52 protein-coding genes, 1 tRNA gene and 1 pseudogene (2 of these 54 cut by a window edge) are annotated in these 57,284 nt (G+C 59.3%); 24 read left to right on the forward strand and 30 right to left on the reverse strand.

What is annotated here, in order from left to right; genetic code table 11:
* The 3 genes from metG to HBH25_RS04585 form a co-directional block, all read left to right on the forward strand.
* A protein-coding gene (gene metG, locus HBH25_RS04575; protein WP_168081985.1) for a methionine--tRNA ligase crosses the window boundary here: on the forward strand, window positions 1-1,705 show its 3' portion. The gene continues 335 nt to the left of window position 1, outside the view; 1,705 of the gene's 2,040 nt are visible here — the last part of the coding sequence; its start codon lies beyond the left edge, outside the window; it ends in the stop codon at window positions 1,703-1,705.
* A 61-nt stretch (window positions 1,706-1,766) separates the two neighbouring features.
* On the forward strand, window positions 1,767-2,405 hold the full coding sequence (gene nth, locus HBH25_RS04580) for an endonuclease III (RefSeq protein WP_168081987.1): 639 nt from the start codon (window positions 1,767-1,769) through the stop codon (window positions 2,403-2,405).
* A gap of 117 nt (window positions 2,406-2,522) precedes the next feature.
* Window positions 2,523-2,702 carry a PA3496 family putative envelope integrity protein gene (locus HBH25_RS04585; protein ID WP_168081989.1) on the forward strand — a complete coding sequence of 60 codons (180 nt, stop codon included), beginning with the start codon at window positions 2,523-2,525 and terminating at the stop codon, window positions 2,700-2,702.
* Between the two features lie 41 nt (window positions 2,703-2,743).
* On the opposite strand, the gene HBH25_RS04590 is transcribed toward HBH25_RS04585, so the two are convergent.
* Window positions 2,744-3,376, reverse strand: coding sequence for a response regulator transcription factor (locus tag HBH25_RS04590; protein ID WP_168081991.1), 633 nt, complete (start codon window positions 3,374-3,376; stop codon window positions 2,744-2,746).
* Window positions 3,377-3,758: 382 nt separating this feature from the next.
* On the opposite strand from HBH25_RS04590, the gene HBH25_RS04595 reads away from it, so the two are divergent.
* Entirely contained in the window at window positions 3,759-4,040 is a 282-nt protein-coding gene (locus tag HBH25_RS04595) for a hypothetical protein (protein ID WP_168081993.1), read from the forward strand.
* Window positions 4,041-4,122: 82 nt separating this feature from the next.
* Here HBH25_RS04595 and HBH25_RS04600 read toward each other — a convergent pair whose 3' ends face one another.
* Together HBH25_RS04600 and HBH25_RS04605 are read right to left on the reverse strand one after the other, a co-directional pair.
* Window positions 4,123-5,340, reverse strand: coding sequence for an argininosuccinate synthase (locus HBH25_RS04600; RefSeq protein ID WP_168081995.1), 1,218 nt, complete (start codon window positions 5,338-5,340; stop codon window positions 4,123-4,125).
* 122 nt (window positions 5,341-5,462) lie between these two features.
* Window positions 5,463-6,467 (reverse strand): flagellar protein MotY, encoded by a 1,005-nt coding sequence (locus tag HBH25_RS04605; RefSeq protein WP_168081997.1) that lies wholly within the window; start codon window positions 6,465-6,467, stop codon window positions 5,463-5,465.
* Between the two features lie 208 nt (window positions 6,468-6,675).
* Here HBH25_RS04605 and pyrC point away from each other — a divergent pair, with 208 nt between their 5' ends.
* From pyrC to bfr, 4 genes are all read left to right on the forward strand, one after another.
* Complete coding sequence (gene pyrC / locus HBH25_RS04610) at window positions 6,676-7,722, forward strand: dihydroorotase (protein ID WP_168082666.1); 1,047 nt, start codon at window positions 6,676-6,678, stop codon at window positions 7,720-7,722.
* The gene (rnt, locus tag HBH25_RS04615; RefSeq protein ID WP_168081999.1) at window positions 7,719-8,393 is read left to right on the forward strand and encodes a ribonuclease T; all 675 of its coding nucleotides are present in this window, start codon (window positions 7,719-7,721) and stop codon (window positions 8,391-8,393) included. The genes pyrC and rnt overlap by 4 nt, the downstream gene beginning before the upstream one ends.
* 121 nt (window positions 8,394-8,514) lie before the next feature.
* Entirely contained in the window at window positions 8,515-8,733 is a 219-nt protein-coding gene (locus HBH25_RS04620; RefSeq protein WP_168082001.1) for a bacterioferritin-associated ferredoxin, read from the forward strand.
* Between the two features lie 170 nt (window positions 8,734-8,903).
* Window positions 8,904-9,383, forward strand: a complete 480-nt coding sequence (bfr, locus tag HBH25_RS04625) for a bacterioferritin (protein WP_168082003.1) — start codon at window positions 8,904-8,906, stop codon at window positions 9,381-9,383.
* A gap of 54 nt (window positions 9,384-9,437) precedes the next feature.
* On the opposite strand, the gene grxD is transcribed toward bfr, so the two are convergent.
* Window positions 9,438-9,779, reverse strand: coding sequence for a Grx4 family monothiol glutaredoxin (gene grxD / locus HBH25_RS04630; RefSeq protein ID WP_168082005.1), 342 nt, complete (start codon window positions 9,777-9,779; stop codon window positions 9,438-9,440).
* A 105-nt stretch (window positions 9,780-9,884) separates the two neighbouring features.
* Window positions 9,885-10,178 (reverse strand): hypothetical protein, encoded by a 294-nt coding sequence (locus HBH25_RS04635; RefSeq protein WP_040261033.1) that lies wholly within the window; start codon window positions 10,176-10,178, stop codon window positions 9,885-9,887.
* Window positions 10,179-10,509: 331 nt separating this feature from the next.
* On the opposite strand from HBH25_RS04635, the gene argF reads away from it, so the two are divergent.
* Window positions 10,510-11,430: an ornithine carbamoyltransferase gene (gene argF / locus HBH25_RS04640; protein ID WP_168082007.1), complete on the forward strand. Its 921-nt coding sequence runs from the start codon at window positions 10,510-10,512 to the stop codon at window positions 11,428-11,430.
* Entirely contained in the window at window positions 11,427-12,494 is a 1,068-nt protein-coding gene (locus HBH25_RS04645; RefSeq protein WP_168082009.1) for an ABC transporter ATP-binding protein, read from the forward strand. Before argF ends, HBH25_RS04645 begins: the two co-directional genes overlap by 4 nt.
* Before the next feature lie 12 nt (window positions 12,495-12,506).
* Here HBH25_RS04645 and HBH25_RS04650 read toward each other — a convergent pair whose 3' ends face one another.
* Together HBH25_RS04650 and ybaK are read right to left on the reverse strand one after the other, a co-directional pair.
* Window positions 12,507-13,304, reverse strand: coding sequence for a PhzF family phenazine biosynthesis protein (locus HBH25_RS04650; protein ID WP_168082011.1), 798 nt, complete (start codon window positions 13,302-13,304; stop codon window positions 12,507-12,509).
* 38 nt (window positions 13,305-13,342) lie between these two features.
* Window positions 13,343-13,813, reverse strand: a complete 471-nt coding sequence (gene ybaK, locus HBH25_RS04655; protein ID WP_168082013.1) for a Cys-tRNA(Pro) deacylase — start codon at window positions 13,811-13,813, stop codon at window positions 13,343-13,345.
* Between the two features lie 298 nt (window positions 13,814-14,111).
* On the opposite strand from ybaK, the gene HBH25_RS04660 reads away from it, so the two are divergent.
* The 10 genes from HBH25_RS04660 to HBH25_RS04705 all read left to right on the forward strand — a co-directional run bounded on the left by HBH25_RS04660 (window position 14,112) and on the right by HBH25_RS04705 (window position 32,163).
* Complete coding sequence (locus HBH25_RS04660) at window positions 14,112-14,975, forward strand: MIP/aquaporin family protein (RefSeq protein ID WP_168082015.1); 864 nt, start codon at window positions 14,112-14,114, stop codon at window positions 14,973-14,975.
* 46 nt (window positions 14,976-15,021) lie between these two features.
* Complete coding sequence (glpK, locus tag HBH25_RS04665; protein WP_168082017.1) at window positions 15,022-16,503, forward strand: glycerol kinase GlpK; 1,482 nt, start codon at window positions 15,022-15,024, stop codon at window positions 16,501-16,503.
* An 80-nt stretch (window positions 16,504-16,583) separates the two neighbouring features.
* Window positions 16,584-17,342, forward strand: coding sequence for a DeoR/GlpR family DNA-binding transcription regulator (locus HBH25_RS04670; protein ID WP_168082019.1), 759 nt, complete (start codon window positions 16,584-16,586; stop codon window positions 17,340-17,342).
* Window positions 17,343-17,509: 167 nt separating this feature from the next.
* The gene (gene glpD / locus HBH25_RS04675) at window positions 17,510-19,039 is read left to right on the forward strand and encodes a glycerol-3-phosphate dehydrogenase (protein ID WP_168082021.1); all 1,530 of its coding nucleotides are present in this window, start codon (window positions 17,510-17,512) and stop codon (window positions 19,037-19,039) included.
* A 97-nt stretch (window positions 19,040-19,136) separates the two neighbouring features.
* The gene (locus tag HBH25_RS04680; RefSeq protein ID WP_168082023.1) at window positions 19,137-20,990 is read left to right on the forward strand and encodes a sensor histidine kinase; all 1,854 of its coding nucleotides are present in this window, start codon (window positions 19,137-19,139) and stop codon (window positions 20,988-20,990) included.
* Window positions 20,987-22,309, forward strand: a complete 1,323-nt coding sequence (gene aauR, locus HBH25_RS04685; protein ID WP_168082025.1) for a two-component response regulator AauR — start codon at window positions 20,987-20,989, stop codon at window positions 22,307-22,309. Before HBH25_RS04680 ends, aauR begins: the two co-directional genes overlap by 4 nt.
* A gap of 60 nt (window positions 22,310-22,369) precedes the next feature.
* Window positions 22,370-26,389, forward strand: a complete 4,020-nt coding sequence (locus HBH25_RS04690) for a hypothetical protein (protein WP_168082027.1) — start codon at window positions 22,370-22,372, stop codon at window positions 26,387-26,389.
* A 203-nt stretch (window positions 26,390-26,592) separates the two neighbouring features.
* Complete coding sequence (locus HBH25_RS04695; RefSeq protein ID WP_168082029.1) at window positions 26,593-26,802, forward strand: hypothetical protein; 210 nt, start codon at window positions 26,593-26,595, stop codon at window positions 26,800-26,802.
* 118 nt (window positions 26,803-26,920) lie between these two features.
* Entirely contained in the window at window positions 26,921-27,838 is a 918-nt protein-coding gene (metR, locus tag HBH25_RS04700; RefSeq protein WP_168082031.1) for a transcriptional regulator MetR, read from the forward strand.
* Window positions 27,839-27,888: 50 nt separating this feature from the next.
* Complete coding sequence (locus HBH25_RS04705) at window positions 27,889-32,163, forward strand: DEAD/DEAH box helicase (RefSeq protein WP_168082033.1); 4,275 nt, start codon at window positions 27,889-27,891, stop codon at window positions 32,161-32,163.
* 127 nt (window positions 32,164-32,290) lie between these two features.
* On the opposite strand, the gene nadA is transcribed toward HBH25_RS04705, so the two are convergent.
* From nadA to HBH25_RS04720, 3 genes and pseudogenes are all read right to left on the reverse strand, one after another.
* Window positions 32,291-33,349, reverse strand: coding sequence for a quinolinate synthase NadA (nadA, locus tag HBH25_RS04710; RefSeq protein ID WP_168082035.1), 1,059 nt, complete (start codon window positions 33,347-33,349; stop codon window positions 32,291-32,293).
* Between the two features lie 68 nt (window positions 33,350-33,417).
* Complete coding sequence (locus tag HBH25_RS04715) at window positions 33,418-34,659, reverse strand: sensor domain-containing phosphodiesterase (RefSeq protein ID WP_168082037.1); 1,242 nt, start codon at window positions 34,657-34,659, stop codon at window positions 33,418-33,420.
* Between the two features lie 357 nt (window positions 34,660-35,016).
* Window positions 35,017-35,151: pseudogene (locus tag HBH25_RS04720) on the reverse strand (con-10 family general stress protein); the annotation flags it as partial.
* A gap of 366 nt (window positions 35,152-35,517) precedes the next feature.
* Here HBH25_RS04720 and HBH25_RS04725 point away from each other — a divergent pair.
* A complete protein-coding gene (locus HBH25_RS04725) occupies window positions 35,518-36,840 on the forward strand; it encodes an Nramp family divalent metal transporter (protein ID WP_168082668.1) in 1,323 nt (440 codons plus the stop codon).
* Window positions 36,841-36,943: 103 nt separating this feature from the next.
* On the opposite strand, the gene HBH25_RS04730 is transcribed toward HBH25_RS04725, so the two are convergent.
* Both HBH25_RS04730 and copC read right to left on the reverse strand, forming a co-directional pair.
* Window positions 36,944-37,450 carry a DUF4142 domain-containing protein gene (locus HBH25_RS04730; protein WP_168082041.1) on the reverse strand — a complete coding sequence of 169 codons (507 nt, stop codon included), beginning with the start codon at window positions 37,448-37,450 and terminating at the stop codon, window positions 36,944-36,946.
* Between the two features lie 113 nt (window positions 37,451-37,563).
* On the reverse strand, window positions 37,564-37,956 hold the full coding sequence (gene copC, locus HBH25_RS04735) for a copper homeostasis periplasmic binding protein CopC (RefSeq protein WP_229631818.1): 393 nt from the start codon (window positions 37,954-37,956) through the stop codon (window positions 37,564-37,566).
* A 98-nt stretch (window positions 37,957-38,054) separates the two neighbouring features.
* On the opposite strand from copC, the gene HBH25_RS04740 reads away from it, so the two are divergent.
* On the forward strand, window positions 38,055-39,062 hold the full coding sequence (locus HBH25_RS04740; RefSeq protein ID WP_168082043.1) for a LacI family DNA-binding transcriptional regulator: 1,008 nt from the start codon (window positions 38,055-38,057) through the stop codon (window positions 39,060-39,062).
* A 6-nt stretch (window positions 39,063-39,068) separates the two neighbouring features.
* Here HBH25_RS04740 and HBH25_RS04745 read toward each other — a convergent pair whose 3' ends face one another.
* The 6 genes from HBH25_RS04745 to HBH25_RS04770 all read right to left on the reverse strand — a co-directional run bounded on the left by HBH25_RS04745 (window position 39,069) and on the right by HBH25_RS04770 (window position 45,966).
* Complete coding sequence (locus HBH25_RS04745) at window positions 39,069-39,806, reverse strand: SDR family oxidoreductase (RefSeq protein WP_168082045.1); 738 nt, start codon at window positions 39,804-39,806, stop codon at window positions 39,069-39,071.
* On the reverse strand, window positions 39,799-41,328 hold the full coding sequence (locus HBH25_RS04750) for an FGGY-family carbohydrate kinase (RefSeq protein ID WP_168082046.1): 1,530 nt from the start codon (window positions 41,326-41,328) through the stop codon (window positions 39,799-39,801). The genes HBH25_RS04745 and HBH25_RS04750 overlap by 8 nt, the downstream gene beginning before the upstream one ends.
* 10 nt (window positions 41,329-41,338) lie before the next feature.
* Window positions 41,339-42,430: an alcohol dehydrogenase catalytic domain-containing protein gene (locus tag HBH25_RS04755; protein WP_168082048.1), complete on the reverse strand. Its 1,092-nt coding sequence runs from the start codon at window positions 42,428-42,430 to the stop codon at window positions 41,339-41,341.
* 79 nt (window positions 42,431-42,509) lie between these two features.
* Window positions 42,510-43,514, reverse strand: a complete 1,005-nt coding sequence (locus HBH25_RS04760) for an ABC transporter permease (RefSeq protein WP_168082050.1) — start codon at window positions 43,512-43,514, stop codon at window positions 42,510-42,512.
* Window positions 43,477-44,994: a sugar ABC transporter ATP-binding protein gene (locus HBH25_RS04765; RefSeq protein WP_168082052.1), complete on the reverse strand. Its 1,518-nt coding sequence runs from the start codon at window positions 44,992-44,994 to the stop codon at window positions 43,477-43,479. Before HBH25_RS04765 ends, HBH25_RS04760 begins: the two co-directional genes overlap by 38 nt.
* A 42-nt stretch (window positions 44,995-45,036) precedes the next feature.
* Window positions 45,037-45,966 (reverse strand): substrate-binding domain-containing protein, encoded by a 930-nt coding sequence (locus HBH25_RS04770; RefSeq protein WP_168082054.1) that lies wholly within the window; start codon window positions 45,964-45,966, stop codon window positions 45,037-45,039.
* Window positions 45,967-46,147: 181 nt separating this feature from the next.
* Here HBH25_RS04770 and HBH25_RS04775 point away from each other — a divergent pair, with 181 nt between their 5' ends.
* Both HBH25_RS04775 and HBH25_RS23910 read left to right on the forward strand, forming a co-directional pair.
* Window positions 46,148-46,876, forward strand: a complete 729-nt coding sequence (locus HBH25_RS04775) for a DUF4198 domain-containing protein (protein WP_168082056.1) — start codon at window positions 46,148-46,150, stop codon at window positions 46,874-46,876.
* Window positions 46,877-46,967: 91 nt separating this feature from the next.
* Window positions 46,968-47,054, forward strand: coding sequence for a small membrane protein YohP (locus tag HBH25_RS23910; RefSeq protein WP_442963079.1), 87 nt, complete (start codon window positions 46,968-46,970; stop codon window positions 47,052-47,054).
* Between the two features lie 16 nt (window positions 47,055-47,070).
* Here the strand turns inward: HBH25_RS23910 and HBH25_RS04780 are convergent, their stop codons facing one another.
* The 12 genes from HBH25_RS04780 to tolQ all read right to left on the reverse strand — a co-directional run.
* Window positions 47,071-48,924, reverse strand: a complete 1,854-nt coding sequence (locus HBH25_RS04780) for a diguanylate cyclase domain-containing protein (protein ID WP_168082058.1) — start codon at window positions 48,922-48,924, stop codon at window positions 47,071-47,073.
* A gap of 151 nt (window positions 48,925-49,075) precedes the next feature.
* Window positions 49,076-49,612, reverse strand: a complete 537-nt coding sequence (locus tag HBH25_RS04785) for a cytochrome b (RefSeq protein WP_168082060.1) — start codon at window positions 49,610-49,612, stop codon at window positions 49,076-49,078.
* The gene (locus tag HBH25_RS04790) at window positions 49,609-50,670 is read right to left on the reverse strand and encodes a catalase family peroxidase (protein ID WP_168082062.1); all 1,062 of its coding nucleotides are present in this window, start codon (window positions 50,668-50,670) and stop codon (window positions 49,609-49,611) included. The genes HBH25_RS04785 and HBH25_RS04790 overlap by 4 nt, the downstream gene beginning before the upstream one ends.
* Window positions 50,671-50,798: 128 nt before the next feature.
* A tRNA-Lys gene (locus HBH25_RS04795) sits at window positions 50,799-50,874 on the reverse strand.
* Between the two features lie 60 nt (window positions 50,875-50,934).
* A complete protein-coding gene (gene queC / locus HBH25_RS04800; RefSeq protein ID WP_168082064.1) occupies window positions 50,935-51,609 on the reverse strand; it encodes a 7-cyano-7-deazaguanine synthase QueC in 675 nt (224 codons plus the stop codon).
* A gap of 22 nt (window positions 51,610-51,631) precedes the next feature.
* Complete coding sequence (queE, locus tag HBH25_RS04805; protein ID WP_168082066.1) at window positions 51,632-52,279, reverse strand: 7-carboxy-7-deazaguanine synthase QueE; 648 nt, start codon at window positions 52,277-52,279, stop codon at window positions 51,632-51,634.
* Window positions 52,280-52,442: 163 nt separating this feature from the next.
* Complete coding sequence (gene ybgF / locus HBH25_RS04810; protein WP_168082068.1) at window positions 52,443-53,276, reverse strand: tol-pal system protein YbgF; 834 nt, start codon at window positions 53,274-53,276, stop codon at window positions 52,443-52,445.
* Between the two features lie 6 nt (window positions 53,277-53,282).
* Window positions 53,283-53,795 (reverse strand): peptidoglycan-associated lipoprotein Pal, encoded by a 513-nt coding sequence (gene pal, locus HBH25_RS04815; RefSeq protein ID WP_168082070.1) that lies wholly within the window; start codon window positions 53,793-53,795, stop codon window positions 53,283-53,285.
* A 52-nt stretch (window positions 53,796-53,847) separates the two neighbouring features.
* Window positions 53,848-55,146 carry a Tol-Pal system beta propeller repeat protein TolB gene (gene tolB / locus HBH25_RS04820; protein ID WP_168082072.1) on the reverse strand — a complete coding sequence of 433 codons (1,299 nt, stop codon included), beginning with the start codon at window positions 55,144-55,146 and terminating at the stop codon, window positions 53,848-53,850.
* Window positions 55,143-56,246 carry a cell envelope integrity protein TolA gene (gene tolA / locus HBH25_RS04825; protein WP_178088838.1) on the reverse strand — a complete coding sequence of 368 codons (1,104 nt, stop codon included), beginning with the start codon at window positions 56,244-56,246 and terminating at the stop codon, window positions 55,143-55,145. Before tolA ends, tolB begins: the two co-directional genes overlap by 4 nt.
* The gene (gene tolR, locus HBH25_RS04830; protein WP_168082074.1) at window positions 56,246-56,698 is read right to left on the reverse strand and encodes a protein TolR; all 453 of its coding nucleotides are present in this window, start codon (window positions 56,696-56,698) and stop codon (window positions 56,246-56,248) included. The genes tolA and tolR overlap by 1 nt, the downstream gene beginning before the upstream one ends.
* A gap of 13 nt (window positions 56,699-56,711) precedes the next feature.
* On the reverse strand, window positions 56,712-57,284 hold the 3' portion of the coding sequence (gene tolQ / locus HBH25_RS04835; RefSeq protein WP_168082076.1) for a protein TolQ. It continues 123 nt past the right edge of the window; only the last 573 of its 696 coding nucleotides appear in the window; its start codon lies off the right edge, out of view; the stop codon is at window positions 56,712-56,714.

Below are 57,284 nucleotides of genomic sequence, written 5' to 3' on the forward strand. Positions count from 1 at the left end.
CCTGCGCGACGCCGGTCACATTGCCACACGTTCCGTGACTCAGTATTTCGATCCTGAAAAGCAAATGTTTCTGGCCGACCGCTTCATCAAGGGCACCTGCCCCAAATGCGGTACAGCCGATCAGTACGGGGACAACTGTGAAAAATGTGGGGCCACTTATGAGCCCACAGACCTCAAAGACCCGAAGTCGGCTATCTCCGGGGCCACCCCCGTTTTGCGTGACTCCAAGCACTTTTTCTTCAAGCTGCCGGATTTCCAGGCCATGCTGCAAGGCTGGACCCGCAGCGGCACCCTGCAAGAGCCAGTAGCCAACAAACTGGCCGAGTGGCTGGATTCAGGGCTGCAGGAGTGGGACATCTCACGCGACGCCCCCTATTTCGGCTTTGAGATTCCCGACGCACCGGGCAAGTACTTCTACGTGTGGCTGGATGCCCCGATCGGCTACATGGCGAGCTTCCAGAACCTGTGTGCGCGGCGGCCAGAGCTGGACTTCGACGCCTTCTGGGGCAAAGACTCCACCGCAGAGCTCTACCATTTCATTGGCAAAGACATCGTCAATTTTCATGCGCTGTTCTGGCCAGCCATGCTCGAAGGCGCCGGCTACCGCAAGCCCACTGCACTTAATGTCCATGGTTATCTTACGGTCAATGGCCAGAAAATGTCCAAGTCCCGGGGCACGTTCATCAAGGCCCGAACGTACCTGGAACACCTTGCGCCGGAATACCTGCGCTACTACTACGCCTCCAAGCTGGGCCGGGGTGTGGACGACCTGGACATGAACCTTGAAGACTTCGTGCAGAAGGTCAACTCGGACCTCATTGGCAAGGTAGTGAACATTGCCAGCCGTTGTGCCGGCTTTATCCACAAAGGCAATGGTGGCCGCTTGGTGGCTGGCAATGCAGCACCTGAGCTGACGGCAGCCTTTGTCGCCGCAGCGCCTGTTATTGCAGACGCCTACGAGCAGCGAGACTTTGCACGGGCCATGCGTGAAACCATGGCCCTGGCCGACCGCGCCAATGCATGGATCGCCGATAAGGCCCCTTGGGCTTTGGCCAAGCAGGAAGGCAAGCAGGATGAAGTGCAGGCCATCTGTGCGGCAGGTATCAACCTCTTCCGCCTGCTGATGATTTACCTCAAGCCAGTGCTGCCAGCTCTGGCAGCCGAGGCAGAAGCCTTCCTCAACGTCGCCCCGCTGCACTGGGACGACCACCAGACACTGCTGGCCGATCATGCCCTGAATGCCTTCAAGCCCCTGATGACGCGTATAGAGCCGGCCCGGGTCGAGGCGATGGTAGCGGCGTCCCAGGAAAGCCTGGCCGCTACGGCTGATCCCGTATCGTCTGGCAATGGCGAGCTGGTAGCAGACCCCTTGGCAGACGAGATCGACTTTGACGCTTTCGCTGCCGTTGACTTGCGTGTAGCACGCATCCTCAAGGCAGAAGCGGTTGAGGGCGCAGACAAGCTCCTGCGCTTGACGCTGGACATCGGCGATGCCCAACGCACGGTGTTCTCTGGCATCAAGAGTGCGTACCCCGACCCAACCGCGCTTGAAGGGCGGCTTACGATGATGATCGCCAACCTCAAGCCGCGCAAAATGCGCTTTGGCCTTTCCGAAGGTATGGTGTTGGCCGCGGGGCCGGGTGGCTCGGAGATCTACCTGCTGTCACCCGACACAGGTGCCAAGCCTGGTCAGCGGATCAAATAAGCGCAACACCTTGTTCGTGCCCAGCCTTGAGCTGGGCAGCGAGCAGCCAGAGGACCTTTCAATGAACGCTGCCAAGCGACTGGAAATCTTCCGCCGCTTCCATGAAGACAATCCCGAACCCCGCACCGAGCTGGCCTACACCACACCCTTCGAACTATTGATCGCGGTTATTCTGTCTGCGCAATCTACGGATGTGGGTGTGAACAAGGCTACGGCTCGGTTATACCCCATTGCCAATACGCCCCAGGCCATTTTGGACCTGGGCGTGGAAGGCTTGAGCCACTACATCAAGACCATCGGGCTGTATAACAGCAAAGCCAAAAATGTGATTGAAACCTGTCGGCGCCTGGTCGAGCTGCATGGCGGCCAGGTCCCAGAAAGCCGAGAAGCGTTGGAAGCACTGCCGGGTGTGGGTCGTAAAACCGCCAATGTGGTGCTGAACACGGCCTTTCGACAGCTCACCATGGCAGTGGACACCCATATCTTCAGGGTAAGCAACCGCACTCGCATTGCACCTGGGAAAAATGTCGTGGAGGTAGAACGAGGCCTGCTCAAGCACGTTCCCAAGGCCTACCTGCTTGACGCTCACCACTGGCTGATCCTCCATGGGCGCTACGTTTGCCAAGCACGCAAACCCCGCTGTGGCAGCTGCCGTATCGAAGACCTGTGCGAATACACGGCCAAGACTTCGGACGATTGATAAAGCGTAATGCCTCTATCCTGGTGATTGAAAAAATCTCTTTTACCCACTTCGGAATTGCCGATATAAGGTGCGCCAAGAGCACCCCGTAGAGGCCCACCGGGCCGGAGTGGATGAATGACAACCGAGCAAGCAGCACTGGAAGTGGATGAGGATTTCGTACTGGCCGATGCAGACGAAGCCGAGCCTGTTGCAGAGGTTAGCAAAAGCAACCTGAGCAAGCGCCGAACCATCGACAACCTTCTGGAGGAGCGTCGGCTGAAAAAGCAGTTGGATGACTACAACTTCGACTTCTGACGTAGAAAGCGCCTTGCCCCCGCGAAAGCGGGGGCGCGAAACTAACCCACAATTCCGTTGCGCTGAGCGACTTCCACCAGGTCCACCAATGACCTGGCATTAAGTTTCATCAGCAACCGGGTCTTATAGGTGCTGACCGTTTTGTTGCTAAGCAACATGGCTTCCGCTATTTCCTTGTTTGTTCGGCCTGAAGCTAGTTGTTGCAAAACCATCATTTCTCGGCTCGACAGGCGCTGTACCAGCTCCTTTTCACTAACATTCCCCATTTGAGACCGCACTGGGTGCAGTGCCTGGTTCGGGAAATAGCTGTAACCGGATAACACCGCCTTGATTGCACTAAGCAATTCAGTAAGGTCCTGTTGCTTGCACACATAGCCCGCTGCACCAGCCTGCATGCAGCGCATGGAGAAATGGCCAGGGGCCTGTGAGGTCAGCACCAGCACACGCATGTGAGCAATAGACCCTGCCGTCAGGCGAGCAATAACCTCCAGGCCATCCAGTTTAGGAATACCGATATCAAGAATGACGATATCCGGCTGCGATTCACGGGCCAGCTGAAGCGCATCGGCCCCGTTGTCGGTTTCGCCAACGACATCGTAGCCATGGCGTTCCATTAGCATCCTTACTGCCAGACGTATCACGGGATGGTCATCCACGATGAGCACTTTGTTCATGAGCTAATCCGATTGCTACAGTTTGTTGTCGAACGGGAACATAGCCCAGTTTCCGGCCGCAGGTGTTACCGAAATGCCAGGGAGGGTAGAGTCTGAGAATCCCCTTACATGTGTGATTGAAATATCCTACAAGTCCGTTTGAAAGCTTGCTTTTGAACCCGTAAATGCTAGCGACGAACGGGAACGTTACACGCCCCTTCCCTAGACATCAATTGCGAGCTGTACATTTAAGCTATCAACCTGTTACAGAGCACGTACCAGGCGGTTAATACCGTTTAATCCGGTTTAACCACGTCTAGCTTTATCTAGTGTTTTATACCGCTCAAGGCCCCTATCCTGAAGCCGAAACACTAACCGTCGTGCACTGCGACAAGGACTGAGCATGCGCATTTCAGCCTCTATCAATAACCCATTGGCCTTGATTGCCGTTCTGGCCGCAACAACGGAAGCCTCGGCACTGGTCAGCCTTCCCTTGCTTGACCACCAAAATCAGACTGTATTTGTGTGGTTTCTGGTCCTTTTTCCACCCTTCCTGACTGCGTTGTTTTTTATCACCCTGAATTTCAACAGGCAGGCGCTCACAGGAAACTCAGTGGCGGATACCAGCCCTCAGGCCTCACCCGCTTCCCCTGCCCAGGAGCAGCCACCAACAAATCAGGTTTAGCCCTGAGGACCACTACGCACACCAAGGCATACTTCCAAAAAAAAGCCGCAGCACAGGCCGCGGCTTTTTTCATGCTACTGACTCAAGCCAGGCTACGGCCCTTGTTGGCGGCGATTCGCATGCGCAATGCATTGAGCTTGATAAAGCCAGCTGCATCGGCCTGGTTGTAGGCGCCTCCGTCTTCCTCAAAGGTAGCGATGGTGGCATCGAACAGCGAATCATCAGATTTGCGGCCTACCACCGTAACGTTGCCTTTGTACAGTTTCAGACGCACCACACCGTTCACATGAGCCTGGGACGCGTCGATCATCTGTTGCAGCAACAGGCGCTCAGGGCTCCACCAATAGCCGGTGTAGATCAGGCTTGCGTAGCGCGGCATCAGCTCATCTTTGAGGTGCGCTACTTCGCGATCCAGGGTAATGGACTCAATGGCACGGTGTGCACGCAACATGATCGTGCCGCCGGGCGTTTCGTAACAGCCCCGGGATTTCATGCCTACGTAGCGGTTCTCAACGATGTCCAAACGACCAATGCCGTTTTCCCCACCAATGCGGTTGAGGTCGGCCAGTACGGTGGCAGGCGATTTTTCCACACCGTCCAGCGCAATGATATCGCCGTGGCGGTAGGTCAGTTCCAGGTACGTTGGGGTGTCTGGCGCATTTTCCGGCGAGACAGTCCACCGCCACATGTCTTCTTCGTGCTCGGTCCAGGTGTCTTCCAGCACTCCCCCTTCATAGGAGATGTGCAGCAGGTTGGCGTCCATGGAATAAGGCGACTTCTTTTTGCCATGGCGCTCAATGGGAATGCTGTGCTTTTCGGCATAGTCCATCAGCTTCTCGCGGGACAGCAGGTCCCACTCGCGCCAGGGTGCAATCACTTTCACGCCAGGCTTGAGCGCATAGGCACCCAACTCGAAACGAACCTGATCGTTGCCTTTGCCGGTAGCACCATGGCTGATAGCGTCGGCACCGGTTTCGTTAGCGATCTCGATCAGCCGCTTGGCGATCAAGGGGCGGGCAATAGAAGTGCCCAACAGGTATTCGCCCTCGTACACCGTATTGGCACGGAACATTGGAAACACGAAGTCGCGTACGAACTCTTCCCGCAGGTCGTCGATGTACACTTCTTTCACGCCCATGGCCTGAGCCTTGGCGCGTGCGGGCTCCACTTCCTCGCCCTGGCCCAGGTCAGCGGTGAAGGTCACCACTTCACAGCCATAGGTATCCTGCAGCCACTTGAGGATCACCGAAGTGTCCAGGCCACCGGAATACGCCAGAACGACCTTTTTTACGTCCGCCATGCCATCACTCCACGGGGTTTTGCTGAAAGCCGACGATTCTACCGCCGACTGCCGTGGATTTACAGTAGCGCGACAACCACTGTTAGGGAAGCGACAGCCATTCCAGGCTTAAGCCGTTGATATCAGTGTTTGACAGCCCCTTGTGGCGGGGCTGCAGGTACGCTCGGTGCGCTGGCGGGAGCCGCAGGTGGAGCAGCCCCAATGGCCGTTGACGGCGCAGTGAGTGGGGCCTCTGCTGGCGTGACAGGGGCGACGGCTGTGGTTGTACGCCTGTCGAGCTGGATGTTCACCCGGCGGTTGCGAGCCCTGTTGGCAGCGGAGGTGTTAGGCACCAAGGGGTATTGCTCACCATGGAAACGTACATCGATCGCGCTTTCCGGTACGCCATGAGCCTTAAGGTAGTCCGCTACGGACAATGCCCGCCGACGTGAAAGGTCGCGGTTGGCCAGGCGGTTGCCACTGTTGTCGGAATGGCCATCCAACTCCACATGATTGACCGATGGATCGGCTTTCATGAAGGCCAGTATCGTGTCCAGCCGTGCCTTGGCAGCGTTATCCAGCTCTGTTCCGGTACCGGGGAAAGGCACTTGGCTCAAACGCACCTGCTCAAAATTCATCGGCAGCAGCTTTGCCGTACAGGCCTGGTAATCGTTCCACGCCTTGTTGAATTTCACGGGTAGCAAACGCACTTCCATGGCTTGACCTGTGTCGGTGGAAACGGTTCGCACGACGCTGCTGCGCCCTTCCAGCAAGCCACTGACCAATGCGGCCGCTTGGCCCTGGCTGGAGGTCAACAACACCGGCCCTGCGCCAAGCCGCGCACTACCCAGGCTGACATCGGAACGGCCAGGCTGCCAAGGCGCCGCCGCAGCCAACAGAGAGGCTGTCCCGTTACCCAGCGCCCCTGTGCTGGAATTGAGCCTAAAAACAACTTTCTCACCGGCGCGGCGCACGAATTGACCGTCGCCGAAATCGGCGACCGGCTGCGTAAGGCGACATTCGAAAGGGTCACCCTCCACTTTCCATTCCACGTTCTCCAGGCGAGTCTGGAAGGTAAAGGCCATCGCTGGCGCAGTGGCAAGGCCACAGGCGATCAGGGACAGACAGGCAAGGTAGCGATGGCCCACGGCAAGCTCCGGAGTAGAAGTCTACGTACTCCCTGCATATCGGTCAGGGCACGGCAAACTTGATAGCGGATGCCCCCACCGGGCTTTTCCGGTAGGATTCGCCCACCTGTTATACCGGTAGCTCGCAGCTGCACACGTACCGGCCCTTGTGTGCCGTTCCTCCCACGTTGCCTGCGCCTTCATGAGTTCGACCCGCCTGGTACCCTTCATGACCGACCGCCTTACCCTGCTACGTCCTGACGACTGGCACATTCACCTGCGTGACGGCGCGGCCTTGGCCCAGACCGTCGCTGACGCCGCACGTACGTTCGGCCGCGCGATCATCATGCCCAACCTGGTGCCCCCTGTACGCAATGCCGAACAGGCCGGGGCCTACCGGCAGCGCATTCTGGCGGCCCGCCCTGCTGACAGCACGTTCGAGCCACTGATGGTGCTCTACCTCACCGACCGCACCTTGCCCGAGGACATCCGCGCTGCGCAGGCCACAGGTTATGTGCAGGCCGCCAAGCTCTACCCGGCCGGTGCCACGACCAACTCCGACTCCGGTGTGACCTCCATCGAAAGGTTGTTCCCGGTACTGGAGGTCATGGCGGATGTCGGGATGCCCCTGCTGGTGCATGGCGAGGTGACCCATGCGGACATCGATGTGTTCGACCGGGAGAAGGCCTTTATCGACGAGCACATGGTGAGAATCGTTGACCGTTTCCCGAACCTGAAGGTGGTGTTCGAACACATCACTACGGCCGACGCGGTGGCCTTCGTGACGTCAGCAGGCGCTAATGTTGGCGCAACCATTACGGCGCATCACTTGTTGTACAACCGAAACCACATGCTGGTAGGCGGTATACGGCCACACTTTTACTGCCTGCCTATCCTGAAGCGAAATACGCACCAGCACGCCTTGATCGAGGCCGCTACCAGTGGCAGCCCCAAGTTCTTTCTGGGTACCGACTCGGCACCCCATGCCCGGCACGCCAAAGAAGCGGCCTGCGGGTGTGCAGGCTGTTACACCGCCTACGCCGCTATCGAACTGTACGCCGAAGCCTTCGACCAGGCTGGCGCCCTGCACCAGCTCGAAGGCTTTGCTAGCCTGCATGGCCCAGCGTTCTACGGGCTGCCCGCTAACACCTCGCGGATCACCTTGGTCCGTCAGCCTTGGGCAGCACCTTCAGTGCTCGCCTTTGGGGAACATGAAGTTGTGCCACTACGCGCAGGCGAAACCCTGCAGTGGCGAGTATTGGAGACACACGCGTGAGCGAAGAGCATTTCGACGACGACCTTGACGGCCCCGCTTCATCAGCCAGCCGCCATCCCATGGCAGCGCGTTTCAGAGGCTACCTGCCGGTTGTGATCGATGTGGAAACCGGTGGTTTCAACAGTGCGACCGATGCATTGCTGGAAATTGCCGCTACCACTATTGCCATGGATGAAAAGGGGTTTGTCTTCCCCGACCATACGCTGTTCTTCCGCGTAGAGCCTTTTGCGGGCGCCAACATCGAAGCCGCAGCGTTGGAGTTCACCGGTATCAAGCTCGACCATCCCCTGCGCATGGCTGTCAGCGAAGAGGTGGCACTGGCTGACATTTTCCGCAGCGTTCGCAAGGCGGTCAAAGCCAATGGCTGCAAGCGCGCCATTCTGGTAGGCCACAACAGCAGTTTCGACCTTGGGTTCCTGAACGCTGCCATTGCCCGCCACGACCTGAAACGTAACCCCTTCCACCCCTTCTCCAGCTTCGACACCGCTACGCTGGCCGGCCTGGCGTATGGGCAAACCGTGCTGGCCAAGGCTTGCCAGAGTGCCAACATCGACTTTGATGGCCGCGAGGCGCACTCTGCCCGGTACGACACCGAGAAAACCGCTGAGCTGTTCTGTGGCATCGTGAACCGCTGGAAAGACCTGGGCGGCTGGCGCGACTTCGATGCCTGAAAGCAGCGCTGAACGACCTTTCATCGGGGGAAGCTCATCCACCGCCAAGGCGTTTTGACAAGCATTCTCATTAACATTAAGATCCTGGCACTCCCAGCCTTACAGCGATGGTGCCAGCGATATGTATGTTTGCCTCTGCACGGGTGTTACCGATGGTCAAATCCGTGACGCTATCAACGAAGGTTGCTGCAGCTATCGAGAAGTACGCCTAGCCACAGGCGTAGCCAGCCAATGCGGAAAATGCGCTTGCCTGGCCAAGGAAGTAGTACGTGACACGCTAGCCGACATTCGCGCAGCCCAGGCTGTATCGGTCTTTCCGGTAGAGTTTACGGTGGCGTAACACCCATCCGCGTAGCCATTGCGTTTCATTCGTGTTGCTATTCGGCGTTGAACGCAAACATTAGCCATTCCCGTTCACACCTGCGAATATTTGTGCTGCAAATGCCTGTTTGACAGCGCCTTTTATGGCGCGCAAACTTTCAGGCATCTGCAAAAGCACAGGCTAAAACCATGAAAGGTGACGTTAGCGTCATACAGCATCTCAACCGTGTTCTTGGCAACGAGCTGATTGCCATTAACCAGTACTTCCTTCATGCGCGCATGTATGAAGACTGGGGCCTGAACAAGCTAGGCAAGCACGAGTACGATGAATCCATCGATGAGATGAAGCACGCTGACAAACTGATCAAGCGTATTCTTTTTCTTGAAGGCATTCCCAATGTTCAAGAGCTGGGCAAGCTGCTGATCGGGGAGCACACCCGCGAAATGCTTGAGTGCGATCTCAAGCTTGAGCAGAAAGGCATCATGGATTTGCGTGCTGCCATTGCCCATTGTGAAACCGTAGGCGACTACGGCAGCCGTGACATGCTTGAGGATATTCTGGAATCTGAAGAAGAACACATCGATTGGCTGGAAACCCAGCTTGGCCTGATCGACAAGATCGGCATCGAGAACTATCTTCAGTCCGGCATGGGTGAAGAAGACGCCTGAGCCTTGGCTATAAAAAAACCCCGCCTTGGCGGGGTTTTTTTATAGGTTACCGTATTACGCGCCAGCCTGGGGCTCTGCGGTCTTGGCGGTCGCACCCTTGATCAGGGCCTGCAGCTCGCCATTGGCCGCCATTTCGGCCACGATGTCACTGCCGCCGACCAGCTCGCCCGCCACCCACAATTGCGGGAAAGTTGGCCAATTGGCGTACTTGGGAAGGTTGGCACGGATTTCCGGGTTCTGCAGAATGTCGACATAGGCGAATTTCTCACCGCAACCCATCACGGCCTGAACGGCCTTGGCAGAGAAACCGCATTGTGGGGCGTTTGGCGAACCTTTCATGTACAGCAAAATGGTGTTGTTAGCGATCTGGTCTTTGATGGTTTCAATGATATCCATGGGCACCTCAGGCTTGGCTACTCGACACTTGCGCGCCGATACGTAGGGCAATTGTAAAGGAAAGCCGAGTGTGGTGCTCGGTCTTCGCCCTGCCCCAACCTGGCCTTACTGCATGGCATTGCCAGAGGGAGGGCTTAGCATTTCGATTTCGGTGATGGTTTCGACTTCATCCTGCGGCACATGCACACCGGTCATTTCGCCGATGATTTGCCAATGAGCATCCAGCTCCGAACTGATAGTCGCCATACGGTCGATCATGTGGCGGCCCGCCTCGCGGGCGACCTTGTCTTCGCTACGCAGCAACTCGAAGGACATGGTGGTGATCGATGCCGTCAGATGGGTAAGCGTACGGGCCGTCAACCCAAGCAGCTCCATCAGTTGTTTTTCCTTCGCTTCCATTCGGGACTCCCTGTGTCGCGTGGGACACATTATCACCCACGGCAGAGCGTTGTGGAATGCTGTCACGTCAATGCAGGCCATTGGTGTGACACCCTTCAAGAAACGGACTGCGCTTGGCCCCTACGGTTCACCTGGCTGGCGACAAATGGCGAGCAGACACATCATGAGGCGATTGGCCGTTCAAAATCTGTGACACCCATTGGTAATACGCGACATTTTTTTATACCATCGCGTCCTCTTGAACGATTTGTCGCGCTGTGCGCGGCTTTCGCCCCCTGGGCCCGCCCCTTTCAGCGGGCCCCTTTCGGCATGATGCAAAAGGTAGTCATACATGAGCGCCAGGCACTTTCTCTCCTTCATGGACTTCACGCCCGATGAGCTTGTGGCGGTGATTCGCCGAGGGATCGAGCTCAAAGGCCTGCGCAATCGCGCCGTTTTGCACGAACCCCTGAAAAATCGCGTGCTGGGGATGATTTTTGAAAAATCCTCGACCCGTACACGGCTTTCGTTCGAGGCCGGGATGATACAACTGGGCGGCCAAGCCATTTTCCTTTCTACACGGGATACCCAGCTGGGGCGCGGTGAACCGATCGAGGATGCCGCTATCGTGATGTCCAGCATGCTCGACGCAGTCATGATTCGGACCTTTGCCCATTCCACGCTCACCCGCTTTGCAGCCCATTCCAATGTGCCCGTGATCAATGGCCTGTCTGACGACCTGCACCCTTGCCAGTTACTGGCCGACATGCAGACGTTTCTTGAGTTGCGCGGCGCGATCCAAGGCAAAACGGTGGCGTGGGTGGGAGATGGCAACAACATGTGCAACAGCTACGTGGAAGCGGCTATCCAGTTTGGCTTCCAGTTGCGCGTAGCGTGCCCTGAAGGCTACGAACCCGACCCCCGCTTCCTGGCCAAAGCCGGCGACCGTGTAACGCTCACGCGCGACCCACGCGAGGCCGTTCGTGGTGCGCACCTGGTCAGTACGGACGTATGGACATCCATGGGCCAGGAAGAAGAAGCGGAACAGCGCCTGGCCCGGTTCGCACCCTTCCAGGTCACACGAGAATTACTCGATCTGGCAGCACCGGACGTGGTATTCATGCATTGCCTGCCTGCCCACCGCGGCGAGGAAATCAGCCACGACCTGCTCGAAGACCCTCGCTCGGCCGCCTGGCAGCAGGCTGAAAACCGCTTGCACGCGCAAAAGGCGCTGCTTGAGTTCCTCGTCACACCTGCCTATCGAGCCGAATGACTTCCTCTGCCCTCTTGAGCTTGAACGCGCTGGCCTGCGGTTATGCCACCCAGCGCGTCGTCCATAACCTTGACCTGCACCTGGCCCCCGGCGAAATCGGTTGCCTGCTGGGTGCTTCCGGATGCGGTAAAACCACCACACTTCGCGCGATCGCAGGGTTTGAACCCGTGCATGAAGGCCAGATCCAGCTGGGCGACGAGGTGATTTCCCGCCCAGGCCACACCCTGGCCCCGGAAAAACGCCGCATTGGCATGGTGTTCCAGGACTACGCCCTGTTCCCGCACCTTACCGTGGCGCGCAACGTGGCCTTTGGGCTGGGCAAGGGCGTAGACGTTGCCCGTGTAGTTGCAGACATGTTGGCGCTGGTCAAGCTGCAGGGGCTAGGCGAACGCTACCCCCATGAACTGTCAGGGGGGCAGCAACAGCGGGTCGCGCTTGCCCGTGCATTGGCACCAGAACCCCGGCTGTTGCTGCTGGACGAACCTTTTTCCAACCTGGACGTAGAGCTGCGCCGTCGGCTAAGCCGTGAAGTGCGTGACATTCTCAAGGGCCGTGGCATCAGCGCCATCCTGGTCACTCACGACCAGGAGGAAGCCTTTACCGTCAGCGATAAGGTAGGTGTCTTCCGGCAAGGCAACCTGGAGCAGTGGGATACACCCTATAACCTTTACCACCAGCCTCGCACACCCTTTGTGGCCAGCTTTATCGGCCAGGGCTATTTCATTCGCGGCGAACTCACCGGCCCGGCCACCGTACATACCGAGCTAGGCGAGCTGCAAGGGCGCCAGGCCTACCCTTGGCCAATGGGGGCCGCTGTGGACGTGCTTTTGCGCCCAGACGACATCGTGCTGTCACCTGCCAGTGCACTGCGGGCTCACATTGTAGGCAAGAGCTTTCTAGGCGCCTCAACGCTCTATCAACTCCGCTTGCCCACGGGAAGCCAGGTAGAAGCCGTGTTTGCCAGCCATGCGGACTACCCCATAGGCCAGGAAGTGGGTATTGCCGTGGCCGCCGAACACCTTGTGTTGTTCGAAGCAGCTGGCAGCGTACCGGTACATCCCTAGCCTGCAGGTACATCAAGGGTCCCCAACGAGGCCTGTGAGCAACCGCCCTGACGCCATGAGCGTGGCCTGCCCGCCTACATGGACACGGTCACCCTCCAGCCGACACGCCAGGTGCCCGCCACGGCGAGAGCACTGGTAGGCACTCAAGGCGTTCTTTTTCAGGCGGCGGGCCCAATAAGGGACCAGGCTGCAGTGTGTCGTCGCTGTAACGGCGTCCTCGGGAATACCCAGCTGCGGTGCAAAGAACCTGGAGACGAAATCCTGTTGCTCGCCACGGGCTGTGATCACCACGCCTGCCCACATCAGTTTTGAAAGGGCCGTAAGGTCAGGTTTGCACCGGCGTACAGCCTGCTCGGATTCCAGCACTACAAACAGCTCGTTGGCCCCAAGCACATCGATGACCTCGACGCCTAATGCCCGCTGTACCTCCAGGCTCACACCTTCTTCGTCAGGGTACTGGGCCATCAGGTCCAGCCACAGCCGGTCATTGTCCCGCGTCACGGTGAGCGGGCCGGCGCGGCTGGTAAATAGCAGGGTGTCATTTGCCTCCGCATAGATAAGATGCAATACATGGGCTGCCGCCAGCGTAGCGTGGCCGCTTAGCGGCACTTCAGTAACAGGGGTGAAAGAACGGATGTGCCATGCAGGCCCCTCTCGCACCACGAAAGCCGTTTGCGACAGGTTATGCTCGGTGGCGATCCGCTGCAGGCGCTCATCGGCCAGCCAGTGCTCCAAGCGATACACAATAGTAGGGTTGCCACTGAACGGGCGGTCCGCGAAAGCGTCGACCTGATGGTAGTCAAGATGCATTGGCCACTTCCTTTGACGGATAACAACACCCGAGACCGCTAGCTTTTTCCAATCGCTGCGAAGGTGGCATTGGTCAGCTCGGCTAGCACCGTTGCTGTCAACTCCACTTCAAGCCCACGCCTGCCCGCGCTGACGAATACGGTTTCAACCTGTTGAGCAGTACTGTCTATAAACGTGCGCAGCCGTTTTTTCTGCCCCAGCGGGCTGATGCCCCCAAGCAGGTAGCCGGTAGCTCGCTGGGCCTGTAAAGGGTCTGCCATTTCGCACTTTTTAACCCCGGCGGCCTGTGCAAGTGCCTTCAGATCCAGGCTACCTGCCACCGGCACTATCGCCACTACCAGCTCGTTTCGCTCACTGGCCGCCAATAGGGTCTTGAATACCTGCTCAGGCTGCAGCGCCAGCTTCTCGGCGGCCTCAAGCCCATAGGAGGCCGCCTTGGGATCGTGCTCGTACGCATGAACCCGGTGGGCGGCTCGATGCTGTTTCAACAGGTCGATGGCAGGTGTCATGCGCAGAGTTCAGCAGTGGCGTTAGGTTATGCGTAGCTTATATCCAAAACCGGCCAAGCGCTCAGGCATAGAAGCCAGAGAAATCCAGTGCCGTGCTCCGTTTTGCAAACCAATGCGCATGAAACGTTCGATTCCGATCTTTACAGACTCATTTTATGGTTATATTTTTTCGTTTACGAATGCAGCACAGAACCTTTTTGCTCTGCATTGTCTATTGCGTCCGTAATCACCGCCGGGTGGCCTGCGCTCAGGTTCAAACAGCGGCAAGCTGAACAACAACAAAAAAACGAGGTAGAGGATGTCACAAGGTTTCAATAAACCCACGCTGTCCGGTCAATGCATGGCCGAGTTTCTGGGCGCTGCACTGTTTATCTTCTTCGGCACCGGTTGCGTTGCCGCGCTCAAGGTCGCGGGTGCTAGCTTGGGCCTATGGGAAATCAGCATTATCTGGGGTATAGGCGTCAGCATGGCGATCTACCTCACCGCCGGTGTATCCGGTGCGCACCTTAACCCTGCAGTCAGTATTGCCCTGTGGCTGTTCGGCGACTTTGAACGGCGCAAACTGCCCTTTTACATCCTGGCACAGGTGGCTGGCACCTTTTGCGGCGCGGCCTTGGTCTATGGGCTTTACACCAACCTGTTTTTCGAATACGAACAGGCGCATCACATGGTACGCGGCACAGCGGCAAGCCTGGAACTGGCGGGCGTGTTTTCCACCTACCCCCACCCTGCGCTGACTGATGGTGGTGCCTTCATGGTGGAGGCCGTCATTACTGCCATCCTGATGGGCGTGATCATGGCGCTTACGGATGACAACAATGGCCTGCCCAGAGGCCCGCTCGCTCCCTTGCTTATCGGCTTGCTCATTGCCGTGATCGGCAGCGCCATGGGCCCTCTGACGGGCTTTGCCATGAACCCTGCACGGGACTTCGGCCCCAAGCTCATGACCTTCCTTGCAGGCTGGGGCGAGATAGCCTTTACCGGTGGTCGTGACCTGCCCTACTTCCTGATTCCCATTGCAGCGCCTATTCTGGGCGCCTGTTTCGGCGCAGCGAGCTATCGCCTGCTGCTGGCCCGGCACCTGCCTGTTGCCCAGGCAGCAGCCCCCGCTTGCCCCCCTGTTCAAGACACAGCCAAAGAGGCCGATGCTCGCACCTCCTGAACCTGCGAAGCCCTCGACCCGACCAACTACAATCAAGGCTACCACCATGACCGACAAGCACTACATCATTGCCCTTGACCAAGGCACCACCAGCTCGCGTGCGATCATTTTCGACCGTGATGCCAATGTGGTGTGTTCCGCCCAGCGCGAGTTCGCCCAGCACTATCCGCAGCCAGGCTGGGTAGAGCATGACCCCATGGAAATCTTCGCCACACAGAGCGCTACCATGGTAGAGGCGCTTGCCCAGGCAGGGCTCAGCCATGCCCAGGTAGCGGCCATAGGCATCACCAACCAGCGGGAAACCGTGGTGGTGTGGGATAAAAACACAGGCCGCCCTATCCATAACGCCGTGGTGTGGCAGTGCCGCCGCAGTACTGAAATATGCGAGCAGCTCAAGCGTGACGGTTTCGAAGATTACATTCGCGAAACCACAGGGCTGGTGATCGACCCGTATTTCTCCGGCACCAAGGTGAAATGGATTCTTGACCATGTAGAGGGCAGCCGTGAGCGCGCCTGCCGTGGCGAACTGCTGTTTGGCACCGTGGATACGTGGCTGATCTGGAAATTCACAGGTGGCAAGGTACACGTTACCGACTACACCAACGCCTCGCGTACCCTGATGTTCAACATCCATACCCTGCAATGGGACAAGCGCATGTTGGAGGTGCTGGATATCCCCGAGCAGATGCTGCCTGAGGTGCGGTCCTCCTCCGAAGTGTACGGCCAGACCAAAAGCGGAATCGACATTGCGGGCATCGCGGGTGACCAGCAAGCAGCGCTCTTTGGCCAGATGTGCGTGAACCCAGGCGAAGCCAAGAATACCTACGGCACCGGCTGCTTCTTGTTGATGAACACCGGCAGCAAAGCCGTAACGTCCAACCATGGGCTGCTGACAACATTGGCGTGTGGCCCTCGCGGCGACGTGGCCTATGCCTTGGAAGGCGCGGTATTTAACGGCGGCTCCACCGTCCAGTGGCTGCGTGATGAGTTGAAAGTGGTCAACGATGCCCTGGATACCGAATATTTTGCCACCAAGGTCAAGGACAGCAATGGCGTATACCTTGTGCCGGCCTTCACCGGGCTAGGCGCGCCCTATTGGGACCCTTATGCCCGTGGCGCACTGTTCGGCCTGACCCGTGGCGTGAAAGTGGACCACATCATCCGTGCTGCACTGGAATCCATCGCCTATCAGACTCGCGACGTTTTGGATGCCATGCAACAGGATGCTGGCGCCCGCCTGAGCGCCTTGCGCGTGGATGGCGGCGCAGTGGCCAACAACTTCCTTATGCAGTTCCAGGCCGACATTCTTGGTACGCCGGTGGAGCGCCCACAAATGCGCGAGACCACCGCATTGGGTGCGGCCTACCTGGCCGGGCTGGCATCGGGCTTCTGGGGCAGCCTTGATGAGTTGCGTAACAAGGCCGTTATCGAGCGCACATTCGAACCCCAGATCGACGAAGCGCAGCGTACGGCCTCCTACAAGGGTTGGCAGCGCGCTGTGGAACGCACGCGCGGCTGGTCGGAGTAAGGCCCCTCCCCCCGCGGGCTGGATAAGGGGGGGGCGCTACGGCATCATGGGAGCACTCTGTTAAAGCAACAAGGACTTCCATGAACCTGCCCCCCCGTCAGCAGCAGATCCTCGACTTGGTGCGAGAACGTGGCTACGTCAGCATCGAAGAGATGGCCCAACTGTTCGTGGTCACGCCTCAAACCATCCGCCGGGACATCAATCAGCTTGCCGAAGGCGGCCTGCTGCGCCGCTACCACGGCGGCGCGGCCTACGACTCCAGTATCGAAAACACGGCCTATGCCATGCGTGCCGACCAGATGCGCGATGAAAAGCAGCGCATTGCCGAAGCTGTAGCGGCTCAGGTCCCAGACCACGCCTCCTTGTTCATCAACATTGGTACGACTACCGAATCCATTGCGCGCGCTTTGTTGGGCCACAACCAGCTCAAGGTCATTACCAACAATATCCATGTGGCGTCGATTCTCAGCGGCAAGGAGGATTTCGAAGTGTTGCTCGCGGGCGGAACCGTGCGCCGGGATGGCGGCGTGGTAGGTCAGGCCTGTGTAGACTTCATTAGCCAATTCAAGGTTGACTACGCTTTGGTTGGCATCAGCGGCATTGATGAAGAAGACGGTAGCCTTCTGGACTTTGACTACCAGGAAGTCCGTGTTTCCCAGGCTATCATCGCCAATGCACGACAGGTAATTCTGGCGGCGGACTCCAGCAAATTTGGCCGCAACGCCATGGTACGCCTAGGGCCGGTCAGCTTGATCGATTGCCTGGTGACCGACGGTGCCCCCTCTATGGCGCTGTCCGAGCACCTTAACCAGCACAAGGTTCGGCTCGAAGTCGTATAACCACGCGCCTGCGCAATGGTTCCACGCATTTTCATAATTGTTCTTTTTCGCCAACCCTATGAAGATTTTCAATCATAGTGCGCTGGCGGCTGGGCGCTTTATAGGCTACGATTTTCGAAAGTGAACATTTGATGTTCGGATTAATTTCGAATTTGCCTGGAGGCACCATGACCGAGACCGCACATACGCCCGACCACCTGTACGACGTTGCGGTCATTGGCGGTGGCATCAATGGTGTTGGAATCGCTGCTGACGCCGCTGGCAGAGGGCTCTCGGTATTCCTTTGTGAAAAGGACGACCTGGCCAGCCATACCTCTTCGGCCAGTAGCAAACTTATCCACGGCGGGCTGCGCTACCTGGAACATTACGAGTTCCGTCTGGTAAAGGAAGCGCTTGCCGAGCGGGAAGTGCTGTTGGCAAAGGCCCCGCACATCGTGAAGCCTATGCGCTTTGTGCTCCCCCATCAGCCGCACCTGCGCCCTGCCTGGATGATCCGTGCTGGGCTGTTTCTCTATGACCACTTGGGGAAACGCGAGAAATTGCCAGGCTCTCGCAGCCTGCGCTTCGGCCCCCGCAACCCCCTCAAGGCAGACTTCAAGCGCGGGTTTGAATACTCCGACTGCTGGGTAGACGATGCCCGCCTGGTGGCGCTCAATGCCATCGCTGCTCGGGAGAGTGGGGCTCACGTAAAAACCCGAACCCGCTGCGTCAATGCGCAGCGCGTGGGCGGTGTGTGGGACGTGCAATTGGAAGGCCCGGAAGGTCAGCTCTACAGCATTCGTGCCAAGGCCTTGGTAAACGCGGCCGGCCCATGGGTTGCACGGTTCATTCGTGAAGACCTGAAACTGGCTTCACCCTATGGCATACGGCTTATTCAAGGTAGCCACTTGATTGTCCCGCGCTTGTATGAAGGTGAACATGCCTACATTCTGCAGAACACCGACCAGCGCATTGTGTTTGCCATTCCTTACCTGGACAACTTCACTATCATTGGCACAACTGATCGTGAATACACAGGGGACCCTTCCAAAGTCACTATCACTGACCAGGAAACGGACTACATCCTGAACGTGGTGAACAACCACTTCAAGCATCAGCTGAGCCGTGAGGACATCCTGCGCACCTACTCGGGTGTGCGCCCCCTGTGTAATGACGAATCGGATAACCCTTCTGCCATTACCCGGGACTACACGTTGGCTCTCACCCAGGAACAGGGCCAGGCGCCGCTGCTGTCCGTCTTTGGAGGCAAGCTCACGACCTACCGCAAGCTGGCCGAGTCCGCCATGGGCCAGCTCAAGCCATTCTTCCCTAGCATGGGTGCCAGCTGGACAGCCAGCAAGCCACTGCCAGGGGGCGAGCGCATGACAACGCCACAGCAGCTGGCTGCGGACCTGGTCGCCAAAGCGCCCTGGCTGCCGACTGCTGTCGCCGCCCGTTGGTCAATCACCTATGGCAGCCGCAGCTTCACCCTGCTTGAAGGCTGCCAGCGCCTGGCCGATCTGGGCCAGTACTTTGGTGAAGGCCTCTATGGCCGTGAAGTGGATTACCTGGTCAAGGCAGAATGGGCACGTACCGCTGAAGACATTCTATGGCGCCGCACCAAGCTGGGTCTGTTCCTTGATGCAGATGCCCAGCAATCCTTGGCTGCCTACCTGGCTCAGGCTGTGACCAGCGAGAGCGGCACCCGCGCTGCTTGATGGACCCTCTGGCATGCTAGGGCATGCCACTGTTGGCGAGTGTGGGCAGCTATGATGAAATGGCTGCCTACTCACCCACCCTCGATTCCCCCTTTCTGTGAACCTACCCTACCTTCGCCGCTGGGCCCTGCTTGCCCTCGCCGTGCTGATACTAGGCACCTTCGGCTTGGCCGGGTATCGCTTGAGCGAAACCCTTGGCTTGCGCAACCAGGCCGATACCGGCGCGCGACAGCTGGCGCTCCACGCGCGGGCAGTTGAAAGCGAACTGGACAAGTTTACTTACCTCCCTAGCCTCCTTGAGCTGGAGCAGAGCGTGTTGAATTTGCTCAACGCACCACGCCAAATGGAGGCAGATACTGTCAACCGCTACCTGGCGGGCCTGCAAGAGCGCAGTGGCAGCCGGGTAATTTTTATCATGAACCTTCAGGGCCGTGTGGTCGCCAGCAGCAATTGGCAGGCTGCCGACAGTTTTATAGGTGAAGACCTGGCCTTCAGGCCGTACTTCAGGGACGCCGTACAGGGCCGCCCTGGCCGTTACTACGGGGTTGGCACCACCACCAGGGAGCCGGGTTACTTTATTGCCCACGGGCTGGTTGAGCAGGGCAAAATCGTTGGTGTGGCCGTGGTCAAAGCGCGTCTCGACGCGTTGGAAGCACGTTGGCAGCGGGCTCGGCTAGAGGCATTCGTCACCGACGAAAATGGCATCATTATCTTGTCCAGCGACACAACCCGACGGTTGAAATCCATTGCCCCCCTGGATGCTGCGCACCGTGAACAACTGGCCCTCAGCCTGCAATATTACGCCGCCCCCTTGAGCGAGCTGCGCCCTTTAGAGCGGGAGCGGCTCAGTGAAGGCGTAGAGCGCCTTACCTTGAGCCAGCATGACAATGAGGGGCGCACATGGCCCGCCCGCTATATCGCCCAAAGCCTGCCGATTACAGACACGCGTTGGCGCATGACCCTGCTTACCCCTCTCAAGGACCAACGCCGTGAAGCCGTCATTCACGGCGTATTGGCCGCCTTTGCCGTAGCCTTGCTGGCCATACTGCTGATTGCGCGCAATGAGCGACGCAAGGTCGTCGCCACTCGGTTGGCTGCTCGTGAAGCACTGGAGGCCGCAAACAGTTTGCTGGAAAAGCGTATTGCCGAGCGCACCCAAGACCTTCGCAACAGCAATGAACGCCTCGAAGGGCAAATTCGAGAGCGTCGTCAAGCTGAGCAAACCTTGCGCAAAGCCCAGGATGAATTGGTCAGGGCAGGCAAGCTGGCCGCTATTGGGCAGATGTCCACCAGCATCGCCCATGAGCTCAATCAGCCGCTGGCAGCCCTGCGGACCCTATCGGGCAACACCGTACGCTTTCTTGAGCGCGGGCGCCTTGACGTTGCCAGCACCAATTTGAATACCATCTGCGGGCTGGTAGATCGCCTTGGCCGTATTATCGCCAGCCTTCGCGCGTTTGCCCGAGGCACCGACCCTAGCGGCGAGGCCGATGTAAGCGAAGCGGTTGCAACCGCGCGCAGCGTGCTCGCGCACCGGCTGGACGGCTCCCCGGTCACACTGGCATGCGACGTGGTGCCGGCGCGGCTAGCTATTGAACCTACACGGCTGGAGCAAATCCTTATCAACCTTTTGGCCAATGCTCTGGATGCCCTTGACGGCGTTCCCCAGCCCTGTATCCGTGTAATAGGCCAACTCACAGGCCAGCAGTATCACGTGCAAGTAAGCGATAACGGGCCAGGGATCGACCCCCTGCGCCGCGGGCAGGTGTTCGAAGCTTTCTTTACCACCAAGCCTCTTGAGCACGGGCTTGGCCTTGGGCTTACACTGTCGGCACAACTGGCCGCCGCTGCCCACGGGCAGTTACGCCTGGATACACACACCACCCAAGGCGCCACCTTTACCCTGACCCTGCCAGTGTGTGCAGGGCCTGACACGAGTAACCTGTCTTGACCGCTGCGCTGACTGTATTGATCGTCGAAGACGACCCGCATGTAATGCTCGGGTGCCAGCAGGCCTTGGGCCTCGAAGACATTGTCAGCGAGGGCGTGGCCACTGCCGAGCTGGCCCTGCAGCGTATCAGCCAAGGCTTTGCTGGCATTGTAGTCAGTGATATTCGCCTGCCTGGCATCGACGGTTTGCAACTGCTCCGCCAGCTCAAGGACATTGATCCGGCGCTGCCTGTGATGCTGATTACCGGCCATGGTGACGTGGCGCTGGCGGTGAGCGCGATGCGCCAGGGTGCTTACGACTTCATGGAAAAACCCTTTTCGTCAGAGCGCTTGGTCGAAGCCGTAAGGCGGGCGCTGGAGCAACGCCGGTTGACCCTTCAGGTATCGTCCTTGCAGCGTCAGTTACAGCATCGTGAAGCACTTCACGAGCGCCTGATCGGGCACTCAGTCGCCATGCAGGCCCTGCGCGCAGCCATCGCCAATGTGGCAGATACACCCGCCAACGTGTTGATCACCGGTGAAACAGGCACTGGCAAGGAGTTGGTTGCCCGCTGCCTGCATGACTACAGCCGGCGCCACCCTCACGCCTTTGTGGCACTCAACTGCGGTGGGCTGTCCGACCCGTTGTTCGACAGCGAAATCTTTGGCCATGAGGCCAGTAGCGGGTCTCAACGTGTGGGCAAGCTTGAGCACGCCCATGAGGGCACTCTGTTTCTGGATGAGGTTGAAGCGCTGCCTGCCGCCCTCCAGGTTAGAATGTTGCGCGTACTGCAGGAGCGAACGCTGGAGCGGCTGGGGTCCAACCAGCCTGTAGCGGTGGATATCCGGGTAATTGCAGCAACCAAGGCTGACATGGCCCATGGCGCTCATGAAACGCACCTTCGCAGTGATTTCTTTTACCGCCTCAACGTGGTCACGCTGGAGCTGCCACCCCTGCGTAGCCGCCGCGAAGACATTCCGGTGCTGTTCGAGCATTTTTTGCAACAGGCAGCGCTGCGCTTCGACAGGGACGTGCGGCCGCTGGACGATGTGACACGCTCACGCTTGATGACCCATGGGTGGCCAGGCAACGTTCGAGAGCTGCGCAATGTCGCTGAACGCTTTGCCTTAGGCATGCCTGCGTTCCGGCAAGATGACACGCAAAGCACGGGGCTGCGCTTTGCCGAGGCCGTGGAAGCCTTCGAACGCAGCCTGTTACAGCATGCGCTGGCCCGCAATGGAGGTAACCTGAGCCAGGCCAGCCAGGAACTGGGCATGGCCAAGACCACCTTGTTCGACAGGGTAAAAAAATACCGTCTTACAGAGCCAAGCATTAAGTAACACGCCTACCTTGCTCTTCCGCGCCTAAATGCCCGCTTCTTGATACCTGAGAGCCACGGCATGCCTTTACCCACCCCACCTGATTCACTGGACAGTACCTACACGTTCACACCTTCGGCCGAAGCGCCTCAAGACACGCCCACTACGCTTTTGTTATGGGAGAGCGTGGACCAATGGCACCAACCCATCGAACGTCAACTGGAGCGCTACCTGACGGGTGACGACCCGCACGCCTGGGCGTCCCTTACAGGCGCCTGCCAAGCACTGGAAGCCCTTCATGAGCAAAGCAGAGAGCAGGTCGACCAACTGCTACATGCCGCCAGCCACTCCCCTCACCTTGTACAGGCCTACCACCGTGTTCACGTGTCTGGCGCACTGGCTGAAGCCTTGGTACAGAAGTGCCTGGGTACGTTGACCGACAGCGAGTACCACGCCATCGTTGGATGCCTTCAGCCACTACTGGACGGGCAAGAGCCCCCACAAGCCTACAAGCTCGGCCGAATCAGGCTCAGCGACAGTGAGCATCAGGTGTTCTGGGACGGTGCGCTGACACTGACTACCTTGATGCAGCTCAGCGACCTTAGCCAGCCACCCAGGCTTCTGCTGTACCGCTTCGGGGTACATGGCGGTTGGAGCGCGCATGCCTCCGCTGACGACCTTCAAGCTGCACTGCACAACGTACTTGCCCCCTCGGCCGAGCAACACGTTACGCTGGCTGCCGGCCCATGGACCACCTTCGTTGACACCCTTGATGCACATCTGGCCGCATTGAGTGCAGCACCCGAAGCGCAGCCTCCGCATACCGCAGAGGCCCATGAGCGCCGCCTTATGGAAGCACTGGAGCTGCTCACGGTTCCCGTGAATCCTCCCAGGTTGCTGGCTCTGGCACGTGTCGAAGAAACGCGTCGGTCGCTACACCTGGGCGCGCAGGCCCGTCCTTGGTTGTCCAACTTACCTGCGGACACCTGTCTGCGCCTGGCAGGGCTGGTTACGGCCTATGCCCAAGCTATCGGCGACAGTGAGCAAGTGCTGCAAGCCGACCTGCCTGCCCGAGCTGATTACGTCCGCAGCCGGATCAGTGAATTCCTGACCGACCATTTTGCCTTGGAGCGCCCCTGCCGCGTGAGGCTGACACTGCCGGTGCAGGTGGACATGGTACGTGAGCTGATTGCAGGCTCAGGCGCCCCAGGCACGCCCAGCCGGCTAGTACCTCACCCCTCTCTGGATACTGAGCAGTTGACACTGGAGGACCTGGCTCTGGCGCAGATCGATGACGTGATCGCCCAGCGCCTGGCCTTTGCCCAGGTGCACGTGGAGCCTCCCCACCACCCTCAGGCTGCTGCCATCACACAGGCTGTCACGCTGGCTTGGCTACAAGAGCAGATCCCAGCGCTGGACATTGCAGGGGGTTACGAGCGATTGCTGCTGGATGTCTACCTGCGCGCTGGCCGTTTCCAGGCGCATGCCCAGGATGAGGCTATTCTCCAACGTCCGTACGCATTAATGCTGGACATCCAGGCCCTGATCGCCCAACACCAGGGGCGGCTCAACGACCAAGGGGTACGCATGGTGCAAATGGCACAGCATGCCACCACCCCGGCAGCGTGGCGGGCAGACGGGCTAGACCTGGCCTTGTTGCCGCTATCGCTAACGCTGTTCAACGAAGACACTCACAGCGCTGGCAGTACGTTAGCCGGAGTGGTACTGATCCACGACCGTATCAGCAAGGCTACGGTGCTGGTATTGCCCGACCCACCCGATGGCAAAGCCTTGAAGCAGTACACCAGTGTCGACCTGGCGGTTGAAGCCCTCGAAGACCTGTTTGTAGACGCACGCCTGCGCCGTTACCTGTGTGAACGGGCCGTCGAGGGCGATCCCCAATGGCTGGAAAGCCGTATAAACCAGGCGCTGATCACTGGGTTCCGTAATCTGATTAACACAGGCGCACCCTGGCCTGCACATCAATCGCTTGTTCGCAACCAAAGCCTGGCCGAGCTAGGGCTTTATGTCCGAGCTCACAGGGCCAGTTCCACGTCCAACGCCGACCGGGTATTTGAATACGCCCGCGACAGCCAACTAAGCGTGGTGAGATACATCCGCCTCGCACTGGGGGTTGTACCTTTCATAGGCAGCGCGATCGCCATGGTCGACGCGCTGGAAGCTGCGGTGGAGGCAGGCAGAGCCTTTGCTGAAGGCGATGGTATCGCAGGTGTCGAAGCTACCCAGTCCGTGCTGCTCTCCATTGCCGACGCGCTCTTTGACTTCGGCCCGGCAGGCCTGGCAGCAGCTTCACATGCGGCTAGCCTGCGCGCTACTGCCCAGGCCAGGCACTTTCGCCAAGGGCTCAAAGGTGCCGGCCGGCTAAGGGCCCTATCTGCGTGGAGCGCCCGACGGGCCGACGAAGGCTTCGTGGGTTACGAACAAGCGGTTAGCTTAAACGTTCAGCCTGGAAGTGAGGGGCGTTGGAAAGGCATCTACCGTGAAAACGGAGGTGATTTTATCCGGCGTGGGAGTGCGGTCTATGGAGTTCAATGGGATGCTACCTACCATACCTGGCGGTTGGCCCCTACACGCACACGCCACTATCTCCAGCCAGTGGCGCTGGATGAAAGCGGGCAATGGCAAACCCATGGTCACCTTTACGGCACCTTGGTGGATAGCGGATTACACGGTGGTGGCGGTCTGCAAAGTTACCTGGCTGACCGTCTGGACCCGCTCTGGCCAGACACCTTGCGCCGCCTGCTGCCACGGTGGTGGGCAGATGCTCACTTCCGTCGCCAGCATCAGTTGCTAGGGGAGACTACCGCCTGCCTCAGGCGGGTAGTTGAGAACGAAGCGCGGGGTCAGCAGGCTTTAAACGCGTTCAAGGCTCAGCAAGGTTCGGCACAGGCTGTTCTGGATACTGCGCAGGAGACTATAGATGCGGCCACTGCGCTGCATAATAGCCTTGATCACCTTCGCCGGTTTACCCGAGGGCACCGCCATGCTGAAGCAGGGCTGGACCAAAGCCGGGCAGCAGCGACTATTTGTGCCAAGTCGCATTTGCAGATCAATGTGGCCCACCTGGAAGCTGTTCGCCTTAGCGACTTGGTTTTGGAGCAGCGTACTCAGCTGGAGCAGCTGATCGTTAGGCTTTACGAAAGCATGGGCCCTGCAGCCGCTGTACCTCCCGAGCTGGCAAACGGCATGAAAACCATACGCCAGACGCTGGCCCAGCTTCTGGAACAGTACGATTTCATCGAGCGTTGCCTGGAGCGGGCCAAAACCTGGCAACGCCGGGTGACCTCTGCCGAGCATCGACGGATACTGCATACCGAGCAGGAACAGTTCCTGGGAGCCTTTTCAGAAAAGCGCCTAGGCATGATACGCGTAGCGTTGTTGATGAACCTTGCACCGGCAGATGACCTGACCAAGCCTTCATGGAGTTACATGAGGCGGCTGTATGGACCTGCGCGGGAGCGTTACGACCGCGTCGTTCAATCCGCCTTTCAGGGCGAAAGCATCAACCTTCGTCCTCAGCAGCGTGATCGCCTCCTGAGACAGGTGCGTGAGGAGAACCTAGCGTTTACCCGGCAGCTACGCCGGCTGACCCTAAGCTACCCTGAACAATTCGACCCGGTATACACCGACCGCCTGATGCAAGCACTGCAGGCATCACGCCAGGCGGCGCCTGCTCAACCGGCACAGGCTACCCCTCTCCAAGGGCGTATGCGGCCCAGGACGTTCGAAGGCGACGGCCTGCTGCTGGTAGGCACTCCTGTAGAAGGCCAGCCCGACCGGCTTGTCATTAACCAAGTCAACAACCAGGCCGAACGCTGGGCACGGCGTGCCGATCGTTCCTGGGCACCTGAGGCCCCAAGGCCTGCGTTTCTACCTCAACGCTCTGCTGCCGAGCTGGCCAGGCACGCCGAGGAACGGCTTGCTCAACTGCCTGCGTTTCGCCAGCGCGTTCGCCGTTATACCCGCCCTGACACACCAGCAGCAGACCTTGAAGACCTCTTTGCAGGCGAGGGGCAGGAACTTGAGTTCCATGCACGGCAGCTGCAGTCGGCCGATACAGACCAGCACTACACGGGGTGATAGCGCGCCTGCAAGAAGAGGCGCAGGCGCTCAGAGTAGAAGGACGGCAGGCCAGAATAGCCCACTGCAAGGCGTCCCCAACGCCAACGGGTGGCCACCTGGAATACCTGTACGAGGCAGGCGAGGTACAGATCCGTAAACTGGGACAGCTGCAGCCCTCTGGTACCACCCCCCGTACACGAAACTGGTTGCAGGAATATGAGGTGATCGATAGTCACAGTGGTCAGCCCTGGAGCTATGCTCATTTCCATTATTCAACGGCACAGCCCAGGTTCCAGGATTTCGTCGCTGCTCACTTGAAAACGCCAGGTCAGCGCTTGCAGGGCACGGGCGCACCCGGCGAAGCGGCCGTGTGGCGTGGCGAGATCAGCCGCCAGCTGGCAACCAAGCTGTTCGAACCGCTGTTCCGTTGACCCCTCGGTGTGCGCCCTGCCTTAAGGGCGCACACAAGCTTGAGCGGTCGACATCCTGCACATCATGAGCCAAACTCATGCCTTTCTCTGGGAACAGGAACTTGGCTCATGGTGTGGCATGCTTGAAATTCGTCACCTTAGAACGCTGCATGCGTTGCGTGAGGCAGACAGCCTGGTGGAAGCGGCCGAGCGGCTACATTTGACCCAATCTGCCCTCTCTCACCAGTTCAAGGAGCTGGAAGACCGTCTAGGCATGACGCTCTTCGTGCGCAAGACCAAACCTGTCCGCTTCACCAGTGCCGGGCTGCGCCTGCTGCAATTGGCCGATGCCACGTTGCCCTTGATGCGCGCTGCCGAGCGGGACATGGCACGGCTGGCTGGCGGTACGGCTGGCCGTCTGCACATGGCAATTGAATGCCACAGCTGTTTCCAGTGGCTGATGCCCACGATAGACCAGTTCCGTGACGCCTGGCCGGAGGTAGAGCTGGACCTGGCCTCAGGTTTCGCCTTCGCGCCCCTGCCTGCCCTGGCACGAGGCGATCTGGACCTGGTAGTGACCTCCGACCCCCTGGACCTCAGTGGGATTACCTACGTGCCACTGTTTACCTTCGAAGCCATGCTCGCGGTAGGCAACCAGCACCCCCTGGCCAGCAAGCCCTGGATCGAACCGCAAGACCTGCTGGACCAGACACTGATCACCTATCCGGTTGACCGGGACCGCCTTGATATCTTCACCCGCTTTCTAGAACCCGCCGATGTAGAGCCTGCCAGCGTACGGACAGCGGAACTGTCCGTGATGATGATGCAATTGGTGGCCAGCGGGCGTGGAGTGTGCGGCATGCCCCACTGGGCCCTTCACGAATACAGTGCACGTGGCTATGTGAAAGGCCGTCGGCTTGGGGAGAAAGGGCTGTTCGCCACCCTCTACGCCGCCGTGCGTACCGACATGCTGGAGGCGCCTTTCATGCGCGACTTTCTCTTGACGGCCAAGGACACCTCCTTCGCGACCCTCGATGGCGTAAGCGCTGTTCGATAGCGCACCAGGCGGCGCTTGCAAGCGCGCGCAGGTGGCCTCATAAAGAGGCCATGAACCTGCCTCTTCCAGACCCAGCCCTTAGCGCCTTCCACCCCGCCATACAGCGCTGGTTCCAGCACAGCTTCCCGGCAACGACCCCGGCACAGGCAGCGGCCTGGCCGCTGATCCGTGCCGGGCGCTCTACCCTCGTCGCCGCGCCTACGGGCTCGGGGAAAACCCTCACGGCCTTCCTGGCCGTGCTCGATGAACTGGTGTGCCAAGCGCTGACGCCTGAAGGGTTACCGGAGCACACGCTGGTGGTGTATGTGTCGCCCCTGAAGGCCTTGTCCAACGACATCCAAGTCAACCTGCAGCGCCCCTTGGGCGGTATCAGCCAGCAACTTGAAAGCATGGGGCTACCGGCCTTGTCACTACGTACCGCTGTGCGTACGGGTGACACCCCGCAGAAGGACCGTGCGGCCATGCGGCGGCGGCCACCGCATATTCTGGTCACCACGCCTGAATCCTTATACGTGCTGCTAGGCTCGGACGGGGGGCGGCAGATGCTGAGCGGTGTACACACGGTGATCGTGGACGAGATTCATGCTGTAGCAGGGAGTAAACGCGGCAGCCACCTGGCGCTGAGCCTGGAGCGCCTGCAAGCCCTGAGCGGCGGCCCACTAAGGCGCATTGGCCTGTCAGCCACTCAAACACCCATCGAACGAGTAGCGACATTTCTGGCAGGGCATCAACAGCCTTGCGAAATCGTGGACATTGGCCATGCCCGTCCCCGAGACCTCGCGCTGGAAGTGCCGCCGGTGCCGCTTGAGGCGGTCATGGCCAATGACGTGTGGGCACGGCTGTACGACCGTGTGGCCGCCTTGGCCAAGGAACATCGCACCACGCTGGTATTTGTAAACACCCGGCGTTTGGCGGAGCGGCTGGCCCGCCACCTGAGTGAACGCCTCGGTGATCAGCAAGTGGCCGCTCACCATGGCAGCCTTGCGCGCGACCAGCGCCTGAGCGCCGAACAGCGCCTGAAGCGGGGTGAGTTGCGCGTGCTGGTAGCCACCGCGTCGCTGGAGCTGGGCATTGATATCGGGGAAGTGGACCTGGTATGCCAGATCAGCTCGCCCCGCTCCATCGCCGCCTTTCTCCAACGAGTAGGCCGTTCGGGCCATCAGGTCGGCGGCACCCCCAAAGGGCGCCTGTTCGCCACCTCCCGCGATGACCTGATCGAATGCGCAGCCCTGCTGGACTGTGTGCGCAGAGGTGAGCTGGACGAACTGAAGGTGCCTCGGGCGCCCTTGGACGTGTTGGCCCAACACATCGTGGCGGAAGTCAGTTGCCGGGAGTGGGATGAAGCCGCCTTGCTCGCGTTGTTTCGCCGCGCAGCACCCTACGCCAACCTTACTCAACCCGATTACCAGGCCGTGATTGCCACCTTGGCCGAAGGCTATGAAACCCGCCAGGGCCTGCGCAGTGCCTACCTTCACCGCGATACCGTGAGCGGTACCTTGCGCGGCCGGCGCGGCAGCAAGCTGGCAGCAGTGACCAGCGGCGGCACTATTGCCGACAATGCCGACTACGCCGTGATGCTGGAGCCTCAAGGCCTGAACATCGGCAGTGTCAACGAGGATTTTGCCGTGGAAAGCCTGGCCGGCGATGTGTTCCAGTTAGGCAATGCGTCCTACCGCATCATTCGCGTGGAAGGTGGGCGCGTGCGCGTAGAAGACGCCAAGGGTATGCCGCCCAACGTACCGTTCTGGCTTGGTGAGGCACCCGGCCGTAGTGATGAGCTGTCGCGTTCTGTCGCCAGGCTCCAGGCCGCCGTAGACGAGCAATTGGCTCAGAGTGAAGGCCAGCACGCTCCATTAAGGGCCTGGATGACCCAGGCGCTGGCGCTGGACCAGGCGAGCGCCGAGCAACTGCTGGAATACCTGGCACGGACATGGCAAGTGCTGGGCGCCCTGCCGTCCCAGGACACACTAATCATGGAGCGCTTTCTTGACGCCTCTGGTGGTACCCAGCTGGTTATCCATTCGCCCTTCGGCAGCCGCGTCAATCGCGCCTGGGGGCTGGCGTTGCGCAAACGCTTTGGCCAGACGTTCAACATTGAGCTTCAAGCGGCTGCCAGTGAGGATGCCATTGTCGTTTCGCTGCCCACCGAACATCGCTTCACATTGGATGACGTGTGGGGGTACTTGCGCAGCGCTACTGCCGAAGCGGTCCTCGTTCAGGCCGTGCTTGAGGCGCCTTTATTCAAAGTACGCTGGCGCTGGAATGCGGCTAATGCCCTGGCGTTGCCGCGTTTTGCAGGCGGGCGCAAGGTGGCCCCCCAACTGCAGCGGATGAAAAGCGAAGACCTGATCACTACTGTGTTCCCCGGACAGGCCGCTGGCGTGGAAAACGCCGTGGGCGAACGTGAGGTGCCGGACCACCCCTTGATACGTCAGACCCTCGACGATTGCCTGCACGAGGCCTTGGACAGCGACCGCTGGCTGCAACTGCTACGTCGCATGGAAGCGGGCGAGGTACGCCTGGTCAGCCACGACCTACCATCGCCCTCCCCGTTAGCGGCGGCCATCCTTAATGCTCGCCCCTATGCGTTTCTGGACAATGCCCCTTTGGAAGAGCGGCGAACCCAGGCCGTGCTGAGCCGCCGCTGGACCGACCCGCAATCAACCGATGACTTGGGCGTGCTGGCACCTGAGGCCATTGAAGCTGTGCAGGTACAGGCGTGGCCGCAACCGCGTAACACCGATGAAATGCACGAGGCCTTGATGAGCCTGGGCGTGGTGACCCAAGCTGAGGCGCAGGCCCACGCTGGATGGCCCGGTTGGTTGGCAGCCCTGGCTAAAACCGGCCGTGCAGGGCAATTGATCATCGCTGCCAACCATTGCCTGTGGTTTGCTCGAGAGCGATTGCTGTGCGTACAGGCCGCTTACCCTGACAGCTCGGTGCAACCCGCCCTGGCAGCGTTGCCCGGCTTTATCCAAAGCTGGGACGTCGACGCTGCCAGGCGTGAACTGATCCGTAGCCGGCTGGGGGGGCTTGGCCCTCAGCAGGCCGCAGACATTGCCCAATCGCTCGGGTTGGCAGCCGAGGTGGTGGTGCAGGCGTTGGCGCATTTGCAAGCCGAAGGTTACCTGCTGCAAGGCCGTTTCCTGCCAGGCCTGGAAACGCCGCAGTGGTGCGAGCGTCATTTGCTGGCGCGTATTCACCGGTATACGGTCAAGCGGCTGCGCAAAGACATCGAGCCGGTGTCGTTGCAAGACTTCACGCGTTTCCTGTTCGACTGGCAACACGTATCCCCCGCTACCCGCATGGAAGGCCAGGCCGCCTTGGCGCAGGCACTGGCACAGCTGGAAGGTTACAACGCACCGGCCGGTGCTTGGGAAAACGATTTGCTGCCGGCACGTGTCAAGGGCTACAGCAGTACCTGGCTGGACGCTGCCTGCCGCTCAGGCAAAACCCTATGGTTACGGCGCGCCGGCAGCATGAAAAGCAGCGGTACAGCGTTGCGTACAATGCCTATCATGCTGTTGCCCCGGGCTCATCTGGGGCTATGGCAGGCCTTGGCTAATAACCCAGGCAGTACCGACGTAAGCCCACGCGCGCAGAAAGTGATAGAAGCTTTGAAGCAGGACGGTGCGCTGTTCTTCGATCAGTTGCAGGACCAGGCCCGGTTGTTACGCACAGAGCTGGAAAACGCACTGGCCGAACTGGTCGCCAACGGGCACGTCACTGCCGACAGTTTCGCAGGGCTGCGCGCCCTGGTGACACCGGCTAGCAGCCGGCAGCAACGCAGCAGCCGACGTGGGCTGGGGGCGTTTATCGGCGGCATGCAGGACGCCGGGCGCTGGGCGTTGCTAAGCCCCCCGGCAAACCTGCCGGCCTCCAGCGAACAACTCGAACACCTGGCCATGACCCTGCTGCGTCGCTATGGCGTGGTGTTCTGGCGCTTGCTGGAGTGCGAGGCGGACTGGTTGCCCAGCTGGCGCGACCTGCTCCGCACCTTCCAGCGGCTGGAGGCTCGCGGCGAGATACGCGGTGGGCGCTTTATCGAAGGGTTGGCAGGTGAGCACTTTGCACTGCCCGAAGCCATTCCTCTCTTACGTGAAGTCAGGCGTAGGCCGCTGGACGGCAGTGTGATCGCGGTAAGTGCCATTGACCCCTTGAACCTCAGCGGCACCTTGCTGCCCGGTACACGAGTACCGTCACTAGCGGCCAACCGGCTGGTGTACCTGGACGGCGTGCCGGCGGCGGCCATGATCGGCGGCAAGCCCGTTCACTGGCTGGAGCAGACAGCGGCTATCAGGGAAGCACTGATCCGGCGGCCTTGACCTGTTAAACAGGCCTTCGGTAGTTCATTCGCGGGCTCTGCCCGCTCCTACGGTGGCTGTGTCGTGAATCTGTAGGAGCGGGCAGAGCCCGCGAAGGGGCTGAAGGGAACGTGCCAGTCGGCAGGGCTCAGGCGTTACCGGCCAGGCGCAGGCGTGCGGCGTGGGTGAAGTCCAGCATACGCTTGAGCGGGCGAATGGCGTGGGGTATCAGGGCAGGCTCCACGAAAATCTCGTTAGTGCCTTCGCGCAGGCACTCCAAAGTACGCTGCAACGTGTTCATAGCCATCCACGGGCAGTGCGCACAGCTTCGACAGGCTGCGCCGTTGCCCGCCGTGGGGGCTTCGATAAAGGTTTTGTCCGGGCAAAGCTGCTGCATCTTGTAAAAGATGCCGCGGTCGGTTGCCACAATGAACGTAGGGTTAGGCATGCGCTGGGCCGCAGCGATCAGCTGGCTGGTAGAACCCACGGCATCGGCCAAGGCAATCACCGCTTCCGGAGATTCAGGATGAACCAGCACGGCCGCATCGGGGTACAGGGCTTTGAGGTCCTCCAGCTGCCGGGATTTGAACTCTTCATGAACGATGCAGGCACCGTCCCAGAGCAACATGTCTGCGCCTGTGTGCTTCTGGATATAGCCCCCCAAGTGACGATCCGGCGCCCAGATAATTTTTTCGCCGTTGTCCATCAGGCTTTCAACGATCTCGACCGCACAACTGGACGTCACTACCCAGTCTGCCCGGGCCTTTACGGCGGCTGAGGTGTTGGCATATACCACAACGGTCCGGTCTGGGTGCTGATCACAGAAGGCTGAAAAGGCTTCCACCGGGCAGCCCAGGTCCAGCGAACACGTGGCCTCCAGGGTCGGCATCAGAATACGCTTTTCCGGGTTGAGGATTTTGGCGGTTTCCCCCATGAAGCGCACGCCAGCAACCAGCACGGTGCTAGCGCTGTGCTGATTGCCGAAGCGGGCCATTTCCAGCGAGTCCGACACGCAACCGCCTGTTTCCTCTGCCAGGGCCTGGATAACCGGGTCGCAGTAATAGTGCGCTACCAGTACGGCATCCCGTGCTTTGAGTTCATCCGCGATGGCCTGCCGATACTGGGCCTGTTCGGCTTCGCTGAGAACCACGGGCTGCCGTGCATCCAGGTGAGCCTGGACAAGCAAGCGTTCGGAAATATGGGACATGACAGGGCCTACAGGGTGCGGGTGGATGCAAGCCGCAACTATACACCCACCGCACTGGCGAAGCGTATCTAGGGCACAGGATCGGACAGTTCTACCATGCGCGGCACCTGCCAATTGGCCGCAAGCAGCAAGGGCATGGGCTTTCCAGTGAGATAACCCTGCACGTTATCGGCGCCCAGGCGGCGAAGGGTGATCAGGTCCGGAAGGTTCTCGACGCCCTCGGCCACTACCCGGCAGCCCGTTTCTCTGGCAAATGCAATCAGTGCCGAGGCCATGGCTCGGCGTTGCGCATCATGCTCGATGCCCTGGGTCAGGGCCATGTCCAGTTTGATGATGTCGGGCCGCAGTTGAAGAATGTGCCTCATGCTTGAATAGCCGGCACCGGCGTCGTCAATGGCCAGGCGCAGCCCGGCAGCGCGCAGTGGGTCGATGGCTGCGGTAAGGGCGTCATAATCGGAAACGATGCAGTGCTCCGTGAGCTCCAGCACCAGGCGATGAGGATCATGGCCCGCCAAGGCGCGCGTTAGCCGGCCGGATAGCAGCAATTGTGGAGAGCAGTTCAATGAAAGGTAATGCCCGTGTGAAAGCTGGCTCAGGCCCTTGAGTGCTTTTTCTATCGCGTATAGCTCCATTTCCAACCCAAGGCCTGCTTCGGCTGCCTCCTTGAACCAGAGGTCCGGGCTGCGCACAGGCTCATGGGTGAAACGTGCCAACGACTCCCACCCGCAAATCTGCCCCTGGCGAAGGTTCACGATAGGCTGGTAGACCACGTTTGGTTGTGCAGTCGCCAAGGCGGCGCATATGAGACGGTGCTTGCGCAGCCGCTCGTCCTTGGCCTGTTGATCGGCCTCAAGGCGATCGGCAATCAACTCGGCAAATACCTTAAGCATTCCCAGGTCGCGGTCACCTAAAGTAGGGTCGGCCTGGCCTGAAAAACAACACAATGTTCCGTACAGTTGCCCGCTACTCAATTTCACCGGCACGCTTAGGTGCGCCCCGATAGGCAAGCCACGGGTTTCGGGTATGGCCATGGCCAAAGGAAATACCGAGGTGTCCGGAATAAGCTGGGGCAGGCGCCCTTCTACGACCTTTTTGCAATATCCGCTTTCCAGTGACAGATGGTCGCCGCGTTTAATAGGCGAATTGCCCTTGGCGTCCACGTGGGTAAATACGCGGTCCTTTTCGCGGAACCTGGATATGAAGGCCACATCCATACCCAGGTGGGTCCTCAAGGCCCTTAGTGCCTTGTCTATACCATCATCCCCAGTATTTATTGAAGATTTAAGGTCCATGACATGCGTTGCGTTCATCGGCCTACCTCCCTGTGACAACCGTGATACAGAAAGGGTAAAGCTTTAGGAAAGGGTTACGCCAGCTTCATGTGAAAAACCTTTGCACCTGTCCACTACCATTATCCGTTAGCGCTCGGCGGTGTAAAGCGTAGGCGGCCAGTTTTCGACCCCCTACCTTTTTAAATGCTTGAGCGTTAACTAATGAAAATTGACACAAGAGCGGCACAAGCTATTTCTATAACTGCCCGATCATTCGTTTGACAACTCAACAGTGCTTTGTGTGTGGAACGTGCCAAAGGGCTTGTGTGAGCCTTTTGGCACGTTCAGCACCCTTCAGCCATTGGTCACAGTGGTGTCCTTGTTTGAGCCACGATGGCTGCGCCTTCCACCCTTGCGACCCGCTTCTGCCGCCCTGGCCGGGTCGTTGGCAAAATTGCCACCCGACACACTGCCACCCTTACGCCCGGCTTCGGCCGCACGTGTTGGGTTATTTGCGAAGTTACCAGCGTTCTTACTCTTAACTGCCATGGCGATATCCTCCTGGATGTGGGTCGCTACATAGTTATGGAAGCAGCCTATGGGAATAAGTTTTTCATAAATACTGGCTTAGCTGACAAACGGTTTAGCAGGGCTAGTACCCCTATTTAACCCAACGGGGAAAGTTGTATAAGGATTAAGCAGTTACTTGAACAGAGTATCGTTGAAGTCCAGACCGTCAGAGTTTTGCGCAGACCAGCGGCCAGCCCTGTTCTGGACCTGAACGCTGGCCCTTTACGGTGTTCCTATCCAGGTGCGTGCTTTTTTATCTTGTGGAGCTTGAACGTGGCGGACCCTGAAGACCGACCCAATTTCCGTGCCGATGACGGCGAGCCAGCATTGCTCAGCCGTTTTGGCGTAGGTGCCAGGCCCAGCCTTGGGGATTTGAATGCCAGCATCCAGGTGCCGCAGAACGGCGGATGGTTAAGGCGGTTGATTGCCTTCGCCGGGCCAGGGTACATGGTCGCCGTAGGGTATATGGACCCAGGCAACTGGGCGACCGACCTGGCAGGCGGCTCGCAGTTCGGCTATATGCTGTTGTCAGTAATCCTGCTGTCGAACCTGATGGCCATTGTGCTGCAGGCGCTGGCTGCCCGCTTGGGGATCGCTACTGGCATGGACCTGGCCCAGGCGTGCCGGGAGCAGTATAGCCGGCCAGTGAGAATCGCCCTGTGGCTGGCCTGCGAGCTAGCCATCATTGCCTGTGACCTGGCCGAAGTGATTGGCACTGCCATTGCGCTCAAGCTGCTGTTCGACATTCCACTGATCTGGGGGGCGATCCTCTGCGCGCTGGATGTTTTCCTGATTCTCCTGCTGATGCGCCGTGGGTTTCGTTGGCTGGAGGCCTTTGTGATTGCGCTTCTAACCTTGATCTTTGGCTGTTTCGCAGCCCAAATGATAATGTCGCATCCACCGTTGGCAGAGGTGTTTCACGGGTTCATTCCTCAGAAAGAAATCATCACCAACCCGGCAGCGCTCTACCTGGCCATTGGCATCATTGGCGCAACCGTGATGCCGCACAACCTCTACCTCCACTCCTCCATTGTGCAGACCCGTGCCTACGAACGTACCGACGCAGGTAAGCGACAAGGCCTAAGGTGGGCGGTGACTGACAGCACCATTGCCTTGAGCCTGGCGCTGTTCGTCAATGCCGCCATTCTTATTACAGCGGCCGCCGTGTTTCATTCTGCCGGGCGCACGGATGTCGTAGACATCGAACAAGCACACGAACTGCTGTCGCCCATGCTCGGTATTGGTATCGCCTCCACCCTGTTTGCAGTCGCATTGCTGGCCTCAGGCATCAACTCCACCGTGACCGCCACCCTGGCGGGGCAAATCGTAATGGAAGGCTTTCTTCACCTGCGCATCCCCGATTGGGCACGGCGGTTGATTACTCGTGGAATAGCGGTAGTTCCGGTGGTGGTGGTTACAGCGTTGTATGGAGAACGCGGCACCTCACAACTGCTTGTATTCAGCCAGGTGGTGTTGTCGATGCAGCTGCCTATGGCAGTGATTCCGCTGGTGCGGTTCGTCACAGACCGTTCGAAGATGGGGGCATTGGTCGCAGGCCGTGGGCTTGCAGTGCTGGCATGGGTGATTACAGCGCTGATCGTGGTGTTGAATATGAAGTTGCTGGTGGGGTTTGCGCAGGAATGGCTGTAGCTACCTGGTAAATGCAGGTTCGTCAGCCATACGCTGACGAACCTTGCAACTGTTGCTTACGATCAGGTGTTGCTTACGATCAAGTGTTGCTTGCTATCAGGTATTACTTGGCATCGCCACCATGAGCAGCGGCCAATTTCTTGGCCCCTGTCAGGTGAGCTTCCAGCTTGGGCAGGGTCTCTTTGGCAAAGGCCTTGAGTTCTGCATCTTTGCCTTCGTTGATCTCTTTCTTGAAGATCTCGATGGTTGCTTCGTGTGCTTTCACCTGGTTATTGGCATACGATTTGTCGAACGAGTCATCCCGGATGTCGAGGATCATGGCCTTGGCCTTGTCCATCAACATGGCATCGGAGGCGACTTCAAGCTTCTTGGCGGTCGCAATGCCCTTGAGCTTTTCGTTAGCCGCCGTGTGATCCTTGATCATCATGGCGGCATAGGTTTTTACATCAGCCGACTGGCTTTTCTGCTCGGCCAGTTTGCCTGCTTCAATCTCGGCAATGCCCTTGGCCGAGGCATCGTCCACGAAGTCTTCGGCATCGGCGGCAAAGGCGGTATGTGCGCCTAGCAGAAGGAATGCACCGCAGATACCGGCTTTGAGGGTCTTGTTCATGTTGGTCGTCCTTTCATGAGTGGCAAACAGGCGCTTGTAGCAGCACCGCGCACTCTTTCTGACGGACTGATTACCGGACGGTTCAGGTTTTTTGAGGCACAGGCCTGGCCTACCTATTTAATTGTGAACCGGTAATGCCCCTCGCTTCGGTGAGTATCCACCGACACGACTTTCCATTGAACGTCCCAGGCTCCGGTACTTAACGGCAAAGCCGGCGCTGCAATCAAGGTACTGTCATCGCCGTCTGCGCGGTGTACCTGCGTCTTCACCACCTCGCCCTTGTCATTGACCAATGTGACTTCGCTGAACGCAGGCTCTACCCCCTCACTGAAGCTCAAGCGCAACTCGGCAGGCGCAGCCACGATGCTGTCGGGGGCGGGGCTTGGCGTGCGCAGGTGGGCATGGGCCCATACGGAATTAGAAAGAACGCTGGCCAGAGCGAGGATGGCGGCGGCAGAGGTTTTCATCGAGACGTACCCACAAGCGATGGCGAAGCCCAGCATCATAGCGGCATGCCCTCCTGCAAGCGAACATCCACCGCTTGCGAGCCTTGCAGTATGTGAGGATCATGGCGCATCAGTTGCCACCGTCGGGCCCTGGGCTCATGAACAAAAAGGTCTCCGCGACCATCACCGATGTTGCACGGCAGGCCAACGTCACGACCATTACCGTGTCACGTGCCTTCAACAAGCCTCATCTGGTCAAGCCCGATACCCTTGAGCGTATTCTTGCCGCCGCCCGTGACCTGGACTACGTGCCCAATGCCTTCGCCCGCGGCCTCAAGCGCAGTGAAAGCCTGATCGTGGGCGTTGTGACCGCCTCAGTGGACAACCCCTTCTACAGTGAGATGATCAAGGCCATCTCTCGGGAGGCCAAGGCTCAGGGCTACACGATCATGCTGATCGATACTGATGGCCTCGCTGACGTGGAAGAAAAGGCCATTGAAACCCTGTTGGGCTACCGTGTGGCCGGCATCATTCTGTCGCCGGTTTCCGACGAGCCAGGGTACCAGCCCGCGTACCTGAGCCGTTTGAAAAACGGTGATATTCCCGTGGTACAGCTGGACCGAGCCCTGGCGGGTACCCCCTTCAGCCAAGTGGTGCTGGACAACTACCACAGTGGCCTGAAAGGCGCGCTTTACCTGCTCAGCAAAGTACCCGACCTGCAGCGAGTGCTAGTGCTTACAGGCCCGGCAGGCTCGCGCATCAGCCATGAACGCCTTGAGGGTGTGAAGGCCGCAGTCGCTGGTTGCGGCCGAACCGTGACCCTGGACGTACTGGCCGGTGACTACACCTTGCAACCCGCCTATGACGCGACGCTGGCTTACCTGCGCCAGCATTCTGCCCCAGGCGCGCTGTTCGGTTTCAACCAACTCATTACTTTAGGAGCGCTCAAAGCCCTGCGCGAATGTGGTATCCACCGAAGTGACCTGGCCATCTGTGGCATCGACCGCCTACCGTTTGCCGACATCTTCGAATTTCCCGTTCCCTGCGTAGCCCATGACGGCACTCAGGCCGGCGCCCTGGCCATGCGCCTGCTGCTAGAGCAAATTCGTGACCCTTTGAAGGGGCAAGCCCGAGAAGTGGTGACAGGCGCGCTGGTGAATGGCTAATGCCGGCTAACGGCTGGTGTAGCCCCCATCCACCGCCAAACACACCCCACTGATCATGGCAGCGCCCTCGCTGAGCAGGAACATCACGGGGGCGGCGACTTCCGAGGGTTTGGCGAACCGGTTCAAGGGAATGGCCGCCAGCATAGGCGCGCTTTTGGCAGGGTCCCCCCAGGCCATGGTCGCCATGGGGGTAAGCGTTACCGTAGGGTTCACGGCATTGACCCGAATGCCGTAGCGCCCCCATTCGCCGCACTGCACGCGGGTCATGGCGTCCATGGCGGCCTTGGAGGCGCAGTAGCTCAAATGGTCATCCAGCCCTACCATCGAGGCCTGGCTTGATACGTTGACAATGCTGCCGGCGATCCCGGCAGCGATCATGTCCTTGGCCACGCTGCCTGCGATCATGGCTGCACCCCGCACATTCACGGCCATGGTTTGGTCGAACGTGAGGGGGTCCACATGGGTCGCGGCGTGCAACAAGGCAATGCCTGCGCAATTGACTAACCCATGCAGCGGGGGAAGCTCGGCGCAAGCGTGCTGTACGGCCACTGGGTCGGCAATGTCCACCTGCAGTACCGTAGCGCCTTCGGCCTCCAGCCGCTGAAGCGCTTCTGCATCACGGCCCAATGCATAAACGCTGGCGCCGGCCTTGAGCAACTGCTGCGCCACCTCCAGCCCGATGCCGCTGGTAGCGCCGGTCACCAGCACCCGCTGGCCGGTGAATTTGAAGCTGAAGTTACTCATCCCTGGCACTCCGCAACTGGTGGAAGATAGGTTTCAACGCGGGGTAGCACGCCTGGTAGGCCTCGAACAGGCGATTGTAACGTTCACGCACGGCCGCATTGGGCTTAGCCCTGGGGCGTAGACGCACCCAGCCTTTGTTCAGTTCCGCTTCGCTTACCAGCCCGGCCGTGTGGGCCGCCAGCAACGCTGCGCCATAGGCCGCCTCGACGTCCTGGGCGATGGACACCACGTCAAAGCCTGTGATGTCGGCGATGATTTGCATCCATAGGTCTGAATGGCTAGCCCCGCCTACCACAATCAACGTGGTATCCAGGTCACCCACCGCGTTGCGACCCGCTTCGATGTTATGGCGCAGGGCGTAAGTTACCCCTTCCAGCACGGCACGGTACAAATGGGCTTTGCCGTGCTGTAACCCCAGGCCGATGTAGGCGCCACTGGCCTTGGCATCCCACACCGGGCTGCGTTCGCCCATCAGGTAGGGAAGGAACAGCAGCCCTTCACAGCCGGCGGTAACCTGGCTGGCCAGGTGCTCCAAGGCCGTGTGCGGGTCTTCGCCCTGTGCCGGCTGTACGTCGCACACCTGCTCCCGGAACCAGGTGACTGATGCCCCGGCGGTCAATGCACCGCCAAAGCTGTAGAGATCACGATCGCCACGGTAGACGTGTGGAAAGCTGACCAACCCATGGTGGGCATCGGCCTGCGCATCAAGGTAGCCCCAGCACATGCTGGTACCGATCATGGCCACATGCTTGCCTGGCCGATTGACACCCGCGGCAAAGGTGGCCATGGCAGCATCCACACCACCGGCCAGTACGGCGGTGCCTGACAGCAGCCCAAGCCGTGCAGCAGCTTCAGGCAACAGGCCGCCTACAACATCAGCCGACTGCAGCAGCCGTGAAGGCATCAATGCCGGATCGATGCCTAGTGCTTCAAGCATTGGCTGCGACCACCGGCGTTGCACGATGTCGTAGACCCCGCCGATGTTGCCGGCACTGCTGTGGTCAATGGCCAGTTCGCCTGTCAGTGCATGGTTTACGTAGCTGTTGGGCGGCAACAGCCAGCGCGTGCGATCCCATACCTCTGGGCGCTGCTGCTTGAGCCATAGCATCTTGGTGAAGCCGTAATAACTGTCTACGCCGTTGCCAGTAATTGCCTTGAGCTGCTCCAGGTCTACGTTCGCCTGGACGTGTGCCACCTGTGCTTCGGCCCGGCGGTCCATCCAGATCAGGCAAGGGTGCAGGGGCTCCATGGCCTCGCTTACCGGAATGCCCGAACCGCCATATAAGCTGCTGACGCATACGGCCTTGATCTGCACAGGGTCTACCTGTGCCTCGGCTGTGCAAGCCGCTACACAGTGATACACCGCGTCCAGCCATACCTGAGGCCACTGTTCGGCCCAACCTGGCCTGGGGGTATCCACCCGGTACGCCTGGCTGTGGTGGGCAAGCACCTCGCCGGTTGCCGAGACCAGCAAGGCTTTGGTGCTCTGGGTGCCGATGTCCACACCGATCACGTATGCCATGGCAGCGCCCTCAGGCTTGGGCATCAGGCGTGAGCAATACTTTGATGGAGCGCGTGGAATCGGCCAGTGCGAACGCTTCGGCGTAGTCGTCCAGGCCAAAGCTGTGGGTCACGATGCCTTTGGAGGTGATCAAGCCCCGTTCGAACAGGTCGATGGCAATGGGGTAGCAATAAGGCCCTAGGTGGGCCCCGCGCACATCCAACTCCTTGCGGTCGCCAATGATGGACCAGTCGGCACTGGTTTCGGCCCCAAACACGCTGAACTCCACAAAACGACCCAGCTTGCGGATCAGCTCCAGGCCTTGGGTCACACCAACGGGCACGCCCGTGGTTTCGATATACACGTCGCACCCATAGCCATCGGTAAGGCCGGCGATGATGGCTTTAGCGTCCTCTCGGCCTGGGTTGATCACCACGTCTGCACCGAACTGGCGGGCCAGCTCCAGGCGCTCATCCACCATGTCGATCACCACCAGCTTGCGTGGCGTTTTCAGGTGAGCGACCTGCACCATGCACAGGCCAAGGGTACCGGCACCGGCGATCACCAGCACATCGTCGAGTTGCACATCGCCTCGGTTGACCGTGTGGATGGCGCACGACATAGGTTCGATCAGCGCGCAGTCCTCCAGAGGGATGGCCTCCGGAATCTTGTGCACGATGCCGGTGCGTGGAATGCGCATGTATTGCGCCATTCCCCCTTCGGCAACGTCTTTCTGAAAGCCGAAAATGTTATGCACCTCACACATCCAGTACTGGCCGCTCTTGCAGAACCGGCACTTTTCACAAGGCACGATCTGCTCTGCAATCACCTTGTCGCCCACCTTCACCCCGAAGTGCTCCTCAGCGCCCTCGCCTGCCTGCTCCACATAACCAAAGAATTCGTGGCCGGGTACAACCGGTGCTTTTACCCAAGGGGTTTCTCCGCCCCAGAACATGGCCGCACCCGAGTGGCACTTGCAGTCACTGGCACAGATGCCACAGGCGCCGATGCGCAGTACCAGCTCCAGAGGGCGCGCCTGTGGTTTGCCGATTCGCTCCAGGCGGTAGTCCTTGGGCGCGTGGCACACAACTGCTTGCATGGTGGTAGGGGTAGCGTCTGACATGACAGTAGTCCTTGTTATTAGAGGCAAGACAGCTCGCGGCAGGCTACGAGGGCTGCCGTGAAGAGAAGTTGAACAGCGACTAGCGGCGGCGCTGACGGCTGATGAATATCGCCAGCAGGATGATTCCACCCTTGATGACACTTTGAACGTAAGGCGACACCCCCAACATGTTCAGCCCGTTGTTGAGTACGCCCAGCAACATGGCGCCTACCAGTGTGCCCAGGATGACGCCCCGCCCACCGGCAATGGAGGCGCCGCCCAGCACGACAGCCGCAATGGCATCCAGCTCGAACGAAGCGCCTGCATTGGGTTGCCCACTCATCAGGCGGGAAGACAGCACCAGCCCCGCCAGCGCGGCGGTAAAGCCGCTGATGGCATAGACCGCCAGCTTGAAACGCGCCGCACGTACGCCGGAGAGGCGGACGGCCTCTTCGTTGCCGCCAATGGCGTACACATAGCGCCCCATACGGGTGTGTTGCAGCATCACCCATGCCAGCAGGTAAGTAAGCAGCATGATAAGGATCGGCACCTGTACGCCCAGCAAAGTGCCGCGGCCGAACCAGGCAAACCAGTCCGGCAGGCCGGAAATGGGATAGCCGTCGGTATACAGCAGCCCCAGGCCACGGGCGATGCCCATGGTGGCCAAGGTAACGATGATGGGCGGCATTTGCAGGTAGGCCACCAGCATGCCATTGCCCAGCCCGAAGCCCACACCAATGGCCAGGCCCGCGCCAATGGCCAGGGGTGGCGGTACACCTGCCACTAGCAGGCCGGCGCTAAGCGTTCCGGACAACGCCATGACCGGCCCCACGGACAGGTCGATGCCGCCCGTGAGTATCACGCACGTCATGCCTACGGCGATGATCGCGTTGATCGAGACCTGTCGAACGATGTTTTCAAGGTTGGCGCCGGTGAGGAAGTTGTCGCTGGCAAAGACCATGAACGTCGTCACCAGTAGCAACCCCACGAAAGGGTAAAAGGCGGGCGACCGGATCAGTTGCTTCAGCACGTCGGCACGCGGCAACGCACTCGATGCCGCGGCAGGTTTAATGGATGTGTCGAGATTGCTGGCTTGCGGTCGCATGGCGCATAACCTCTTGGGGATTGATGGCGCTGCCCGACAGGGTGGTCACGATAGCGCCCTTGTTGAAGACCGCTACCCGGTCGCTCATGCCGATGATTTCCGGCAGCTCGCTGGAGATCAGAATGATGGCGTAACCTTGCTCGGTCAGTTTTCGCATCAGGCTGTAGATTTCGGCCTTGGCCCCTACGTCGATACCGCGGGTGGGCTCATCGAAGATCAGTACGGTGCAGTGGTGGTTGACCCAGCGAGCAATCACCACCTTCTGCTGGTTGCCGCCACTGAGGTTGATCACCAGGCTTTCCGGGCTCGGCGCCTTTATGGCCAAGGCTTTCATCAGCTCGCTCACGCCGTTGCGCTCGTGCCCTTTGTCGATCAGGCCACTGGCGCGCTCATATTTGCCTAGGTTGTTCAGGGAAATATTTTCCCGAATGCTGAAATCCAGCACTAGCCCTTCCGTCTTGCGGCTTTCCGGTAACAGCCCGATGCCATGGGCCAGCGCCACGGCAGGGTCCTTGAGCTGTACGATTTCACCGTTGAGCCAGATGTCGCGGCTGACGCTGGGCAGTGCGCCTATGACCGCGAGCGCCAATTCTGTGCGCCCCGCCCCTACCAACCCTGCAAAGCCCAGTATTTCCCCGCGGTGCAGGCAAAAACTGTTCACTGGCCCTTTTTGAGTACGCTGCAATCGCTTCACGTCCAGCACCACCTCCTGGGGCGTGCTGCCAGTGGCGGGCTTGGCGGGGAAGCTTGAGGCCAGCTTGCGACCCACCATCATTTCCACCAGTTGGTCGAGATCGCTCCGGGCTGTGGCCATGCCCCCCACATTGGCCCCATCGCGCAGGACCGTGATGCGGTCGCACACCTGGAAAATCTCTTCCAGGTGATGAGAGATGAAGATCATCGCTACGCCCTGACGCTTGAGTTCACGCATCACGTTGAACAACAGCTCGGCCTCGCCAGGTGTAAGCGTTGCCGTAGGCTCGTCGAGGATCAGCAGGCGCGCCTCTAGTGCCAGCGCCTTGGCAATTTCCACGAACTGCTGCTGCGCCACACTCAAGTGTTGTACAGGGCAATCCAGGTCGATGGTAACGCCCAGCCGGTCACATAACTGTGCGGCCCGCTCACGCATGTGCCGCTTGCGCAGCAGGCCGAAGCGACCTACCTGTTCATGCCCAAGGAAGATGTTTTCCACAGCATTGAGGTAGGGAATAAGGCTGAATTCTTGAAACACGATGCCGATGCCTACGGCGATGGCGTCATGGTAGGTCGCGAAGCGCCGAGGCGAACCATCGAACTCGATGGTGCCTGTATCAGGGTGCTCCACACCTACCAGTATTTTCATCAGCGTAGACTTGCCGGCACCGTTCTCTCCCAGCAGCGCATGAATTTCGCCCCGCTCGACGGTCATCTCGATACCCTTGAGCGCCTGCACGCCGCGGTACCGTTTGGAAATATCACTCAAATGCAAAAGGCTGCCCATCACTCACCTCGCCTGTCGCGTGTGCCGTGCGCAATAACGCAATTACCAGGCGAAGGTCTTGGCCTTGTCACGGTCTACCAGCAGAATATCCACCGGCACTGCCTTGGGGACCTGTGCGCCCCACTTGCGCGCCAATGCAATGCCCAGCGCAAGGCGTACCTGGTCGCGTGGGTACTGGGCTGAGGTGGCGATAAACTTGCTGTCCGGCTTTTGTATTTCCTTGATTGCGTCTGGTGCGCCGTCCACGCTGACCAGCTTCACATCCAGGCCACTGGCTTCGATGGCGGCCAAGGCACCCAGCGAACCGTTGTCGTTCACACTGAACAGGCCTTTGAGGTTGGGCTGGGCCTGCAGCATGTTTTCGGTCACGGTAAGGGCCTGGTCCCGCTCCTGCTTGCCGTTCTGGATGCTCACGATCTTGATGCCAGGGAATTTGCCCAACGCCTCTTTGCACCCTCGCACGCGCTCAAGGATGGGCACCACGGCAATGCCATCAAGAATGCCCACGTCACCCTTGCCGCCCAGCTTTTCGCCGAGATACTGGCAGGCCTGAACCCCGGCATCGAAGTTCTTGGAGCCCACGAAGGCATCCAACGGCCCCTCGGCTTGTGCGTCTACTGCTACCACGACCACACCCTTGTCATGGGCCATCTTCACAGCCGACTGCACACCCACCGAATCCGTGGGGTTGATGACGAGAATATCGATGCCTTTTTGCAACATGTCTTCGATGTCGCTGAGCTGCTTGGAAACGTCATGGCGTGCATCGGTGACCAGGAGCGTCGCGCCTATGCTGGCGGTGGCTTCTTCCAATGCCCCTTTCATGGTGACGAAATAGGGGTTGTTGATTTCCTGGAAGGAGGCGCCCACTTTCAACGGCGCAGGCGCGGCCAGCGCAGCCAGAGGTAGGCCGGCAGCTAGCGCGAAGGGCAAAAAGGTACGGGTGAAGCGAAACCGTGGGAGGCTGTTCATGTGCGGTAGACCCTGTCGTTTTTTGTTTTTGTACAGAATGTCATCGTTAACATTACTCAAGCTAGCAGAGCATTCTGGCCCTGGCAAGACGGCAATCTGGTAAATATTCGGTAACAGTGTAGCGGAGGCGCCGGGGGCTTTCTCTCGGTAGCATCGCGAGCTCACCTTTTGAGAGCATTCCATGAACCCCGTCCGTTTGCTTGGCCTGGCCGTTGCGCTTCCCCTCCTTTTCAGCAGTGTTGCACAGGCCCATGGCCTGTGGACCGAACAGCGGCGCGGCATGACCGAGGTCGTCTTTGGCGAAGGCGCCGAGGATGAGGCCTTCGACCCTAAGGGCGTGACGGCAGCCTGGGCCTGGAGTGCAGATGCCAAGCCGGTGCACGTGAACATCGAGCGGCTGAAGGACCATGCCCGGCTGGCGCCCACTACGCCTGCCGCGCTCACGGCCGTTGAATTCAATGCCGGCCTATGGACGGAAACCACAGACGGCAAGTGGGAGAACAAAGGCCGCACCGAGGTCAAGAACCCGAAGCAGTCCATGGAAGTACTCAAGTACAGCCTTGCCCTGAACACACCCTATAAACAGCTACCCGCGCTGGACACACTGGGCCTGGTAATCGTGCCAGACGTAGACCCCAGCACCCTCAAGCCTGGGCAATCGCTAACCGTCAAAGTGCTGTCCAAGGGGAAACCTGTCGCTGACGCTCAGGTTTTCGGCGACTACCGGGGCGCACCTTCCATAGTGAGCGGAAAAACCGATGCACAGGGCAAGGCCAGCATCACTGTGCGTAACGAGGGGCTGAATGTGCTGGCCGTGGAAACCTTGATGCCTGTAGCCGGTGACAAGCACATCGACAGCCGTGCCTATTTTGCGTCACTGACCTTTATAGGTGCGCCTCACGCCGAGTGACCCACGCCAGCCAACTTCGCCGCTTCGATTAAAGGAAACCGATGCGGCGCGGTTGAGGTCTACCTCCTACTCAATCTCAAGGAGCAGGACCATGTTGAAATTCCTCGGCGGCACTGTTGGCATCATTTTCCTGATCGGCCTGATCGTGGTCATTGCGCTGTTCAAACTCGTTTTCTAACTGCCCCCGCAGCCTGTCACGACGCAGCTGTGTGCTCTCGACCGGCTACCTGGTAGCCGTTCTTGCCCCTACGTTTTGCCGCATACATCGCCGCATCAGCCCGGCCTAGAATGGCCTCTACGCCCTGCCCTGAACCAGGCACATGCAGCGCAACGCCAATACTGGCGCCTATCCGCGCAGCCTTGCCATCCAGGACGAAAGGCTCGGCCAGCGCCCTGCAGATACCTTCGGCAATACGCTTGGCGATGGCCTCGCTGCTCACCCCTTGAGCCACCACTACAAACTCATCACCTGCCAACCGGCAAGTGAAGTCGGCTTTTCGCACGGTGTGTTGCAGGCGCACCGCCACCTGTTGAAGCAGTACGTCGCCCAGGTCATGCCCGTAGCTGTCGTTCACGGCCTTGAAGCCGTCAAGGTCCAGGAACAGCACTGCAAACTCGGGGGCAGGCACTTGGGCCAGCTGAATCAGCAGTTCATTCAATGCACGCCTGTTGGGCAGGTCCGTCAGGGTATCGCGCATGGCCTTATCGTGCAGGGAACGCTCGATCTGCTTGCGCTCGGTGATGTCCTGGGACATCACGAAAAACCCATGGACTTCGCCTTCCCGGATATCCGGAATGTAGCTGGCCGCCCATACCCGTGAAGGGTCTGAGGTATAATGCACATGGTCATGCACCACCCGCTCCCCAGCCAGTGCACGCTCGAAGTAAGGTAGCAACTCAGTGTACAGCTCGTGGGAAAGCACATCCTTGATGCGTTTGCCGATGAGCGCTTGCGGCGAGACACCAAACACCTGGCGATACACATCATTGTTGAAGAGGTAGCGCAGGTTCCGGTCCACATGGGAAATGAGAATCGGCAGGTTGTCCGTAATGATCTGCAAGGTGCCTCTACTGCGTGAAAGCTCTTCCGTGCGCGCTTCCACGCGATGTTCCAGCTCTTCCTGGTGCTGCTGCAGCAGCCGTTCATGGTGTTTGCGCAGGGAAATATCAACAATATCGGCAATAAAGTGTTGGGGCTCGCCGTCCGAGTCCCTTACCAGAGACACGCTCAATTCCACCCAGACAAGGCTGCCATCCTGGCATACGTAGCGTTTTTCCAAGGTAAAGGTATCGCGCAGCCCCGCTAACAGCTCGTCAGCCATGGCCAGGTCTGCCGGTAGGTCATCCGGGTACGTGATATCGGCAAAGCACTTACTCAGCAGGGTTTCCCGGGCATAACCAGTAAGCTCACAGAGCCTGGCATTCACTTCAGTAAAGAAGCCTTCCAGGTTTACCAGGGCCTTGCCGGTAGGCGCCTGCTGGAAAACGGTGAGGAAGCGCGCTTCTACTACGGCACGGGCCTGCCGTTCATGGGCGTTTACCAAGCGTATGTCGCAGGCCACGGAGCGCTGCAGCAGATCTCGTTCAACCATGCGGGCCAAGTCCACCATCGCCGCGCGCTCACCCTCTGACAAGGTGCGCGGCTTCGTATCGACTGCACATAAAGCGCCCAATACCAAACCGTCGTCGCTCGTCAGTGGCACACCGGCATAAAAACGCACATGGGGCTCACCTGTCACCAAAGGATTGTCCACAAAGCGCTCGTCCGCCAAGGCGTCTTCCACCAACATCATCTCTGGAGAGGCCAGGGCATGCGCACAGAAGGCCACGTCACGAGACGTTTCACAGACCTCCAGCCCCACCTTGGACTTGAACCATTGGCGATCGCCGTCTACCAGGGAAACCATGGCGATAGGCACACGCAATAATTGCGCAAGCACACGCGTAGCCCGGTCGAAGCACTCCTCCGGCGGCGTGTCCAGTAGCGCAAGGCTGTGCAGCATGCGCAGGCGGGCAGTTTCGTTCGATGGCAATAAGGCAGTGAGCATAAGGTTCAGCCGCTACGTGTCAGACACCGCCGCGCTTGCCAAAAGGGCAAGGGATCGGTCGGCATCCTCTGTATCGGCAGAATAAAGAAAACCTGTAAGCCAAGCCGCCACAAGCTGCCGGGCGGCAGCACCTGGCGGCCACTGCACTGCATTACTTGGCGCGTGCCATGCTTCGCAACACCCCATCTCGCCGGATCAACCCGTGGTACAAGGCCGCCGCCAAGTGCACCAGTACCGTGAGGAACAACAGGTAGGCCAGGTAGCCGTGTGCTGTACGCAATACCGCAAAGGTCTTCGCGTCAGGGGCTATCAAGGGAGGTAGTTGAACACCTGCACCCAAGCTGACCGGGTCACCGGCTGCAGATAACATGGCCCACCCCAACAGTGGCAGGCTTAACATCAAGCCATACAGCAATACGTGGGAGGCTTTGGCGGCAAGCGCCTGCGGCCTTGGAAGGTCGGCAGGCAACGGAGGCTGACGCGTAGACAACCGGACTGCGACGCGGATCACAGCCAGCGCCAGCAAGGCGATGCCTAAGGGTTTGTGCAATTGAAGCAACCACTCATGCCGTTCGGATACCGAGGCAGCCATACCGGCACCGATGAACAGCATGGCCAGCAGCCCGACGGCCATGGACCAATGCAACCACCGTGCAACGGGCACAAAGTGACGAGGTGGCGTACTCATGGGCGGCGCTCCTGTGCGGTGTCAAGGGTATCTACTTCGCCAGTACGGCGCAGGTAGGAGTCGGCATACGCTGCTGACCGGGCAGGCAATAGAGGGTCACCGGACACTTCAATGCCTTGGGGTAACACGGTGGGGTCATAGTTGATATCCCGGCAGGGGCCGTCCATCTGCGGTACGGCGCGGTCCAGCACCACGGTGCCAGCTACTATTGCCTGCCGAGCCTGCGGCCATTGTTTGCTGGCGTCGTCTACCGGGTCCCCAGGCGCAGCAAAGGTCATTTTCAGTGCCCAGCGTAGCGGGCCGGCAGCCAGTCGCTGCTCAAGGTCATGCTCCAGAAAGTCTGCCCCCTCCCCTGCAGTGGCGGCGGGGGTCACGCCTACAGGTTCGACGTCCCAGCGTACAGCTTGGCGCTTGCCGTCAGCAGCCACCAGGTAAAACGCATTCAGCCCGTCGTAACGCTCGGTCGCAAAACTCGCTGAGGGCTTGGCGGTTTTCACCCAGGCCAGGAACGGGGCAGTTTCCGGGTGGCTGGCAAAGAAGGCCTGCTGCGCTGCGGGGTTGGGTTTTCCTGTGGAAGGGTCAGGGCGAGAGGCCTGCAGGCTGGCAAAAAACGCTTCGGTTGTGCCTACCGGGAACACAGGCATGCTGTTCATCCCTGTACGCCATTGCTGCCCATCGGCCTGTGTGAAGCGCAGGGCAAAACTGCGAATGGGCACGCTGCTGTCAGGGGCATAGGGGTTTGCGCCAGGCAGAGCAAAGCGGCCCACAACCGGTGTACGGCCCGGCGCAAACACGTCAGCTTTTGAATACCGTGCCAACTGCCCACTACTTTCGAACCAGCCACTGACACACACCCCTTTTGCATGGTTGCGCCGGTAACCCGGGTGATCGCCCCCACTGGCCTGGAGGGTATCAACGATTCGCTCAGGGGTAAGCCTGCCTGGGTCAAGCCACCCATGGACATAAGCCATGGCAGCAGCGAGCACCACGACCGGCACGCCAATCAGGCCATACCGGGCAAGCGTAGCGCCCGTACTCAAGGGTGGGGGTTTTGTCATTGTTGTCGGCTCCAGGCTGATCGGGTCAGCTGGAGAGACGCGCACTGAAGGTGTTTATTCCGACGTATCAAAGATAACCGCAACGCCAGAAACGCAAAAACCCTCACAAGGAGGGTTTTCGAGGAAGATGGTGGGTCGTGTAGGATTCGAACCTACGACCAATTGGTTAAAAGCCAACTGCTCTACCAACTGAGCTAACGACCCATCAGGTGGTGCGCATCATACTGATTTTCAAGCAATAATCAACCCCTTATGGGATCGAAATCATGCGTACCGCGTAGGGTCCTGTACACCTGCTGCCGTGAAGCCTTCTGCACGGAGGCGGCAGCTGTCGCATTTGCCGCAGGCACGGCCCTCGTCATCGGCTTGATAGCAGGACACGGTCAAGCTGTAGTCTACGCCGTGCCCAATACCTGCCCGCACGATGTCTGCCTTGCTGAGGTTCTGTAGAGGTGCGCGAATCGTGAAGCCCTGCCCTTCCACACCTGCCTTGGTTGCAAGGTTGGCCATCCGCTCGAACGCTTCGACAAATTCCGGGCGGCAATCGGGGTAGCCGGAGTAATCCACGGCATTGACACCAATAAAGATATCGCGTGCTTCGAGCACTTCTGCCCAGCCCAATGCCAGAGACAGGAACACAGTATTGCGTGCGGGCACATAGGTGATTGGAATACCTTCAGTGGGCGCCTCGGGCACCGCGATACTGGCGTCTGTCAGCGCCGACCCGCCAATTCCATTGAGGTTCAGGCCAATCACTTTGTGCTCCACTACACCCAGGGCCTGTGCGACACGGGCAGCGGCATTCAACTCGGCCCGATGGCGTTGGCCATAATCGAAGCTCATGGTGTAACAGGCATAGCCTTCGGCTTTGGCCATAGCGACCACGGTGGCCGAATCCAGCCCCCCGGACAGCAGGATCACAGCTTTTTTATCAGACACAGAACACTCCTCGTTAAGCCGGTCAGCGGCCTGGTTCGTCGTTCCAGAGCAACTTGTGCAACTGCAACTGAAAGCGGACAGGAAGGTTGTCGGCCACTATCCAGTCCGCCAGGTCAGACGCTTTCACGTCATGATGGCTCGGAGAAAACAGCACTTCACCGGCACGTTCGAATAGGTTGTATTCAATCACTTTAGATACAGCCCAGTCGTAGTCCTGCCGCGAACAGATCACAAACTTGACCTGGTCGTTAGGGGTGAGCAGCCTGATATTGTCATAAAGGTTACGGTGCGATTCGCGTGAGCCGGGTGTTTTCAGGTCCACCACACGGCTCACGCGCGTATCCGTAGCCCCTATGTCGAGGGCGCCGCTGGTTTCAAGCGATACCTCGTAACCGGCGTCGCACAAGCGCTTGAGCAAAGGGATCGCATTGGGCTGGGCCAGAGGCTCACCGCCTGTGACACATACGTAACGCGGGCGCATCGAGGCAACCTGCTCCATGATGCTGTCCAGCGTGAACAGGGTTCCTCCACTGAATGCATAAGCACTGTCGCAGTATTGGCAGCGAAGCGGGCAGCCGGTCAGGCGTACGAACACTGTAGGCAAGCCAGCCGTACGTGTTTCACCCTGTAATGAATGAAAGATTTCGGTAATGCGTAATGTGTCGGACATGATCGCCACGGGCGTAGCAGCTGAACAGGCCACCCGCCTCCGTTAGCACCTGTACCTGCCAGCCAATGGCCAAAGCAGATGAAGGTCGTTGATAAAGGGCGCAGATTCTAACGAAAAAACCCGCGACATGCGCGGGTTCGTTCATGAAGCTTATCGGCCAGCGTTACAGTTTCTGCAGATCACGCTGCGCCAATTGTGCAGCAGCCGTACCTGGGTACTGGCTAATGACCTGTTGCAGAATCGGCTTTACGCGATCCGTATGGCCAAGGCGGCGCTCCACATCGGCCAGCTTGTACATGGCATCGGGCACCTTGGGGTGCTTGGGATACAGTTGGCTGACCTTGGCGAAAGCCTGGCCGGCACCTTGGAGGTCACCTTTGGCCAGGTTTACTTCACCCAGCCAGTATTGGGCGTTACCCGCATACTGGCTGTTAGGGTATTTACGTAGAAACGCACCAAACGCCTGGCTCGCCTTGTCGAAGTCCTTGGCCTTGATCAGGTCAAAGGCGGCTTCGTAGTAGAGCTTTTCCTTGGCAGGGTCTGCTGGTTCGCCGCCTGCGCCTGCATCGGTAGCAGCCGCAGCGGGTGCCATGTCAGCGCCTGGGGCGCTGCCAGTGGCAGAATTCTGAGAAGCATCGACCGGTGCTGTCGCTTGTTGCACAGGTGTACCCGTGCCAATACGACGGTCCAGGTCTTGATAACGATCCAGGGCTTCCTGCTTCATGCGCTGGATATCGTTCTGCTGGACTTCAAGCTGACCACGAAGGCGCGCTATGTCTTCCTGCATTTGTTGCAGTTGCATGAACAGCTCGCCCTGCGCCGAGACAGGGGCCGATGAGGCCCCTGCCCCGGCATAGGCGCCGCTCGTGCCATAACCGGAGGGTGGATAGCTACTGCCGTTGCCGGCACCGCTTCCATCAACCACGGGAACCGCTGCCCATACCGAAAACGGAAGGGACAGCGCCAATACAGTTACAACACGGCGGCACGCTCGCATGACGAATTACTTACGCAGTTCGACGCGACGGTTTTGAGCCCAGGACTGCTCATCGTTGCCGGTGGCGACAGGACGCTCTTCGCCGTAGGAAACGATTTCCAGCTGAGCTGGGGAAACGCCCTGCAGAACCATGTAGCGCTGAACAGCCTTGGCACGACGCTCACCCAGCGCCATGTTGTATTCACGGGTACCGCGCTCGTCGGTGTTACCTTCCAGAACGACGCGAGCGCCGCTAGCTTTCAGGTCCTTGGCGTGTACGTCGAGGGCACGCATGGCTTCCGGCTTCAGGTCGGAGCTGTCGTATTCGAAGTAGAAGGTGGTGATAGCGCGCAGAGCGGCTTCGTCGCTCAGGCTGCCATCAACGGCGCCGGTGTTTGCACCGTAGCCAGCGTTTGGATCGACTGCGCCAGCACCGCCAGCACCTTCGCCAGCGTTGTCACCGCCCTTGGAGGAGCAACCTACAGCTACAGCCATGGCCAGAGCCAGAGCAGCGAATTTACCAAACTTCAGCATTTCCATCGTAAAACTCCTAATGAACCCCAGTGTGTTAAGTGTAACGTTATGCGCCGCATCAGTTCAGGTAAGGGGACCAGGACGGTTCTCTGACTTCGCCTTGTGCAGTAGGAAGCGGGAGCCTTACGCGTCCGTTCAAGGACACGAGCATCAAGACTCCCCGGCCCTGCGAGCGGGTGGCGTAGATTACCATGGTGCCGTTGGGTGCAACAGTAGGCGACTCATCAAGACTTGAGTCAGTAAGTATCTTTACACTCCCACGTTGCAAGTCCTGGGACGCTACCTTGAAATTGGTGAAGCCTTCATTGCGATGAATCATCACCAACGTTTTTTCGTCTGCCGACAATTTAGGGTTGGCGTTGTAGTTACCTACGAAAGTCACACGTTCAGCATTGCCGCTGCCCACCGTAGTTTTATAGATCTGCGGTTTCCCGCCACGGTCGGACGTAAAGTAAATGGTGGAACCATCCTTGCCCCAAAACGGTTCAGTATCGATTGCCGGGCTGTTTGTTACTCGAGTAATGCCACGGCTGCCCAAGTCCATCACATAGATTTCAGGGTTGCCGTCCTTGGAAAGTACAAATGCAAGGCGATTACCGTCTGGCGAAAACGCTGGTGCACCATTAAGGCCTTCGAAGTTGGTCAATTGTTCCCGGCGACCGGTATCAACGTATTGAATAAAGATGCGCGGGCGCTTTTGTTCGAACGACACGTACGCAATACGCTTGCCATCCGGTGCATAACGTGGAGACAGGATGGGCTCGCGCGACTGCAATAGCGTTACCGCACGGGCACCGTCGTAATCCGAGCGCTGCAGGGTGTAGCGCACGTTGGCGCCGCCCAGGCGCTCGGCTGTGACATACAGCATACGGGTCGAGAACGCGCCCTTGATGCCCGTCAGTTTTTCGAACGACTGGTCGGCGATGAAGTGCGCCATGTCACGCAGCTGATCGGTACCGCCGCTGACGCTGCCGGTGCTGACCTGTTGTTCGGTAGCCACGTTGAACAAGGTGTACTGCACCTGCAGGCGACCGCCGGAAGGCACGATGTTACCTACCATCAGGTACTGGGCGCCCAAGGCTTTCCAGTCCCGGAAGATCACTTCGCTCGGCTGGGCTGGCAGGCTGATCATGTTCTGGCGCGGGATAGGCGCGTAGTAGCCTGAGTTGCGCAGGTCATCGCCGATGATCTGGGCCATGTCGTCCGGCAGTGCGCCACCTTGGTAGCCGAAAGGCACTACCGCAATGGGGGTGGCACGGTCGGAACCGCTGGTGACCATGATGTTTTTTTCATCGGCACTGGCGAACCCCGCCGCGCAGCAGAGCACGACAAGCAGGCCTCGGATAAGATTAATCACAACGCAAGATCCTCAGGTGTGAATGTCATTTTGAATGAACGGTACTGGTTGAAGTCGGCAGGCTTCATGCCCTGCATTTCAGTCAGGCGACCAATGTTTTTCACCGCAGCCACTGCAGAGCTGTCATAAGGCCCGTCTCCGCTGGACTTCGCAACGCTTACATTGGTAACGGTGCCATCGGGCAACATGCTGATCTGCAATACAACCGTCATGCCCTTGCGCGCTGACGGTGGGCGAGCCCAGCCTTCGGCGGCACGTGAACGAATCAAGTCATCGAAATTGCCGGCGACTTCATCACCCTGCTCATCGGCCAGCGCCTGTTGCCGCTGGGGCTTGTCGGACAGCAGATCCGCCAATGCCTGAGCCTTCTTGTCTTCAGCGGCCTTGCGGGCTGCATCTTGTGCCTTCTTCTTGGCAGCATCGGCTGCGGCTTTCTTCTTGGCATCCTCAGCAGCTTTGGCTTTCGCCTCGTCAGCAGCCTTGGCCTTGGCATCGTCTGCCGCTTTTTTCTTCGCGTCTTCAGCAGCCTTGGCCGCATCAGCAGCGGCTTTTTTCTTGGCGTCGTCAGCGGCCTGTTTCTTGGCCTCTTCTGCCGCTTCCTTCTTGGCCTCTTCTTCAGCCTTCTTCTTCGCGATGTCGGCCTGCTCGGCTTTCTTGGCTTCGGCAGCCTTGGCGGCGTCCGCAGCTTTTGCGGCCTCCGCGGCCTTGGCCGCATCAGCAGCCTTGGCCGCAGCCTCTGCCTTCTTGGCCTGGTCAGCCTTGGCGGCGGCTTCGGCTTTTTGAGCAGCGTCCGCTTTCTTTTGTTCCGCGGCCTTTATCTCCTCCTGCTCGACCTTTTTGGTTTCCATCTGCTCGACTTCCGTTTGGCGCGCAGCGGATTTCTTCGCTTCGCCTGCAAGCTTCTGGTTGGTCTGAGTGGTGGCCTGGCTTTTTGACTTGAGCTGATAGAGCGTGGCCTGAACGATAGGCCGTGCGGGCGGCAATTCAGGCGTCATGGCAAAACTGACAAACAGCATGCCGAAGATAAGCACATGCAGCGCGATGGCCCAGACGCTGGGCCAAAAGTAGTTTTCCGAGGCGGAATGCTCCCGTGGTCGCATCAGGGGGCCTCGGTAATCAGGCCGACATTACCCACGCCGGCTTTCTGCAACCCACCCATGGCACCCATGACGGCGCCGTAGTCTACGGCCTTGTCACCACGGATAAACACCTGGGTTTTCTTGCCGTTCGCGTTGCCTTGGTTGATAAGGGCAGTCACGGCCTGGGTAAGTTGAGGCAGGGTCTGAGCACGGTCCATCTGTTTTTCCGTGTCCACTTCACTGCCCAGGTTCCAGTAATAGGTTTTGTCTGCCTTGATCGAAATCGTCAGCACCTGAGTGTTGTTGTCCTGCGGCAAGGCTTCGCTGGAAACCTTGGGCAAGTCCACTTTCACGCCCTGATTGAGCATGGGGGCGGTAACCATGAAGATGACCAGCAGCACCAGCATCACGTCGATGTAAGGCACCACGTTCATCTCGGCCACCGGCTTGCGTTTCTGCCGAACTCGAGCCATTGGAAATACCTGCCTACTCTTCGCTGGTGTGCACTTTGCGGTGCAGGATCGCCTGGAATTCGTCGGCGAAGGTGTAGTAGCGGCTGATCAGGGTTTCGCTGCGCGCAGCGAACCGGTTGTAAGCGATTACCGCGGGAATGGCTGCAAACAGGCCGATAGCAGTGGCCACCAGTGCCTCCGCGATCCCCGGCGCAACCGTGGCCAGCGTGGCCTGCTGGACGGCGGCCAGGCCGCGGAAGGAGTTCATGATCCCCCAGACCGTGCCGAACAGGCCTATGTAAGGGCTGGTAGACCCAACGGTCGCAAGGAACGGCAGGGTTTGCTCAAGCTTTTCTTCTTCGCGGGAAATGGCCACACGCATGGCACGGCCTACGCCCTCCATGACCGCATCCGGGTCTACACCGGGCTGCTGGCGCAAGCGGGAGAATTCCTTGAAACCGGCACGGAAGACTTGCTCCACCCCGGAGTCCGGATCCGGGTTGCTGCCGGCCTGGCGGTACAGCTTGGACAGGTCGATACCTGACCAGAAGCGTTCTTCGAAGGAATCCAGAGCCCGGCGGCCTGCCCGGATCAGGTTGCTACGCTG

Source organism: Pseudomonas quercus (assembly GCF_012033695.1).
Classification (GTDB): domain Bacteria; phylum Pseudomonadota; class Gammaproteobacteria; order Pseudomonadales; family Pseudomonadaceae; genus Aquipseudomonas; species Aquipseudomonas quercus.

What these genes read in the sequence shown, in the direction of transcription:
- nth (WP_168081987.1), top strand. Translation starts at nt 1,767, where the DNA reads ATGAACGCTGCCAAGCGACTGGAAATCTTCCGCCGCTTCCATGAAGAC.
- HBH25_RS04585 (WP_168081989.1), top strand. Translation starts at nt 2,523, where the DNA reads ATGACAACCGAGCAAGCAGCACTGGAAGTGGATGAGGATTTCGTACTG.
- HBH25_RS04590 (WP_168081991.1), bottom strand. Translation starts at nt 3,376, where the DNA reads ATGAACAAAGTGCTCATCGTGGATGACCATCCCGTGATACGTCTGGCA.
- HBH25_RS04595 (WP_168081993.1), top strand. Translation starts at nt 3,759, where the DNA reads ATGCGCATTTCAGCCTCTATCAATAACCCATTGGCCTTGATTGCCGTT.
- HBH25_RS04600 (WP_168081995.1), bottom strand. Translation starts at nt 5,340, where the DNA reads ATGGCGGACGTAAAAAAGGTCGTTCTGGCGTATTCCGGTGGCCTGGAC.
- pyrC (WP_168082666.1), top strand. Translation starts at nt 6,676, where the DNA reads ATGACCGACCGCCTTACCCTGCTACGTCCTGACGACTGGCACATTCAC.
- HBH25_RS04620 (WP_168082001.1), top strand. Translation starts at nt 8,515, where the DNA reads ATGTATGTTTGCCTCTGCACGGGTGTTACCGATGGTCAAATCCGTGAC.
- bfr (WP_168082003.1), top strand. Translation starts at nt 8,904, where the DNA reads ATGAAAGGTGACGTTAGCGTCATACAGCATCTCAACCGTGTTCTTGGC.
- grxD (WP_168082005.1), bottom strand. Translation starts at nt 9,779, where the DNA reads ATGGATATCATTGAAACCATCAAAGACCAGATCGCTAACAACACCATT.
- HBH25_RS04635 (WP_040261033.1), bottom strand. Translation starts at nt 10,178, where the DNA reads ATGGAAGCGAAGGAAAAACAACTGATGGAGCTGCTTGGGTTGACGGCC.
- argF (WP_168082007.1), top strand. Translation starts at nt 10,510, where the DNA reads ATGAGCGCCAGGCACTTTCTCTCCTTCATGGACTTCACGCCCGATGAG.
- HBH25_RS04645 (WP_168082009.1), top strand. Translation starts at nt 11,427, where the DNA reads ATGACTTCCTCTGCCCTCTTGAGCTTGAACGCGCTGGCCTGCGGTTAT.
- HBH25_RS04650 (WP_168082011.1), bottom strand. Translation starts at nt 13,304, where the DNA reads ATGCATCTTGACTACCATCAGGTCGACGCTTTCGCGGACCGCCCGTTC.
- ybaK (WP_168082013.1), bottom strand. Translation starts at nt 13,813, where the DNA reads ATGACACCTGCCATCGACCTGTTGAAACAGCATCGAGCCGCCCACCGG.
- HBH25_RS04660 (WP_168082015.1), top strand. Translation starts at nt 14,112, where the DNA reads ATGTCACAAGGTTTCAATAAACCCACGCTGTCCGGTCAATGCATGGCC.
- glpK (WP_168082017.1), top strand. Translation starts at nt 15,022, where the DNA reads ATGACCGACAAGCACTACATCATTGCCCTTGACCAAGGCACCACCAGC.
- HBH25_RS04670 (WP_168082019.1), top strand. Translation starts at nt 16,584, where the DNA reads ATGAACCTGCCCCCCCGTCAGCAGCAGATCCTCGACTTGGTGCGAGAA.
- glpD (WP_168082021.1), top strand. Translation starts at nt 17,510, where the DNA reads ATGACCGAGACCGCACATACGCCCGACCACCTGTACGACGTTGCGGTC.
- HBH25_RS04690 (WP_168082027.1), top strand. Translation starts at nt 22,370, where the DNA reads ATGCCTTTACCCACCCCACCTGATTCACTGGACAGTACCTACACGTTC.
- metR (WP_168082031.1), top strand. Translation starts at nt 26,921, where the DNA reads ATGCTTGAAATTCGTCACCTTAGAACGCTGCATGCGTTGCGTGAGGCA.
- HBH25_RS04705 (WP_168082033.1), top strand. Translation starts at nt 27,889, where the DNA reads ATGAACCTGCCTCTTCCAGACCCAGCCCTTAGCGCCTTCCACCCCGCC.
- nadA (WP_168082035.1), bottom strand. Translation starts at nt 33,349, where the DNA reads ATGTCCCATATTTCCGAACGCTTGCTTGTCCAGGCTCACCTGGATGCA.
- HBH25_RS04715 (WP_168082037.1), bottom strand. Translation starts at nt 34,659, where the DNA reads ATGAACGCAACGCATGTCATGGACCTTAAATCTTCAATAAATACTGGG.
- HBH25_RS04730 (WP_168082041.1), bottom strand. Translation starts at nt 37,450, where the DNA reads ATGAACAAGACCCTCAAAGCCGGTATCTGCGGTGCATTCCTTCTGCTA.
- copC (WP_229631818.1), bottom strand. Translation starts at nt 37,956, where the DNA reads ATGATGCTGGGCTTCGCCATCGCTTGTGGGTACGTCTCGATGAAAACC.
- HBH25_RS04740 (WP_168082043.1), top strand. Translation starts at nt 38,055, where the DNA reads ATGAACAAAAAGGTCTCCGCGACCATCACCGATGTTGCACGGCAGGCC.
- HBH25_RS04745 (WP_168082045.1), bottom strand. Translation starts at nt 39,806, where the DNA reads ATGAGTAACTTCAGCTTCAAATTCACCGGCCAGCGGGTGCTGGTGACC.
- HBH25_RS04750 (WP_168082046.1), bottom strand. Translation starts at nt 41,328, where the DNA reads ATGGCATACGTGATCGGTGTGGACATCGGCACCCAGAGCACCAAAGCC.
- HBH25_RS04755 (WP_168082048.1), bottom strand. Translation starts at nt 42,430, where the DNA reads ATGTCAGACGCTACCCCTACCACCATGCAAGCAGTTGTGTGCCACGCG.
- HBH25_RS04760 (WP_168082050.1), bottom strand. Translation starts at nt 43,514, where the DNA reads ATGCGACCGCAAGCCAGCAATCTCGACACATCCATTAAACCTGCCGCG.
- HBH25_RS04765 (WP_168082052.1), bottom strand. Translation starts at nt 44,994, where the DNA reads ATGGGCAGCCTTTTGCATTTGAGTGATATTTCCAAACGGTACCGCGGC.
- HBH25_RS04770 (WP_168082054.1), bottom strand. Translation starts at nt 45,966, where the DNA reads ATGAACAGCCTCCCACGGTTTCGCTTCACCCGTACCTTTTTGCCCTTC.
- HBH25_RS04775 (WP_168082056.1), top strand. Translation starts at nt 46,148, where the DNA reads ATGAACCCCGTCCGTTTGCTTGGCCTGGCCGTTGCGCTTCCCCTCCTT.
- HBH25_RS23910 (WP_442963079.1), top strand. Translation starts at nt 46,968, where the DNA reads ATGTTGAAATTCCTCGGCGGCACTGTTGGCATCATTTTCCTGATCGGC.
- HBH25_RS04780 (WP_168082058.1), bottom strand. Translation starts at nt 48,924, where the DNA reads ATGCTCACTGCCTTATTGCCATCGAACGAAACTGCCCGCCTGCGCATG.
- HBH25_RS04785 (WP_168082060.1), bottom strand. Translation starts at nt 49,612, where the DNA reads ATGAGTACGCCACCTCGTCACTTTGTGCCCGTTGCACGGTGGTTGCAT.
- HBH25_RS04790 (WP_168082062.1), bottom strand. Translation starts at nt 50,670, where the DNA reads ATGACAAAACCCCCACCCTTGAGTACGGGCGCTACGCTTGCCCGGTAT.
- queE (WP_168082066.1), bottom strand. Translation starts at nt 52,279, where the DNA reads ATGTCCGACACATTACGCATTACCGAAATCTTTCATTCATTACAGGGT.
- ybgF (WP_168082068.1), bottom strand. Translation starts at nt 53,276, where the DNA reads ATGCGAGCGTGCCGCCGTGTTGTAACTGTATTGGCGCTGTCCCTTCCG.
- pal (WP_168082070.1), bottom strand. Translation starts at nt 53,795, where the DNA reads ATGGAAATGCTGAAGTTTGGTAAATTCGCTGCTCTGGCTCTGGCCATG.
- tolA (WP_178088838.1), bottom strand. Translation starts at nt 56,246, where the DNA reads ATGCGACCACGGGAGCATTCCGCCTCGGAAAACTACTTTTGGCCCAGC.
- tolR (WP_168082074.1), bottom strand. Translation starts at nt 56,698, where the DNA reads ATGGCTCGAGTTCGGCAGAAACGCAAGCCGGTGGCCGAGATGAACGTG.